The following is a 54,007-nucleotide window of genomic DNA, read 5'->3' as shown; positions in this document are numbered from 1 at the left end:
ATACATTTAGCTGACCATTACTAATAAATTGATAGGTTTAGAAGTTAAGATGTATTTAAGACATTTTAATGAATTATTAATTACTATTCAGTTTTCAAAGAATAAGCCCAGAAGGGCATTTTTTTATTCTATTAAATTCAAAAATATAATTTATAATTTAATAGCGTAAAATAGGAGAAATAAAAAAAGAATGGCATATATTTTATTTACTTTATTTAGTATATTATTGATATTTTTAATTATAGTTACTATTTTTTTTATAAAATCAATTTATATTGAAGTAAGTTCAAAAAGAAATCGAAAAATAACAGATGAGATTAGCAGATCTATGTATGAAAATGAAACGAATTTAACTAGATTAAAACTATTATCAAAAAATAACAATACATATGAAAAAATGTATAGTGAATTAAATGTTTATTATAATACTTTAACTAAATATTCAAGTATTTTGAGAGTTAATTTAGAAAGTTCAAATAATTATATTAGGGATAGGAAAACCAAAGAATTATTTAAAGTAAATATTACGCTTAAAAAAAATTTAAAAAAATTTAAAATTAATCAATTAAAGGCTAAGAATATAACTACTGATTTTCAAAAAACATACGAAAATATTGATGAATCTGTATCAAGAATAATTCAAGTTTGTGAATATTTGATAAAACGATTAGAATCTTTTGCTAATTTAGAATTTAAAACTGTTAATTATATTTTTAAAGAAGTTTTAAATCTTAAACGTGAAACAAAAGCTATACTTGATAAAAAAACCAATTCTAATATAAATGATTTGTTTACAATTGCAAGCGAAAAAGAAAAACATCTTTTAGAATTATTTAAATTAGAAAATAATCATTTAGCTATAGAATATATGCTTTTTGGTCCGTTATTAACTTTTATAAAATCACAAAATGTATTTAGTAGTGAACAAAATAAAGTTATTGAAAAACATCTTAGGGAAATAAAAGAAATTTGAGTTGATAATAATTTTAATACCAAACTATTAATAGAAAAAATAAGAAGTTTATATTTTTATTTGAGTAATGTGTTTTTAGAATTTAAATTTAAATCCATCATTGACAATTTTAAAAAGAAAAATAATGAATCTATAATTAACTATATTTTTAATTTAATAGAGTCTAAAAGCAGGGAAATTTCCAAATTAAATCTTGAGTCTAAAAAAAGAATTAAAGATGAATTAAGTTTTTATTATGAAAAATTAAAAATATTCACAAAAGAAATAGATAATAGTTATTATTTATCTAGTTTAGAAGATTTAATAAATTTATTTAAAGAATTAGAAAGAAATGTTTATTTAATTTTGTTAGAAAATAAAAAAAATAGTACATGCGATATTAGGGACGAATTAAGTAACATAGAAAATTTATATTATATTGTGATTCAACATAAGTTTTTGCCTAAAAACAATAATACATTAGCAATTACAGATAACTTAGAAAATTTATATAAAAATATTCAAGTACAAACAGACAAAAATAAATTGAATGACTGAATAATTAATATTGAAAAGTTAATTATTTTTATTGGTGAAAACATTGAATATAAACAAATGTACGAGAAAATAATAGAATATGTTATTGATAATAAAAAATATAATGATAAAATTCAAGTATTAAAAAGTTTTTTGTTAAGTGCAGAAAATAACATTAAAAATTCAGACTATAAAGCCGCTTATAAAATAATGAAAAAATTCATTTTAACACAATAAAAAAAGGGGAGAAAAATGTATAAAAAAATTTTAATTAGATATGGAGAATTAGTTTTAAAAAAGAAAAATAGAAAGACGTTTATAAATCAATTATCAAATAATATTATACATATAGTTGGTCAAAAACCTAAAGTTGAGTTTGATAGAATGTATTTAGATTATAGTGAATTAGCCTTAAAAAGATTGCAATTTGTATTCGGGATAAGTTCTTACTCTCCAGTTATAGTTACCGAAAATAATATTGATAATTTTAAAGACGAAATTTTAAAATTGGTTAAAAAAGATTCTAAAACTTTTAAAATTGAAGCAAGACGTAATTTTAAGGGTTTTGAATTTAATTCATCTAATATAAATAATATTTTAGGTACTCATGTTCTAAAAAATACAAGTTTAAAAGTAGACGTTCACAATCCAGATCAAATTTTTTATGTTGAAGTCAGAAAAGAACAAACATATATTTTTTCTAACTATATCGAAGCTTTAGGGGGATTACCAGTAGGAGTGTCAGGAAAAGTGTTACACTTAATTTCAGGTGGATTTGATTCTCCTGTAGCTGCTTTTGAATTAATGAAAAGAGGTTTAAAAGTAGATTTTTTAACTTTTATGACACCACCACAAACTGATCAAAGAACAATCGACAAGATAAATACTTTAGTTAAAACTTTATCAAATTATCAAGTGACCTCCAATTTATTAATTGCTGATTATTCGTTTTTAATGAATTATATTTCTTTTGTTTCTAATGAATCTTATAAAATAACTTTAATGCGTCGTAGCTTCTATCGTATTGCTGAGCAAATTGCTAAAAAATATAATATTTTAGCAATTTCAAATGGAGATAATTTAGGACAAGTAGCATCTCAAACTTTAGAATCAATGTATACAATTGGTAGCGAGAGTTCTTTACCGATTTTGAGACCATTATTAACATTTGATAAGAACGAAATTATTAAAATTGCCAGGTTGATAAAAACACATGATATTTCAATAATAAAAGCTAATGAGACATGTGAGTTGTTTGCTCCTAAGGAACCAGTTACTAAACCTAAAATAGGAGTAGCTTTAAAATTAGAACAAGAACTTAGTCAAATTCCTGCTTTAGAATCAGAATTATTAGAATCTAAAATTGAACATATTAAAATTTCTATTAATTTAAATAAACCAAGCTAGCACTTGGTTTATTTAAATTTTTTCTCTCAAGTGGGTTAAAGGAGGAAAAATAAAAAAAACTGATCTTACATTTTCTGAATATTTTAAAAATTGAATTATTGTGTATAAGAAAGGTTCAATAACTAATATAAGTTACAGAAAATATGAACTAACATTAAAGTGAGTTAATAGAATTTCGCCAAATTTAAAAATGGAAGATTTAAATAGATTAGAATATCAAAAAATACTAAATGAATACGCTTTATATCATGAAAGACAAACAACCATGGATTTTCATCATCACTTAAAAGCGTGTTTGTTAGATGCTTTTGACGAAGGTTATCTAAGTAATGACCCAACACGAAAAGCAGTAATTAAAGGTATTCCGGAGAGAAAAAAGAAAATAAAATTTTTAAGTCAATTTGAATTACAATCTTTAATAAAAAAACTAAAAATACAAGGTTCTATTAACTATGATTGATTAATTTTACTTATTGCAAAAACAGGGTTAAGGTTTTCAGAAGCTTTAGCATTAACTCCAGCTGATTTTGATTTAAATAAACAATTATTAAACATAAATAAAACTTGAAATTATAAAGAATCTAAAGGCTTTGCACCAACTAAAAATAAAAGTTCTATTCGTAAAATTCAATTAGATTGATTGACGACTTCACAATTTGCTTTTATGATTAAAAATCTGCCAAGTGATAAACCTATTTTTATTAAAAAAAGTGGAAAAATATTTAATTCAACAATAAATAATATTTTAGAGCGACGTTGTAAAAGTGCTGATGTACCAGTAATTACGGTTCATGGACTTAGACACACTCACGCTTCTATATTATTATATGCTGGAGTTTCGGTAGCCTCAGTAGCAAAACGATTGGGTCATGCTAGTATGAATACAACTGAAAGAGTTTACTTACATGTTATTAGTGAATTAGAAAATAAAGATATTGATTTAGTTATGAGATCAATATCTAATCTTTATTAATTTTTTTAAAACCCACTAAAAAAGTAACGTTAAGTTACTTTTTTATAATTGTTTCTAAAAAACTTTTAATACATTTTTTAGAGTTAATACCTGAAATTTTATATTTATTACCACCTCTAACGTCTTTTTTAAAGTTAAGTTCGCAAAAACTATAATATTCATTTAATATATCACTATCATCCTTTAAATTTTCATTTATCGCATTATAAATATCATTTAATTTTAAAAGTTTGTTACCGTCATCGGCATTATTATAATCGCTTATTAAACTTGCTATTTGTTCAATACTTAACCCAGTAGCCCTAGAAAATGAATTATATTTTTCGTTTATTTCGCTTTGAGCTCTTTCATTAAGTTTTTGTGAAACAACATTTTGAAGTTCGTATGTATTTTTAAAACTATATACATCTATATTTGATTTTATATAATCTTGGTCGTTATAATTATATTTAGATAAAAAATAATCAATATCTTCGATTTTATTTTTTTCATCATTCTCATTTTTTGATATTTTTTGCTCCAGAAGTTCGTAATCATATGTTTCGTCCGGTTTTTCTGAGAAAAATGATTCACTAGGACTTTCTAAAAAATAATCATTAGTTACATTATAAATATCATAATAATCATAATCATTAGATGTGTCAGTTATTTTAAGGATATCTCTAATTTCTTTTGCTCTACTTCTTATCGTGTCAATTCTTCTTAAAATTTTACTTGTGTCATCCAAATTAAAAATATTTTTAATATCGTTAATAATTTTGTTTTTATCTTCAATATCAAGATTACTAAATTTAATTCATGTTTTTAATAATATATCAGCATAATTTTTGAAGTTTTTAGCTTCCTTTATTATTTGAGTTTCTTTTTTTGTTTGCATATATTCTTGAATAGCTTCATTTAATCGTGTTGGAATTCTGTTATAATCATTTTTAAAGCCGATTTTTTTACTAATTTCATTTATTTTAATAAAGTTTATTTCTATTTGCTCTTTTATTATATTAGGTTTTAACTCTAAAAATCATATATTACTCTCATCGCCGCTATTTTGATTTGCATACTTTTTAAAAGCTTTTTCTAAAAGAAATTTCATATTTGCACCTTGTCGGAAAAATCTTATTTTACCATACTCTTTAGGTCTTCATATTTCTTTTTCTTTTTGGGTTTGTAATAAAACTCTATTAGTTCTAGAGATTGCTTGTATAAGTAAGTAGTCTTGGTTTATGTTTTTGTCAAAATAAATTGTGTCTATGTATTTTGAATCATAACCGGTCAATAATTGATCAACAACAATTAATAAATCTAATTTTTTAGAATAATCATCTTTAGATCTTACTTGATAATTTATACCTTCTTGTTTCAATCTTTTTAAAATATCTTCTTTATACTTGTCTTTTATTTGGTCTATTTTAAAATTTGTATTGAACATTTTATTATAATTTTTCAATAATTTATCGTAAAATTCGCTTCTTTCAATAACACCTTTTTCTGTGTTGGGTTCACTAAAATCAAATAGTAAAGTAAAGTTAATTTTACATTTAAATTCTTTTAGTTTTTCTTCGAATATATTATAGTATTCTATAGCATCATCTTTACTTTCTACTGCAAAAAGCGAACTATATAAACCACCATGATTTTGTTTATTTTGTATTGTTTTTTTAATTAATTCTTCTACTATTCAATTTTTATAAGCTTTATTGTTATAAAAATTATTTTCATATAATTCTTTTTCTATTTTTAATGATTTTTCCATATTATGATTATTAGTATTAATTAATATATCATATTCATCTGCATCTACATCATTATAATTTTTAAATTTAATGTTATATTTATCTTCTATTATTTTTTTGCTTTTTTCAATTTCTTCAAGGTCATCTAACCCTGATTCGTTTTTCTCGATTAATTGTTTGTATTCATGATAAAGTGATTGTAAATCATATTCTTTGGTTTTATTTTTTTGTATATCTAGAATATTAGATGTATTTGTAAAGAGTTTGACTAGATATTTAGGATAATCAACAAATATTCTAAATGGTAAAACTTTCTTATCTTTTATTCCATCCTTAATTGTATAACTATGTATTAAACTACCAAAAATATCGTTAGTAGTTTGTTTTTCAAAATTATTGTTAACGTCATCATTAATTATGGGTGTACCAGTAAATCCGATAAATTTAGAGTTTGGAAACATTTCTTTGAAACTTTCAAACTGTATACCATCAGTAGATCTATGTGCCTCATCAAATATAAAAATGAAATCTTTACTTTTTGCTTTATTACTTTCTATTACCGAGTCTTTTTCGCTTTCGTACATCTTTTTAATTTTTTGTATTGTGGTTATTATTATTTTTTGATTATTAATAAACTGATAAGAGTTGAAATCGTTTTTACCTTTTACTTCTCTTTTTAGTTTATTAGTATTTTTTGTTGATACTATTTCGATATCTAATGAATTATTTGAAAATTTTTTGTATTCATCGTTAGTTTGGCTAGATAATGCTATTCTATCGACAACCATGAAAATTTTTTTGTTATTATACTTTTGTTTTAAAAGTTGAGCTAATTTGAAACTTGTTAGTGTTTTACCAGAACCTGTTGCATGTCAAACGTAACCTATTTTATTTTCGCCATCATTATTTCGGTATGATTTATCCATTCTTTCTAAAATATTATGAATTGCGTGGTATTGGTAACTTCTGAGTAAGAATAGTTTGTCATTTTCTAAGTTTTCAACTGTATATTTAGATACCATATCATGTATGGTTGGGATGTTAAAAAAATATTTAACTACTTCATGCCACTTATGAACTGGTTTATTTTCTTTATCCTTAGAATTTCAGGTTGTAAAATATAATCAATCATTAATAAAATTATCTGGAATATTTTTTTCATCAGTTTGGTTTGGGGTATAAAACATTTTATTTTCCGACATAACAGAAAGTATTTGAACAAAATTAAGCATTGTCATTTTTTTCTTTATTGAATTAAAATTAGATATACGTTTTTTGTAATTTTTGATTTGTTGGACTGCGTCTTTTATATTAGAACTTCTTAGTTTTAATTCAATTAGTAAAACTGGAATTCCGTTAATTAATAACATTATATCCGGTATTATTCCGTCAATATCTTCAAACTTAATTTGTCTTGCAATTTGATAAATTGGATCTTTAGTATTTAAGAAATTTCCTACACTATCATTATTTCCTATTATTTTTTGATTATTACCACCATTTTTAAATAAAACTAAAGAATATTTTTTATTATTTCCTTCATCTTTAAAATAATCAATTGGAGGCAATGAACCGTATTTTAATATTCCATTTGTTATTTCTGTTAATTTCTTATCATGTAATTCTTCTAGAATTCTATCAATGTGATTAATTGTTAAATTATATCCATTTAAGTAATTTTTATTTATACTATTAAGAATATTACACCAGTTTTGTTTTAAATCTTGTTCGGTTTTATTGTAAATTGTCTTAGTATATTGGTTAGAAGTTTGATTTAATGATTCTGTATTTTTGTCTACCCTATAATTGTATTCAAGCTGTTTTATTATTGCCTCTTCTAATTCTTTTTCTGAATTAAATCCAATTATATTCAAATTGTCATTGTCATTCATTTTTTCCTCATCTTTCTAAATTGTAGGTGATGTTCATATGAAAAAAAATCTTTCAAAAATGGTCCCTTTTTTCATTAATTCATGATTATTTTGTATATCTGTCGAATTTTTTTTATATTCGTTAAAAATATAAATAATGCTTTTTACAGATGGTCCTGAAATTATATCCATTGTTTCATATTGTGAAAACATGCTTCTTGCATCTAAATTACTTGTGCCTACTCATGCTATTTCGTCGTCGATAACCCCTGATTTTGAGTGTAAAAAGTGATCGTTATATATTTTAACTTTCATACCCAATTCCACTAATTGTTTAATCTGTCATAAACCAACCTTATAAACAAGTTTTTTATCTGGTAATCCAGGAAAAAAAATGGTAACATCAATGTTGTTTTTAAGTGCTAAAACAATTTCTTTAAACATTGCTTCTGTTATTGAAAAATATGGTGTAGCAATCTTAATAGATTTTTTGGCCTGACTAAAAAGTTTTATCCAAACTCTTTCTGCATTAGAATAGTCACATGATGGAGAATCAAAAATTAAAATAGATTCATTTTGTCCTTTTTGTTCCTTGTTAAATTTATGTATATAATTATTAATATCTAATTTTTCTCTTGTCACTATTTCTCAAAATTTAATAAAATGAATGTTGTAAGCGTTAACGTATTCTCCGGTTATTTTGTAATTTAAGTCAATTCAATGCCCGTATTTTGGAGATAATGATGCATATTCATCTGATATATTATTTCCTCCAGAAAAAACTTTTTTAGAATCTATTATTATGAATTTTTGATGATTTCTATAAAAAGACTTGTGAGTTATGAAAGGGTAATATATTTTTGCTATAAAATGTACTTTAACGCCAACTTTATTGAGTTTTTTTAATTCTTTCTTTAACTTTGGAAAAGCGCCAAAATCATCAATTAATCACTTAATTTCTAACCCTTCTTTCGCTTTTGATTTAATTAAATCTATAAATTCTCTTGAAATTTCACTTTTTTTAATTATATAAGTAATTATTAAAATGCTTTTTTTTGCGTTTTTTATATTTTTTTCTAAAGAATCATAAAATCTATAACCTTCTTCATAAAATTTATAATCAGCATTAAAAAGGGTATTATCGGTTATATTTTTTAATTGATTTAAGACGGAGTTATTACTTTTAATTTTATCTATTTGATCTATTTTATTTAAGTTATAACTATCTTCTTCAATTACTTTTAATTCGTTTTTATTTGGTTTGATTTTTCCTAAAGTAAAAAATATAGCTACACTAAAAATAGGTAATATTATCATTAAAAATAGTCATGAGAGCTTAATTTGAGAATTTCTTTTTTGAAATGCTATAACAAGTACCATTACTACATTTAATAAATAGTTTGTTCAAATGAATAAATGAACATAATTTGAGTTTATGTTATAAATTAAGAAAGAAATACCAACAAAAAAACAGCTTATGAAAATAAATTGAGCAAATATTATTAATAATCTATATAAATTTAACTTTCATATCATATTTATATTATATAAAAAAATAAACTATTAATTAGTTTATTGGTATAGTTTATTTCTTATATCCTTTTCCATCACGAATTCTACCGTTTTCTCCATGAATGTAATATGTTCCATTGTATTTTTTAGCTAGGTCTCTAGCGTATGGTATAGCTTCTTTTTGGGTATCGAAAGTTATAGTTGCTTTTTCAGCGCCTTCTCTATATACTCTTCATTTACCCTTTTCTCTATCTAATGTAATGTGTCAAACTGGTTTTAATTCTTTTTTTGCTGTTTCGCTTGTTTTTGTTTCTTTAGCCATTTTTATTTATCTAACTCCTCTATTCTTTCGATGTGTCTTCCACCTTCAAAATCTGTTTTTAAATATTCATCAATCATTTTAATTGCATCTTCAGTTTTTAGTTGTCTACCACCAAACACTAGAACATTTGCATTATTATGTTGTTTTGCTAAGTGAGCATCTTCAACTGAAGTAATTCTAGCAGCTCTTATATGTTTATGTCTGTTTAAAGCATATGAAATTCCGAGTCCTGTACCACATACTCCAATTCCAAAATCAGGTTTACGAGAGTTAATATATTCAGCTAATTCATTTCCTTGAGTTGCGTAACTAACTTTATTAACTCCGTTGTCCGGACCTAGATCTACTGTATCATAACCCAAAGATCTAACATATTTTTTAAGTTCTTCTTTAAGTTCGAAACCTGCATGATCAGAAGCTAAGGCTACTACTTTTTTACTCATATTTGCTCCTTTTATATTTTAAATCAATTAATCTTTTTAATTATACTAAATTAATCTTTTAAATTATTAATAAATTATTTTATTTTTTTCCATTTTTAAATAAAATAAGTTAGAAATGAAAATTAGAGTTGAAAAATTTTTATCAGAAAATACAAGTTATTCTAGAAGAGAAATAAAGAAATTTATATCAAATAGAAGAATAAAAGTTAATGACATAGTAATAAAAAAATCAGAGCAAATTCATTTTGATGATGTTGTTAAAATTGATAATCACATTATAAAAAAACAAGAACAATTTATTTATTTACTTTTAAATAAATCTTCAGGATATGTGTGTGCAAACATAGATAAAATAAATAAAACTGTATTTGATTTAATAGATTCTAGATATTTAAGTTACAAAGGAATTCATACGGTTGGTAGGTTAGACAAAGATACCGAAGGTCTTTTGTTAATTACAAATGACGGGGAATTAACTCACGAACTTTTAGCGCCTAAAAAACACGTTATAAAAAAATATTTTGTAAGATTGAACGGCAACCTAGATAATAGTCTAATAAAAATATTTGAAAAAGGATTTGATATAGGCGAAAAAAATATTACTAAACCTTCTACATTAGAAATTTTAAATAATAATGAGTGTTTTTTATCTATAAACGAAGGTAAATTTCATCAAGTAAAGAGGATGTTTTTGAAGTTTGGTTTAGAAGTTATTTATTTAAAAAGAGTTAAATTTGCTAATTTAAATTTACCAAAAGATCTAAAAAAAGGTGAATATATAGAAATAAAAAGAGATCAAATAATATAAATGATTATTTAATATAATATAATTTAAATATAATAACATATTTAATAAAGGAGTTTTATGAAAATAGTTGAAGATTATATGAATTTTAATTCTTATAAGTCTATAACAGATCAAACAGTTTATCCTATTTTTAAAAGCGCAATTGAAGAAGCGTTTTCGGACGAATCATCAATAAATAAAATGAGAAAAAACAGAAAAATATCAATAATACTTTTCATACTTTCTACATTTTCGTTTTTACTTGGTGTTTTGTTGCTTTTTGTAATTGGTTTTCAAAATGGAAAAAGTACTAATTTTATTGTCTTTTTAGTTTTTCTAATCTTAAGTTTTATATTAATGTTTGTTGGCATTGTTATATTTTGAAAATATAAAAAAACCTTAAACATGATAATCTCTAAAATAAGGAATTCAATTGACGTTGAAAAAATATACAATAAATCATTCAAAAAGGTAAATAATGGAATTAATTATTTATCTACAAAGGCAAATGTAGAATTTTTTTTAGATACCAAACAATTTAGTAAAAAGGAAATATTAGATAGTTCGCTTGATAGTGAAGAAATTATTACTTTTAATTTTGGTGTTCCAAATGATGCTAGAATTGTTAAAAAGTCTAAACAAAAATATTTATTAATTGATAATAGATATCCTGCATCATTTATGAATGTTCTTTATCTTCAAATAGTTAGAAATTCAAAAGGTCAAGTAGTTTCAAGAAGATATTTCGAAAGAGGCGTTTTAAAAATTGATACAAGAAACTTGGGCGATAGAGGTTTCGAATTTACTTTATTTAAAAGGGGATTGTTTAGTAAGAAACCAATAAAATTAGAAAATAAAGAATTTAACAAGAAAATAAGGTTAGTAGCAGATGATGAACTAAAAGCTAGACAAATGTATACACCACTTTCAATGGAGTTATCAGTTAAAAGGGTGGAGGATGTCCATGGTTCTATAGTTAATTCTATGTATGTAACTTCAACAGGTGATTCAATTTATTTTGAGTACTCTGTACCTATGAATTTTATGGAGTTAGATATTATTCCATCTATAAATAAAAATAAAATTTTAAATTCAATGTATAATGACTTTTTATATGATACATATACTTTATATTGAATATTATCGATAATTTATATACCAATTTATTTAGACAAATAAAACAAAAATCCAAATATAGTTTGGATTTTTTAAATAAAAAAACCTTCTTAAGAAGGCTTATTTGACACAAGGAAATTAAATTTCTCTCGATGTCGGCTCAAAGGTATTATACTATATTAATAAATTATTTTTAGAATTTTTGAAGAAAATCTTTATATTCTGCCAAAACGTCTAGTAGATCGTAAACACGAGTTTCTTTTTGTTGAATTTCTTGATAAACTTGTTCACTTGTATTTTGTTGCAATATTATTTCTTCTTGTTCTTGAACTAAGTTCTCTTCTTTTGTGTCTACTTCTTTTTCTTGGTAACCAACTCTAGTTTGTTCGATGACTTCATGTTTTTTATCTTCTAGTAATTGGTTAGCTATTTTGTTTGCTATTCCTTCATCTTCACAACGAACTCCGCCAACTGGCTCATATACTTTCTCTTCGCGTGTTTCCATTGTGTTTGAAGCACTAGCTTCACGACATGCTCTTTTGTTGCATTCTCTATTCATGATTTCTCCTTAAAAATGTTTTAATATAAATTAATTTTACTCTTTTTACTGATATTTTTTTAATAATTTTAATATTTGATCTACTTTATTTGTTTTTTCTCATGGTAAATCCAAATCATCTCTACCAAAATGTCCGAAATAAGAAGTTTTAGCATAAATTGGATGTCTTAAATTTAGAGATTCTATTATTCCTTTAGGGCTTAAATCAAACGATTCCATAATTATTTTTTCAATAATTTCTTTTTTAACTGTTTCTGTTCCAAAAGTTTCTACCATTACTGAAACAGGTTGAGATACACCGATCGAATATGCTATTTGTAATTCGATTTTTTTGGCTAATTTAGCCGCAACTATATTTTTAGCGATTCAACGAGCTGCATAAGCTGCGCTACGATCAACTTTTGTTGCATCTTTACCACTGAAGGCTCCGCCACCATGTCTTGATGCTCCTCCATAAGTATCTACAATAATTTTTCTACCAGTTGAACCAGTATCACCAATTGGACCACCTATAACAAATTTACCAGTAGGGTTGATTAAAATTTTCTCAGGTAATTCAAGTTTATACTCTTCTAAAACAGGTTTGATAATATTATTTTTTATAAAATCTTTAAATTCATTTTCAACAAAATTAGCTGAGTGTTGTATGCTAATTAATATAGTATCAACTGTTGTTTTTTTAGGATCAGTATAATCTAGCGTAACTTGAGATTTCATATCAGCTCTAGCTCATTTAAAATCACCACTTACTCTTAATTCTTCAGCTCTTTTTACTAATTTGTGTGCAAGAGTTATTGCTAAAGGCATAAATTCTTTAGTTTCATCAGTAGCAAAACCGAACATAATACCTTGGTCTCCCGCTCCGATTTCATCATTTGATAATTCTACACCTTGCGATATATCCGGACTTTGTTTTTTTATGTCAGTTATAAAGCTTGTCTCGCTTGTATAATAATCAAATGTTTTTAAAATATTTTTAGCAATTTCAATAACATCTACTTCTGCTTGTGAATTAACTTCACCAGCAATAAAAATATTGTGACCACTTGCCATAGTTTCGATTGCTACTTTAGCTTTAGGGTCCCGCATTAAATATGCGTCTAAAATTGAATCTGAAATTTGATCACATACTTTATCAGGATGACCACGTCCAACAGATTCACTTGTAAATAGTTTTCTCATTTTTTTTACTTCCTTTTTATATATTATTTAGAAGCATTAGGAATTGTCGCATGTTAAGTTAATTATGAATTAACTTCTGACTGACCACCTTGCTATAATTGTAGGTTGGTAATGGTTTATATCACAGTCTGAACCATTCTCTATATGCTTACGTTAAAGTTCATATATTATAACATAAATAATATTAATTAGAAATTTTAATGTTATAATTATATTATTACGAGGGGGTTTAGTATAATGGTAGTGCTATGGTCTCCAAAACCAAAAGTAAGGGTTCGATTCCTTTAACCCCTGCCAAAAATGTAATTTGTATCAAACTTATTTATATAGTTTGATTTTTTTATATAAAAAAATCAAGTAACAAATACTTGATTTTTGCTATTATCTAAGCTTCCTTAGAGATTTTAATTAACATTGAAAATGTTTTTGGTTCGTTAATAGCTAATTCTGAAAGCATTTTACGGTTAATTGTAACGTTTGCTCTTTTTAAACCGTTAATAAATCTTGAATAACTTAAACCTTCAGCTCTTGTAGCTGCATTAATACGAGCTATTCATAATTTACGGAAATTTCTTTTAACTTGTTTACGATCTCTAAATGCGTATGTTCATGATTTAACAACTGCTTGTTTAGCAACTTTGTAACCGATTGATTTGTGTCCAAAGTATCCTTTAGCTAATTTTAATCATTTTTTACGTCTTGCTCTTGTAACTGTACCACCTTTAACTCTTGCCATAATATATTTCCTTTCTAATTTATGTAACTAAATAAATTTTTACAAAATAAATTAACAAGATTAAAACATTGCTTTAAATCTTTTTAAGTCACTTTTTGACATAAGTGTAGCTTTACGAGATTGACGCTTTTGTTTTGTGGTTTTATTTTGTGCTAAGTGTGAACGGTATGCTTGTTCTCTAAGAACTTTACCTGTTCCTGTAACTTTAATACGCTTTTTTAAAGCGCTTTTAGTTTTCATTTTTGGCATTTTATTCTCCTTCTTTAGAATCGCTATTTGATGAATTTTCATCAGAAACTTGATTCTTTTCTTTTAAATATTTAGCGATTTTAGTTTTATTTGGTTGGAGATTCATATCTAAAAATCTTTCATTCACTAATTTTGGCTCGGTTGTTTTATCTGCAATCGCCTCAACCTTTGAATAAAATCTATCTAAAACATTTATACCAAGATCTTTACGCCCTAATTCACGACCTCTTAATTTAACAGAAACTTTAATTCTATCACCTTTAAGTAAAAATTCTGTTGCCTTTTTACTTTTTGTTAATAAGTCGTTTTCTCCAATCATAGGAGTCAAACGAATCTCACGATTTTGTATATTGGTCTGTTTTTCTTTAAGCTCTTTTTGTTTTTTCTTTCGATCGTATTTAAATTTACCGTAGTCTAAAATACGAGCAATTGGTTTAGGTTCAACGCTAATTAAAACTAAATCCATTTTTTGGTTTTTAGCTCTTTCAATAGCTTCAGAAGTTGACATAACACCAACTTTGTTACCTTCACTATCAATTAAGAAAACTCTAGAATATGGAATGTCTCTGTTTACATAGTGGTTAGATTTTGGTTTTTTTCTTTTGTCTTGAATAATAATAATTCTCCTTAAAATAATAAGTAAAAAAGTTTCATTCGCTCTCGCCAAAAATGTATCAAATAGATACATTTAATTGTAGCAAAACCCAAGGATATAGTCCATCAGGTGAGAAGTGATTCTACTTTCTGCAATTAAATTTTTATATTGCTTATTTATTTTATCATATTATATAAAAAATAAAATTCTAATTTTAATTATTTAAATAGAATTAAGGTATTTTTAATTTTCATTTTTTAATCTTCAAATATCTTTTGTTCCGTCGATTAAACCAGATTTTACATTATCTATTTCAAATGAGTTTAAAAGCATTGGTAATAAATCCAAATGATATGAAATTAAAGCTTTTTTGTATGTGTCGTTTTCTTCAACTTTTAATTTTTTAAATTTTTCTATTAAATTTTTTATTTTTTCTTTTAAAAATTTTATATCATTTGATTTTTTATATTCTTCGCACTCTTTTAAAATTTCTTCATCAATTGGTTTTTCTTCTGGTTGGACTTGATCATTCTCTTGAATTTCATCTTTATTTTCTTTTTTTATATTTCGATGATCTTCAATCTCTTGTTTTTGTTTGCTTTGAGAATCGAGTTTTTTGTCTTGAACTTTATTTTGCTCTGAAGAATTGTTTTTTAATATATTATTTTGATTTTTATTTTCTTCAGTTGATTTAGATTGTATATTTTCATTATTATTTTGCATTGGATTAGTCTTAATTGTTTTACTATCTTTATTATTTGTATTATTTCTATCTAATGCGCTATTTTGATTATCTATAGTTTTATCGTTATTTTGTTTTGTATTTTTTTTATCATTTTTTTCTATTTTGATATCTTTTTCAAGAATTTCTTCTGTACTTTTTTTGATATTTTTATTAATTGTTTCTTCATTTTTATTTGTTTTGTTAGTTTCTGATAGATTATGATTTATGTCGCTTTGATTATTTGATATTTTATTTTTTTCTTTATTCGAGTTATTTTCTTCTTTTTTTTCGTTTTGATTTGAACACGAAATGACGCTAATTAAAGAATATGATGAAAATATAGTTGAACCTATAAAAATAAAATATTTTTTAACTTTATTCATTTACTTTCTCCTTGTTTATTTTTATTTTTGAAAATTATATTAAAAAAAAGGAAGGTCGTAAATTTAAAAAATAATACTTTAAAGTATAAAAAACAAAAAATAAAAGTTTTTAATCAAGTAAAATGCATTTTTTTGTTTTTTAATAAAGATTTTCATTACTAATAAAAAATTAGATCATAAAAATTATTTATTTTTTATGATCTAATACTATATTATTTAATTTTCTTAATCAATGATTTAAACCGCTTTTAGTTATTACTATATTATGCTCTTGCTCCAATTTTTTAACCATTTCATTCATTGAAATTCATGAGTTTTCTAATTTGATTCTAAAGAAAACTAATTGGTCATCATTAAACATATTTATCAAGTTATTTTCGAAGATATAGTTGATATTCTCTATGTGTTTTATGGAGCTATTAGCAATTTTTTGAAGGTTAGAAATATCTATATTATTTATTCTGTTTGAAACATTTTCAATATCTCTGGTTATTTTTAAATTTTGTAATTCAAATCATGATTTTTTTGCACCTATAGCAGATAAAAAATCTAATAATTCATCAATTTTTTTAGTGTAGGCTAAAAATCTATTTCTACGTTTTAATACTTGAAAATTAAAATCATATTTATTTAATTTTTTAATGATCATTTCGGTATTTTGAATAGAATGAGTTGAAATTTCTAAATGATAAGAAGTTGAATTTTTATCAGAAATGCTCCCGCCACCGCAAAAAACACCAGCAAAAAAACTTGTTAACTTTTCTTCTCAATTTTTATCGATTATTTTTTTGTATTCTTGGTTAGAAATATAGATTTTATTTTTTAATATTTTGTAAACGCTAATTTTTAATTTATTTAACCTTGATATAACTTTATTTAAAATATAGTTATTTTTTATTGTTATGATTTGAAAATCATCTTTTTCTATTGCGTTAGAAAAATACAAACCATATAAAAATGATTTTATTTCTTTTGTTTTAGTTATGTTGTTTATTATTTCCTTTTTTATTGTTCAGGAAAATGAGCTTCTATATTTTTCCATTGTGTTTTTATTTTATAATATTTAGTTTTTTTAAAAAGAAAAATAAATTTAATTTAAAGTAAATTAATAAATAATGACAAAATATTGTTTTTTAATGTAAAATTAAATTGTAAGATTTATATTTTTAAAAATAATGCAAAAATATAGTAAATTAAGAATAAAATTTGTATTAAATATTTTGTAAAAAAACTTTTTAATTTTGAAAATAATAAGAAAATAAACAATCGACATTGTAAGGTCGTTTTTTATTCACATTATTTATAAAAAACAAATTTAATTTTTATAGTTGAAATATATTATAAATAATATTCAAATTTAAGTTATATAATTAAGTACTATTTTCTCAATAATAATATTTGACTTGCAAAAATGAAGGAGATATATGAAAAAGAAATTGTTCTTTTGGTCTTTTATTTCGATATTAACTTTGCCAATTGTTTTATCAAGCAGTATTTCAGTTAACAATAAAACGACTTATTTAAAAAAAAGTTTATCACATATTGATGGACCTGAAATAAATGTCAGTGATTATTTAGCTACTGATTGAATGAAGGATATACCTGATAACAGAAGCTTATTTTCATTGAGCATACCAGGAACACACGATTCAACTATGTATAACGGATGAGGTTTTCTTTGGTCTATTGGAGGTCGTTTATTAGCTAAAACCCAATATTTTAATTTTGAAGACCAATTAAAATTAGGTGTAAGGGCTTTTGACTTAAGAATGCAAAATGATGGTCGTTTAGTTCATGGTAGTATCCCATCGGATCAATTTATAGATAAGGCTTTTCAAGAATATGTGAAATTTTTAAATGAGCATCCTAGTGAATTTATTATAGTTAGAATAAAAGATGAAAATTTTAACGTAAATAACGAAAAATACGCTAAAGAAGCTAATCAAATTTACCAAAAAACTATATTTAGAGACTACTACGATTATATTTATAATCAATCCGGTGAAAATGTAGATACTTTATCTAAAGAAAAAGGTTTCAATATAGGTCAATATAGAGGAAAAATAATAGTATTAAATCACTTACATCATAAAATTAATCGAGATACTGTTGGTGGTTTTCATTTTAGAGCAATTACTGACAATTATGTTGTTCAAGATAAATATGACGGAATTAATTCGAGTGAAGAAAAAGTAAAGCATATTACCGATCATTTTCAAAGAACTAATAATAAAGGTTACCGTGATAATAGATTATATGTCAATTTTACTTCATATGCTAGTGGAAGACAACCTAACACTTCATCAAATGAAGTAAATCAAAAAGTAGCTGATTATATTAATAATCATAACGAACTTTCTACACTCGGTGTTGTATTTAGTGATTTTCCTGGTCCTTCGCTTATACAATCTATTTATAGGACCAACTTTAATTATACGGACACTATAATTAATAATAATGTTTTAGGCCCATTGGTTAACAGTTTACATTTCGACAAAGTATATGATAGAGATAATAAAATAACATTAATAACATCTGATAATCCAAAATCATATCAAAACCTGCATATCGAATTTGATATAGATGGCAATTTAATATCTAAAGTAATTCCTTCCGAATATAATAGTAATAAATTTGAAATAAATATTGAAAATCAACTTAAACACCCTCAAATAATTAAAGTATCAGCATATAAAATGACACCAAATGATGGTTGATTTGCGCAAAGAAAATACAATGAAATAAATATAGATTTACCGGTCGAAACAAATCAATTTATTATAAAAAGAAATGAATTAATTGATGTTATAAATAAACTAAAAATTGACTATGGTTATAATAAAAATTATTCATCTATTGTTAGATATTTAAATGATAAATTTAGCATCCCGCTCGAAAATATAAAAAACAATGATAATTTAAAACTAGCGGAATTAACAGATAATTTTAATTCAATTAAAAATCAAATTAACCAAGAGTTATTATTGTTAAATAATATAGATGATAATTTATTAATTTTAAATACAAAAAGAGATCAAATAAATAATATTTTTTCTAATCAAAAGATAACTGAGATCAATAATTTAAAAAACAATATCATAGAAAAAATAAATTCTTTATTCAATAATAGAGTTAACTATATATCAAGTAGCGAAATGAATAATTTATTTTTAGAAACATTAAAAAAAGATGAAATATCTAAAATTGTGCCTAAAATTATTGATGAGTTTAATAAATATAATTTTAAAAATCTTAAACTAGATTTCAAAAAAGAGAACCCCGATTTCAATTTTGCAAAAGAGCATTGAAATAATAAGATCAACGAAACATTATTGATTCCAGATGAAATAATATCTAAAATTCAAATCTCAACAAGTGTTGATGAAGTTAATTTAATTTCAAAACAAGAATATAATCATTTGAAAGAAAAAGCTAAGTTGATGCAAGATAATATTAATAGTGCAAGGAAAAATATTGTCGAAATTAAAAATTTTTTAAGCAGTGATGGAAATTTCATTTTTAAAGATTTTTTTAGAAATGAAATTATTGATAATATCTCAAATCTTGAATCCTCAAATTTAATAATAGAATTAGTAAATTCATATAAATTAAAATTAAGTGAATTAAAACAAGAAGTAAAAAAAGCAGAAGAATATGATTCGAAAAATAGTTCATTTAATAATCTAAATAATAGAAATTTTCAAAATACATTAAACGAAATTAAAAATAAGATAAATGAGCCAAATTCACTTTTAGATTTAGATTACATAAATAATAAAAAAGAAGAAATAGTTACTTTATTACAAAAAGCTAAAAAATCAAACAATCTTTATTCATATATTATTAAAAGGATAAATGATAGTGATAAGTTGTATGAAGAGTGAAAAGAAAAATTAGTTTCAAGCTTAAATAATATTTTTGATGTTAACGAAAGTAATTTAGCTAATTTTATTAAAAAATTAGATAACTTAGAAGAAGAAAATTTCTTATATAAATTATCTAACTTAGAATATTTAAATTTTTCTCAAAAAAGTCATCTATCCGGTGAAATGAAAAAAATAATTGATATTGATGCTCTAAAAAACAAATTAAATGATGCATCTTTATTAAACAAAAAAATGAATCAATTAAACCAGTTGTTTTATGAGTTTTCGAATTATGATTTAGAAAAAGGTTATGGACTTCTTGAGTATGAAAAACAAGTTGATTTTTCGAATAAATATAACGAAATTAAGCAAAAAATAAGCCGAGATATTGACATTAAAACTGTGAATAGTTACATTAATTTTCTAAACAATTATATGTTAATTTTTAATGGTGAAAAAGTAATATCTAACTTAAGAGATAGAATTGCTAAATCAAATAAATTATATGAATTTGAAAAAAATAATTTAAATACTATTTTGAGCAATGTTGATAATAGCGAAAAGCTTCAAGAAATTAAAGATCAGATAAGTATATTAGAGGAAAAAAATATAAAAAATAATGATGAAAATATATTTAAGCAACTTTCTAATGAACAAAGAAAAAATGCATTATACGAATTGAATAATTCTGTAAATGAAGAAAATTATCTTTCAAATAAACAAAAATATTTAAATTTAGATAATTCTATTATAATTTCTGAAGAACTTTTTAAAAATATAGAAAAAATTAAATTAGAAGATAGGTTTTTGAATAATTATGATGAAATTAAAGATAACCTTTTAAATAAGGTTTCTGAATTAAGAGAAATTTATAAAAAAAGTAATAATTATATAGAAATAGAAGAAAAAATTAGAGATATAAATTATTTTTTAAGCAAATTAGAAGATGAGTCTATAAAATTCAAACACGAGAATTCAAAAGATAATATTGTTATTTCCGAGGATAATAATAGCAAAGAAAACGAATTAGATAATTCAGACAAGATCAATGATGATAATTTAGTTACCATAGATAGTGCTAGTGATAATAACTATAATGATAATAATAGTGATAAAAAAGTAGATTTAGAAGTTCCGAATAATGGAACAAATGAAACTAATGTTGATAGTAATGGACTAGATAATAATAAATCAATTGACAAAAACTCAAACGATGATTCAATCGAATCAATTAACAAAACAAAAAATAATGAATTTAAGGATCAAAATTCAAGTTCAGTTAGTGAAACAAAAAAAATTTTACCTCAGAAAAAAGACAAAATAAGTGACACTAATTCAAAAAAAACAGAAAAAGAAAAAGAATTTGTAATTAATTCGGAGTTTAAAAACGAAGTAAGAAGGTGAAATAATAGTTACTTTTATTTGCTTCTAATTCCCGTTGGGCTATTCATTTTATTGTTAAATATTATTATGATATTGAAACGTAAAAATAAAAAGAAAAATTCAAGTTTATAAAGACTTGAATTTTTTATTATTTTTTTGACTAATTTTTTTATTGTATACACTTCATGTTCACTTAAATAAAAATCCTATTAATATGAAAGAAAAATAAATTACAAAAACAAATGTATTTTCACTTTTTCATGAGTCGTTTATTATGAATGGAAAAATTATAATAGATGTAATTATAAATATTCATATTACATTTATTGTGTAAATAATTTTTTCTCAAAAAGGTATTTTTGGTATTATTTTTTTTCTATCTAACATAAAGGCAACTATGTATGTTAACATATCTTCAATCAATAAAGCTATACTATTAACGATTATAACAGCATTAAAATATGGATTTTCTGAATTTTCATCTGTTAACAATATTGGTAACAATCATAAAATAACCATTGATATAAAAGTAAATATACCAGTGAAAATTATTGCATTATGAAATTCTCCTTTTTTATTTTGCTTAGCAAAAAAAGGACTAATATGATTGTCTTGTGATAGAGGTATTAACTTTCTCGCTGTAGAAACAGTTTGTGAAATTTTATACCCAATATCATTTGAAATAAAACCTACTATGAATAAGATAACCCCGAAAATACCAAGGCCTCTTGTATAACTTGTGTAAAAGGAAGAAAAATTACTATACGATGACAAATCTTTTATTCCCATTATAAAAGTATAGAATAATAAGTAAATTATTAACACTATAGAAATTGATCAAAACAATACTTTTCTGAAGTTTTTAAATTTAACATCTTTTGTCATTGAAGCCATATCTTCAATTCCGGCGAACGAAAATATAAAAAGTATTATATTAGTAAAAATTAGTTTCGGAGTAATTCTTATATTGATTGTATTATTTATATTTTCTTTATAGCCTTCTAAATATGTGTTTGTCAAAGCATTATCCATAAAGGTTAAGTATATTAATATTATTAACCCAATCCCTAGAAAAATTCATTTAATTATGCCTGTCAAAAATACTATTTTAGTATTCAATTTCAACCCAAATGTAGATATAGCAATCAATAATGCAAAAAATATGAATGATATAATCCTAATAATTCAGACTATAGTTGAATAATTAGGATTATCTTTCGAAATTACTAACTCAATTATTGTGGAAAGAAATAGCGGTGATATTGAAGATAAAACAGGCGATTGAATAAATTGATTTCATCCAATAAAAAAGTTAAAATGATTTAATAGTTTCTGTTTTTTTGGTATTGTTATCTCTATATTATTTTCTTTTTTGTAAATATCATTTTCTAGTTGTCTACTAAAGGCGTAAGAACCGCCATAGTGTTCTTTGAAAGAATTAGCCAACCGCGAAAAAACTAAAGATGTTCCAAAAATAGTTAAAACGGATATTAATATTATTAAATATCCGTAAAATCCTAGATTTCAAACATTTGCTATTGTAGTTAGAAAACCCAACCCAATTATGAAATTGATTGTAAATAAAGTAAAAGATTTTTCACCAAAATGCTTTTTACTCATTATTTCCAGTTGTTATTACTTTTTTAGGTTTTTTGTTGTTGAAAATTACATCATATATTTCTTCATAATATTTAACAGGGATATATGTTATTTTTTTCTTTATTTCTTCTGGTATTTCTAATAGATTAGATTCGTTTCCGAATGGGATAAATACGTACTTCAATTTTTTCTGTGTTGCTGCAAATGATTTTTCTTTCAAGCCACCTATATTTAAGACTCTACCTCTAAGTGTAATTTCTCCAGTCATTCCGTAATAATGAGGAACAACTTTACCGCTAAGTGCTGAAATTAATGCGGTTGTAAATGTTACACCAGCACTTGGTCCGTCTTTTGGTGTTGCACCTTCCGGTACGTGAATATGAATTGTATTTTTATCAAAATCAAAATCTTTGATTCCGAATTTTTCTGCATTAGCTTTAACGAAAGATAAGGCAATTTTTGCAGACTCTTGCATTACATCTTTTAATGAACCTGTTAACTTTATTTCGCCTTTTCCCGGGTAAGTATTTACTTCGATTTGAAGCGATGTTCCCCCAACTGTTGTGTAAGCTAATCCATTAACAACACCCGGAACTTGATAATTATCTTCTTCATTATCTTTGTAATATTCAGGCCCTAATAACTCTTTTAATGCTGAAATTTCAACTTTATATTTTTTAGTTTTAGTTTCATTTTTATCTAAACTTTTTAAAGTGAATTTACGAGCAATTTTATCTAGAATACGTTTTAAACCACGAACTCCCGCTTCAATTGTATAGTTTGAAATTATATATTCAAGGGTTTTGTCGCTAATATTTAAAAATCCATTTTTCTCACCAACTTGTTCTACAACTTTTGGTAATAAATGCTTTTTAGCTATGTTCATTTTTTCTGAAAGAGTATAAGCTGAAAGCTCAATAACTTCAATTCTATCTCTTAATGCGTGCGGAATTGCATCGTAATAATTTGCTGTGGCGATAAATACAACTTTAGATAAATCGTACTCATGTTCAAGGTAGTGGTCTTGAAATTTACTATTTTGTTCGGGATCTAAAACTTCCAACATAGCTGAAGCGGGATCTCCTTTGTTTGTCGACGCCATCTTATCGATTTCATCTAATAATACAACAGGATTTGAAACTCCGGCTTGTTTAATTCCTTTAATAATTTTTCCGGGCATTGCACCTACATATGTTCTACGATGACCTCTTATTTCAGATTCATCACTAACTCCTCCTAGAGAAATTTTTACAAATTTTCTTTGTAATGATTCTGCAATAGCTTTAGAAAGTGAAGTTTTACCTGTACCGGGTGGACCAACTAAACAAATAATAGGAACATTATTAAATGTTTTTTGGCTTTCTTTTTCGTTTTCTTTAAAAAGATTTAAATCTATTTCGTTATTATTGTCGTATTTAATTTTTTTGTCAACATCTATTTGGTTTTGTTTAATTTTAATTATTACGGCAATATATTCCAATATTCTCTCTTTTACCTTATCTATACCGTAGTGATATTTATCTAGTGTTTTTTTAACATGATTAATGTCTAGATTTTCTATTTCTGTTAATCTTCATGGTAATTTTTTCAATAAACTTACATATGTTTTTGAAATATTAGCTTCTGGAGAAGTAGGCATCATTTCAGAAATTCTTTTTGTTTCTTCTTTGATTAATTCACGAATAGATGAAGGATATCTAAGATTTTTATTTTTGTCTTTCAATAATTTTAAATATTCATCTTCATCTACAGGAACTTTCATTTCTTCAAGTTCGTCTTGGATTGATTTTAATTTTTCTCTTAAAATAAATTCTTTTTGTTGGTTTGTTAGTCTAGTGTTCATCTTGTCAGCAATCATTTTTTCTGTCATAAAATTTTCTGTAATAATTTCTGTAATTCTTAATATTATTGCTTGAACATTTAATCTATTATATTCTAAAAAGAGATCTAGTTTTTCTATAACTTCTTCATTAACTATTGAAAGAAGAGAATTTAAAAATGTTAGTTTTTCATCGTAAGTTGTTAAATTTTCGCTAATGCCGAAATCTAACATAAATTTTAAAAACTCTTTGTATGTTCATTTTTTGTTTGTTGATCTTCTTGTTGCAAATCAAATTTTTGTTATTTTACTATCTTCTACTATTGTTTGGATTTTTTGTAATTCTTCAGTAATTTCATCATTAGAAATAGTTACGTCAATATTCGTTGATATCGCATCATTATTACTTGATAGGTAAATTATTTCTCCTGAAGAAACGGGTATGTAGTTTTTAGATTGTAGATCAGCGATATTTTTTTTGAAAAATTCAAAATTGACAAAACTGTCTTTTTTTATTTTTAAATCGTTTTCAATTTGTGCAAAACCATAATCATCAAATTCAATGAACGCAAGTGCTTTAAAAACAAATTTAAAGTCATTAGAATCTTCTAATTTCGCGATATCTAATATTTCCGCATAAATACCACGATGTAGTAAATCATCTTCAAAATCTTTAAATGCAAGAGCAATTGGTTTGTTTTGCTTGTAATGTTCGAATACCAATGATTCATCTGACATGGAGTCACTATTTACTACCAATTCGTGGATAGCACTTGGGTAAGTATATAATTGTTCATTTAATACTATTGTTGTGAAATAATTTTTCTTTTTCATAACTCTCCTTATTTATTTAATAACAAAGTTAACAATTTTATTTGGAACAAAAATTGTTTTAACAATTGTTTTATTTTCTAGTCATTTCGACACTTCTTTTTTTGCTAATTCTATTATTTGTTCTTTTTGAATATCTTTATGTACTTTAACTTCGGCTCTAGCTTTACCATTGATTGTTATTCCATAATTAATTTCACTTACAGTTAGAGCGTTTGGATCAATGTTAAAATCTTTTAAGTTTTTTAGGTTAAAAAACTTATCAGATAATTCTCACGATAAGTGAGGAACAAAAGGTTCTAATATATTTAGAATTACATAAAACATCTCGGTTATTAATTCTATGTTTGTTACGTTATCGTATGCATTTAAAGTTTCCATGGCTCAAGAAATAAGTGTATTAAATCCATAGTCTTTATCTTTTTTTTCAAAAGTTTCTATCGATTTGTTTAAACCTGTGTAAAGTTTAAATCTAGCGTTTTTATCCATGTCACTTAATTTTGATATTTCAATATTTTTAAAATTAAAATCTTTAATTGGTTTTATCTCTTTTGAACGTTCAATCAATCTATTTAAAAATTTAAAACATCCATTAATGCCTGCATCGCTTCATTCTAACTCTTTTGTAGGTGGTGCTGCAAAAAATATAAATAATCTACTTGCGTCAGCTCCGTATTTTTCAATAATATCTTTTGGTTCTATTACATTACCCTTAGATTTTGACATTTTAGATCCATCTTTTAGAACCATACCTTGAGTTAATAATTTTTTAAATGGTTCCCTAAAGTTTATGAATTTTAAATCAGCAAGCGCCTTCGTAAAAAATCTAGCATATAAAAGGTGCAATATAGCATGTTCTATACCACCAATATATTCATCCACTTGATTTCAATACTCTATATTTTCTTTAACGAAAATATTATCTAACCTAAGGTTTTTTGGAGTTGTATATCTTAAAAAATATCAACTAGATTCAAAAAAAGTATCTAAGGTATCGCTTTCTCTTGTAGCTTTTGAACCGCAAATATGACAAGTAGTTTTTAGTCATTCTTGATTTGTTAAAAGTGGGTTTCCGTTGCCTGTAAATTCAACTTTTTCAGGTAGTAAAATAGGTAATTCTTCTTTTTTAACCGGAATTGTTCCACATTTTTCACAATGAATAAGTGGAATTGGAGTACCCCAATATCTTTGTCTTGAAATTCCTCAATCTCTTAAATTGTATTTTGTTTCTTTTTTTACTTTTGTAAAATCATATTTTGAACTATCTTTTGGTTTAACGACATCCAAATTATTAATTTCTATAAAATTTTTGTGATTATCGTTTAAATTAGAAACAAATTTAATTTCGATATTTGAATCATAACTTGCAAAATCTGTTATATATACATTTAATAATTGGTTGTTAGCAGGGTTTATTATTTTTAGTGGAGTTTTAATTGATATTTTATTTTTAAAGTTTTTTGTTGCGAAATTTTGGTCAATTTGATTAATTAAATCTAATTCCTTTTGGCTATAGTAATTATTTTTAATTAAATTTTTTATTAAACTATGTTTGTTGCTTATAGCAACAAAATTAGCGTTTTTAATAATGTCTAAATCTTTTTCTAAGATACTTATGTCTGATTCATCATTATTGTTTATTACTTTTGTGTCAAATTTAAAAAACTCATTTTTACCAATTCAATTACGTTGCATGGAAATTACTTTATTTGGTCAATTTCCTTCTAACTTTTCTAAATCATTTAAAAGTTCTTGAGCATAATTAGTTATTTTTAAATAATATGTATCCATTTCTTTTTTTATAACAGGGTTATCACAGCGTCAACATTTTCCGTCTATAACTTGTTCATTTGCTAATACAGTATTATCATTTTCACACCAATTTAGTTCGCTTTTTTGCTTATAAATTAAATTATTTTTTCAAAATTCTATAAATATATATTGTTCTCATTTTGTATAATCAGGATCACTGGTAATTACTTTTTGATTTCACGCGAATGAAAGACCTAATTTTTTAAATTCTGAATCCATAGAATTAATATTTTCGTATGTTCATTTCTTAGGGTGAATATTATTTTTTATGGCAGCGTTTTCAGCAGGTAACCCAAAAGCATCTCAACCAAATGGGTTAAAAACATTGTAATTACGTCTTTTAAAATATCTTGCAATAGCATCGCTAAGTGCATAATTTCTTGTGTGCCCCATATGTATTTTGCCACTTGGGTAAGGGAACATGCTTACAATATATTTTTTCGGTAATGTAAAATCACTTGAAGGTTCAAAATACTTTTCTTCTTCTCATTTATTTTGTCATTTATTTTCAATTTTTTTAAAAAAATCCATTTTTGCTCCTTATTTAGTTCCGAAAATACGATCTCCGGCATCTCCTAGACCGGGCTCTATATATCCATTTGAATTTAATTTTGAGTCTAAAGATGATAAGTAAATATCAAAATCTGCACCAAAATTTGCTATTACATTATCGACGCCTTTTTGAGCACCAACTAAGCAAACTAATTTAATATTTGTAAATCCATCTTGTTTTATTCTTTTTATAGAATCTACGGCAGAATTACCTGTTGCTAACATAGGGTCAACAACTATGATTAAACTATCCTTTGATACGTTTGGCATTTTATAATAATATTCGTGTGGTGTTAGGTTTTCTTCATCACGATACATTCCTATATGTCCTACACGTGCATCTGGAATTAAATTTAATAATCCTTCTGTCATACCCAATCCGGCTCTTAAGATTGGAACTAAAGCAATTTCTTTGTCAAAAGTTACCCCTTCAAATTCTTTATTAAGTGGTGTTGTAACTTTATGTGGCTTAGTCTTATAATCTCTCATTATTTCATAAACCATTAAAGACGCAATTTCGTTTAAATTACTTCTAAATTCTCGATGATTTGTGTTTTTGTCTCTTAGTTTTGTCATTTTAATTTTAATAAGTGGGTGCTCTAATATCTTTAACATTTGTATCCTTTTTTATTGAATTTTTAATAAATATATAAATTTTATTATATTATACTTTTTTTATTTATTTTTTAGTTGTATTTTTTATTTTATAATCAATTTTATTTTTTAATAAAATTTTTTTATTGTTTTAACATTTAAATGTGGTATAAATTTAATTACAATAATTAGAATTAAACTAAAAACGATAAGAAAGGAAAAAAATGAACAAAAATAATTTTAAATTTAATTCATTTAAATTTATTTCGAGTGTTTTAATTCCCTGGGTTCCTTCGGAATCTTTAAAGATGGGTAGCGCAATGCAAATATATAATTTTACTCATTCATATTGACTTGTCACTACTCTTTTTATGTTGATGCAACTTCCACTAGTTGTTGTTCAAATTTTTAATAAAAAATTGTTAAAAATAATTAATTTTAAAAAAATTCTAATTATTTTAGATCTTATTAGTGCTATTTTTTTAATTATTCCGATTATTATGTGAAATTTATTTCCGTTCAGTACTAATATCGAACTTATTGTTACAATTTTATTAATTTTAAATGTTTTACAATCATTTACATACTCATTGAAAACAATGTGTATTAAAAAAATGACTCATTTTATTTCTTCTAATAATAAAGAATTTAGTATAGTAAACAACATTTTTAATTTAGGAGTTGGCTTATCTTTATTAATATCACCCATTTTTTCGGTAGAAGTTTTCAATAAAGTTACTTTTGATATTTTTATGACTATCAATTTAATTTTTTATTTAATTTCAATATTTTTATTTAGTTTAGTGAAGTTAAACAAAAATTCTTTTGATAATAAAATAAAACAAATTGAAAACGATAAAAAAGTTCATAATAGTATATATCTAATAACATTAATATCATTAAGTAGCTTGTTTTTATTTACTAGACAATCAGGAGTAATTGCTTTTTTTAACTATTATCAATATGATTTTCATTTTTGAAGTTACTATTTAGCAATTACTATGGCTTTTGTGGGTATATTAGGACTTTTAACTTCTTTTGTAATCAAAAAGAAGAAGTTGAATATAAACAACACGTTATTATTTATATTTTTTGGTTTAAATCTTAGCTGATTATTTATAAGTCAAATAAGAGATACTATTTTTAGTATTGTTTGATTTTTTGTTATTAATGCAATTCAACAATTTATTATAAATTATGTAAACAATAATATTAGTTTTGAAACTAAAAGTATTAATAATAATCATAAAAAGATTTGTTTAAATATTAATAGATTAATTTTAATTATACCGACTATTAGTTCAATATTTTTTACATATCTATTAACATATGTTTTAGCAAATGTTTCATATTATCACACATATGTTTTATATACATTGATATTATTAACAATGATTTTATTGTTATATTCATATAGAAAAAAAGAAACACTTAACTCAAAAGACGTTTAATCATTTTTTGGGTTAAGTGTTTTTTGTGGTAAAAAATGCATTTATTTCATATTTTTAAAAAAGTTACTCAAAAAAATAATATAATATATTCGAAATTATTTATCTATTTTCGATATGTTTTTTAATATTTAAATTAAAGTTAGAGAATTAATTTCATATATTTATTTTAATTTTAGAGGGGAAATATTTAATGAATAATAAATTTAAAAAATTCGCTTTTGCGTTGTCAGGTGTTTCATCATTTGCCGCATTAAGTGTTGCGATTAGTTGCGGTCAATCGACTGAAAACAAAAGTGGGTCAACTAGCACAAGCGGTACTAGTTCAACTGCAGAAATACCGGCTGAACAACTTGAAAGAGTTACAAATGCATCAATCGGTGCAAATACATCAGTACCAGCAGACTCACGTTTTGACCAAGTTAATGATGGTGTAATTAAAATTGGTACAACATTTAGTGAAACAGGTCCACAAGCAAGAAGTTTAAACAAAACTCTTGAGGCGTATAATGCTTTAGTGGAGAAAAAAGAGATAGTTAGAAAAAATGCAAATCTTACTGAAGAACAAAAGCAAGAAGAATATAAAAAATTAGGAGTTAGTGAATTTGCTCTTCCTGTACAACAACAAAATTTAGGTAGTGGATACGATGCAGGAAAAGATGATGTTTCAAGTAAATTAAATGCAAAAGACACTAATGGTTTTTATAATTTAACAATTAACTATGCTCCTGTAGCCGCTACATTAGCAAGTAAAAATATGTTATTAAGTTTCAATGATCAAGAAACTACAATAAATACAGATATTACTGAATTTGATAAATCATTTGTTTCAAATAATGATGATTTAGAAAATGTTGTAAATAAATCTACATATGTTTTACCATTTTTCAAAAGTACACAAGTTCTTTCTATTAATGCTTCTGTAATGAGTTATATTCTTGAAACAATGGTTCAAAAAGGTGTTACATATGCAAATGATGTATCAAAATTAGAATTTGAAAAAATGATTAATGCAGGTAAAGGCGATAGAGCATCTGTTGAAAAAATTTGAGGTCAACCAGTTTCTAATGCGAGTGAAATTTTAAAAGGTAAAAAATTGAATTTTGATATGTTTAATAATTATGCTGATTTAATTGATTTTAGTATTCTTGCACAATCATTGTTTGATGAATCTGCTAAAAAGACCAATTCATCAGTACATGTTTTTGGTATAGATGACATTGCTGGAGTTTATGAACAAGCTTTATATTCATCATTAAATGCAGATTCTAGATTAATGTTACAAAAAGTTGTTAGAGAAAGTGACGGTAGAACAACAATCAATTTTACAAATATAAAAAACTCTAACCAAAGTACTTACAAAAATTCTAACGCTATCTTTAATGTGTTCTCAAACGCATTTGAAAAAGGTGCAGTTTATGCATTCCCTGGCGGACAATATTCATCAACCACACAAACTGAACATAAAATTGCATTTTCTATAGGTTCTACTGCAGGTTATTCATATAACTTTAAAAAAGCAGGTAAGGCGGTAAGTGTTTATAAAACTGCAGATGGAAAAGTTGTTTTAAACGATGATGATAAAACATTTTTAGAATATGGTTTAACCCCTAAAAAAGGTGAAAAACCAGAAGATGTTATAGGATATATAAGTTCATACAAAAATAAATTGATTAAATCTACAAGCAATGATGAACCTGGAAAATATGACTATAAATCACAATCAGCAGATTCGGATAGTAAATTAAATACATTTTTAACAACCGAAAATGCAAAACTTTTAGTAATTGACAAGAAAGATTTTGATGTTCTAAAAGAAAATGCTACATTTAAACAAAATCAAAGCGAAATCGAAAAGAAATATGTTGAATTAAAAAACGGAAATAAAGATGTAGTTTTAGTTTCAGTTTTAACTTCTGATAAAGCTGAATTCCTTAAAAAATTAGGATTATCATTTGAATCAAGATCAGATCAAGATTACTTAAATGAAAATGAATTAATATCAAGGGTAACACCTACAAAATGAGAATCAAAAGACGCTAAAAAAGTATTGTACTTACAAGGTCCATCATTAATTGGGGTTCACGCAAATGAAGTTGAAGATAATGCAACTAAAGCGTTCGTTAAATGATTAATGAACAACAAAGAACAATTACTTTCATTACAAAAATCAATGAGTTATATTACACCAGTATCTAACTTCAATACATTTACCGAAGAAGAGAAAAAGAAAATTTACGGAAATAATAAATATTTACAAGTTGCATTAGAAGAGTTCGGAAAAGTATCAGAGGATGATGATTATGTTGCTTTCGAAGAACCGGCAGGTGAATATTCAGCTTCATTTAGAAAACAAATTAAAGCTGCATGAGATGCTAGACAAAAAGAATATTCAGATAATGCTGCAACTAAAACAGATTTTAATAAATTTGTAGAAACAATGACTCAAGGTCTAAATGCTCAATAATTAATATAAAATAAAAAATAAATAGGGTTTGCATTGCAAACTCATTTATTTTATAAATTTAATAATAGGATGTTAAAATGAAAAAAAATATTAAAAAATTATTATATGCTTTCCCTATAATTTTAAGTTCTTCATCGCTGGTAACTACAATTTCATGTTCTTCCAGTTCTAATGATTATAAACAAGAATCTAACGAAAAAATAGATAAATTAGAGTTAAATACAAAATTAAGAGGAAATGTTTATTATATTGAATATAAATCATCAATACCTAATGAATCTGTAATAAAAACAAGAAACAGATTTAATGAATATATAAATAAATATGTTGATGATATTAAACAAAAAAATAATTTAAATTCAGTAATTATCCCTGAACAAAACGGATCAAAATTATTGAGAAATCCTAATCAAATTTCTGGATATCCAGAATCGTTTGAAAGTAAAATGAATTTAGATGGACAACTAAAAACTATCACTTGAAAATTTTTAGAAACAAAATCTAATCTTGACTTAGGAATTTTAAGTCAAAAAGGTCAAGATGCTAAATCTCAAGAGGCAGCCTTAAACTTAGAAGAGGTTAACAATTACATAACTATAACTTACAAAGCATATTTGGACGATAAAACTTTTTTCAATTTAAAAGATATTGAATTTAGAGTGGAGGCACCAAGAACAACAATTAATCCAATTTTGAGTAAATTACCAACAACTTATGATAAAACAAAATTTAAACCCGCTTTTGATTGAGAAAGCAAAAGTGCTAAAAAAGTTGATTATTTTAGAGCCAAAATAGTTCGTGTAAAAGACGGAGATACATTTGATGTTATTGCTTTAGAAAATAAAGAAAATGTATCGAATGTTTCTGTGGTTAAAGATAAACAATATACAATTAGATTAGCTGGAATTGATACACCTGAAAAAGCGGTTGGTAGCGGTAATAATGTAGTTACTTCTTCACCATTTGAATACGCTTTTGCTCTAATGCCAACACATTTTGCTGAAAGTTTATTTAAAAATTCTGAAGAATATAAAAATGATGTTTATGTTGGTTTTGTTACTGATTTTGACGCTTATGGACGTGTTACAGCAGATATTTTCTTCGGAGATAAACATCAATTTTCATATAACAACGAGGTTGTTAGGGCAGGATTTACTTTGCCATACGCAAATGACGCATGAGAAACAGCTATGAGATCAGAAACACTAGAAAATTCATATATTAAATCAATTTACCCAGAGATGTATAAATCATTTAATGAAGCTATAAAAAACAATAATGGTTTCTTTAAATACTTCGATAGACCTCTTGATGTAACAAAATACATCTATAATATCAAAATTAATAACAAATGACATCCATTTTATGGTGAAAAAAGTGATAAAAATTCCAAAAATATAGGTGATTACATTGATAAATAACATTAAATATAGTAAAATTAGAATAGAAAGGATTATTAATGATTTCACTTAAAAAAATTAAAAATTTATTGTTAGAATTAATATTAACAAACAATAATGAATCAAAAGATCAAATTAAGTCATATTATGATAAGTTTAAAAATGAAAAAGACGATGATATTTCGGCTATTGAACTTAAAAACTTAAATATTGACTTTGGAGAAACATTAGCAGTTGACAATGTTAGTTTTAAAATTCCAGAAGGAAAATTAGTTACATTACTTGGTCCATCAGGATCTGGAAAAACAACCACACTTAATGCTATAGCAGGTTTATTAACAGTAACTTCAGGAAAAATTCTTTTTAAAGGAAAAGATGTTACTGATTTTACTCCACAAAAAAGAAAAATCGGTTTTGTTTTCCAAAACTATGCTTTATATCCGCATTTAAGTGTTTATGCAAACATTGCCTTCCCTCTTAAAAATGATTTTGATTGACAATTCAAAACATTTTTAAAAAAGGAAAAAGCTAAAAACAATATTAGATCATTATATTTAAGAAAACTAGGAGCTTCAGAAGAAGAAATAAACTCATTAATCACTTCTTTTGACACTTGACAAGTACTATCTGAAGAATTGCCACACAAATTAAATGAATATTATGCAAAAATAGTTGATAATTATGAAAAAGCACATACAAATTACAAATTATCAATAGTTCATGAAACTTCAGATATTTCATTGCTTACAAAAAATGTATTAAAAACAAATGAAAAAGTAAAACAAGATTCTAAAAACAAAATTAGAAATATAAAAGAAAAGTTTGTTTCTGATAAAAATAATCATTTATTACCAGAAACATTTACTAAGGTTGAAATTCTTGAAAACTTCGATAAAAATATCTTGAAATACAAGGAAGTTAAAAACGAAGATGACTATAATTCACGTATAAATGAATTACAAGAAAATATTGCTAATTTAGTTTCTGTGGACCTTCACAATTACGATTTAAACGATAGAATAAAAATTGTTAAACTTGAAGAAAAATTACTTAAATTATTGACTAGATATAAATATATTCAAAAACATAAAGAAATTGTTGAAAAATACAAAGTTATTAAAGAAGAAACTAAAGCTCAATATTTAAAAGAAAAACAATTATTTAAAAATGTTAAAAAAACAGACGAAGCTTACAAAACTCTTTTAAAAGATAGCAGAAATTTACCTTTATTAGCTAAAAAAGATTTTTATACTTTAGTTAAAGAAATTGAAACTAAATATAATTTAAATCAAAAACTTAAAGAAGAAAGACAAGGAACTATTCCTTCAATTCTTGATGAGGAAGAAAAACTACAATTAAAAGAATTCTTAAAAGATAATATTTCATTACGTAAAGCAATTCATAATGAAGTTATGGAAGTTGCTAAGCGTGTTGAAATAGTTCCTATTCTTCAAAAGAAACCAACTAGATTATCTGGTGGACAACAACAACGTGTTTCAATTGCTCGTGCTATTGTTAAAAAACCAGAAATTTTATTGATGGATGAACCTCTTTCAAACTTAGATGCAAAATTACGTATCTCAACAAGACAATGAATTAGAGAAATTCAACAATCATTAGGTATTACAACAGTGTTTGTTACACACGATCAAGAAGAGGCGATGTCAATTTCTGATATTATTGTGTGTATGTCTACAGCAAAAGTTCAACAAATTGGTTCACCGCTTGAACTATATAACAAGCCAAGAAACCAATTCGTTGCTCGTTTCTTAGGTATGCCTGAAATGGGACTATTTAGTTCTGAATATAAAGATGGTAATTTATACATTGCAAACAAAAAAATCGATTCAGTTAAAATACCAAATGCTTCAAACTTATCATTAAATGTTGGGGTTAGATCTGAAGATTTTATTTTAACAGAAAAAGACCAAGAACATATGTTTGAAGGTAGAGTTGCAATTCAAGAAAACTTTGGTAAAGAAAGTAAATTAGTTGTTGATATTGAAAATGTAGGAAAAATTAATTTCTTACTTGATAATACATACAACTTTAAAGTTGATGATAAAATTTATTTCAATTTACCATTAAATAAACTACATATCTTTAATGCATCAACAGAAGAAAGAATTGAATATGAATTTTAATAATAGTTTGCATCAATTTATCGCAACTAAAATTCCATTCATTCTAAACTGATCACTTAAAAAACAATCTAAGAAAAAACTTTCTTTATCACACTCAATTTTAGATGAACCAACTCCATTTTGAATACCACTACTACTTTTAGCGCCAGGTTTATTCTTAATCGGTATGTTTACGGTTTATCCTATGATTCTTAATATTAAAGAGTCATTTTATACACCTGATGGTCAATTTACACTTTCTTATTATTCTAAAATATTCCAAGATATCAGATTTGCCGTTGGGGTTAGAAACTCATTCATTTATGGTTTAATTGTTTTACCGTTTGTTATGTCAATATCTTTAACAATTTCATCAGTAATTTCAAGATTACATCGTAAATACGCTAAAGGATTATGACAAACAATATTCTTTATGCCATATGTAACTAATGCGGTTGCGGTTTCTGCAGCATTCATCCAATTCTTTGGTACAAATGGTATATTAAATAATATGGTAGGTGGTAATACACCATGATTATCAACAAATGATCCATATACTTTTAATGCTTTATTCGCTATGTTTATTAATGGTATTTGAAGCGGTTTAGCATTTAATATTTTAATATTTACAACATCAATGTTAGGTGTTGATAAGAATTTATATAAATCTGCTTCAATCGATGGTTGTGCTGGTTTTAAACAGTTCTTTAAAATAACATTACCTTCAATTAAAGGTACAATTAACTTTATTATTACACTTGGTATTATTGGTGGACTTAAAGTATTCCCACTTGCTTTATTCCAAAATAGACCAGAAGATGCATTTACATATGGTGGTGGTACACTTATGTTATATGTATATTTAGTAACAAAACAAGGTAACTTCCACTTAGCTGGAGCGGCAGCCATTTCATTATTCATCATCGGGGTAACATTCTCATCAATAATTCGTGGTGGATTCTTTATGGTTCAATTATCACTAAATAACTTAGGAGAAAGAAATGTTTGAATGAAAGTTAAAGCTTCAAAAGAGATTAATAAAAAGCAAAATTAAGCGCAATCAAGAAAAAGTTACCTCCGAAGTAGTTGATAAAAATTTATCAACAGTTATATTAAGTGGGCTATCAAAATTATTATTACTTTCATTTTTTGGGGTATTAATATTATTTCCGTTTATTTTAATGATTTCTATATCATTTATGACAGATGATGAAGCGTTAAAATTACAAACAGAATTTAGATTTTTACCTTCATTTACAGAAGGTAGAACTTATTTTGTTAATACTAACGCAGATACTGCTGGTGGTTTTTCAATAGCACCTTGAGCAACAGTAGTTGCGAATACATATAAACGTGCTTTTACTTCAGGATTTTGATCATCTGCGGGGTTCACATTTTTAAATGTGCTTATTTCTGTTACGCTTAAGGTTATTATTACATTTTTAATGGGTTATGCATTTTCGTTACGAAATTGAAAAGGTAAAAATATAATTTGATTCTTTGCCTTAGCACTTTTAGTTTTACCGGAAGTTGCCTTACTTTCTGGTCAATATACAGTAGTAGTTAAAACAAACCTAAAAAGCAATTTACTTACAATGTTATTAGGTATTTCTCTTCCATTTGTTGCAAGTGTTTTTAATACTGTTATGTATAAAAATGCTTTCGAAGCAATTCCTGGAAGAATTAAAGAAGTTTCACTTGTAGATGGTGCTTCAGGGTTTAAATACTTATTTAAAGTTGCTTTCCCAATGGTTGTTCCGACAACATTAACAATAGTTATTCTAACAGCCTTAGCGTCTTGAAATTCATATTTATGACCATCAATTATTGCTTCAGACTTTAAAGAAGCACAAGTTATTTCTGTATGATTATTTAAAGCAGGTATTGATCCTAACGATCCTGATTCAACTCAAAATGTACAACAAAACATTAGATTAGCTGCTTCGGTTATCGTTATTTTACCAATGTTTATCATTTACTTAATCTTTAGAAAAAGAATTATGAGTGCAATTAGTAGACAAGGTTCAACAATTAAAGGATAGATTATGGGAAAATATAAAACAAAAATTATTATATGATCAATTGTAACTTTAATTGCTTTTATTGGAATAGTATCTTTATCAATATTAATTAGCAATTTAGAATTTGTATTAAACTTGTCTGAAAAAGTAACATTAGATCAAAAAATAACCGATACATATAAATTTATCAAATCATATTCAATAGGGGGGTTAGCATTTTCAGTTGTAGTCTTCGGGATTGGATCTATCATTTCGTATGCTGGATATAAATCTTGAAAATACGTTGATATGTTTTCATAATTATGAAATTTAAGAAAATAAAATTTTTAATGGGTGGAATTGTGCTTAGTACACTTGCACCTCTTAGTGCTGTATCATGTTTTTATGATAGCGATAATTCAGTAAAATTTTCAGATAAATTTGTAAAAAATAATTTATTTAACAACGTTACTTTTAATCCTAAAGATGGATATTTTAAAAAAGATGAAGCTTACAAACAAAAAGAATTTGTAAAAGATATTATAGAAACTAAAAAACTTATTTATACGTTTTCAAACGTAGATGTTGCACTCCCGAATATTGTAAGTGTTGATAATCAACATTTAAACAAATTATTTAATGACTTTTATGAATTAGACTATAGTTCAATAAAAATTAATACAAATAAAATTAATGATTATAAAAATCAATTTGATGCTGTAAAAGAAAAAATAAAGAAAGAAAAAGATGCATATCCAAACACAGATTCAGATGGTCAATATGTTTGAGATCGTCTTAAATATGTAGAAGAATTATTAGGAACTAATTTTAATAATTTAGAAGCCTTAAAAACTACAATTAGTGAATTAACTAATGAAATACAAGAGTATAAAGAACTTGAACCTAATCAAACACATAAAGATTTATTTAGAATTAAAAGATATATTTTTAATGATAAAAGAGATACAGGTATATTAGTTGATAAAGAAAAAGAAATCCAAAAACGTTTAATAGCATTAGATAATTTCTTTTATTTTGATTTAACTAATATTAAAAATGTTGTTACGGAAGCTGATGTTAAATGAATTGTTAATGCTTTTATAAAAGACACTCCGTTTGCAACTTATGATGTTTTATCAAAAGAATCAAGTAAAAACGAAACTTCCGCAGAAGAATATTTAAAAATCGGAAATCCAATATTATCACATGACTCATCTTCTTATAAATTTAATGTCTCAATTTCGCCACAAATAGTAGAAGACGCTATTCCTAGAAACGTATTTGAAAAAATAACTGGTAATAATTTAAATTTATTCTTAAATTCACAAAATAAACGTGGTTCAGAATTACTTAAAGAACTTTTTAAAAACTTCATTACTAATTATTCTAATTTTAAAGTAGATTCTTTAGATAGTTTATCAAATGGTATTTCTTTAGGTTTTGGTCCTACCCACTTATTACAAGGTATAGACAGAATTAACAAAGAGAAATCATTTGAATTCCAAATATTCACTTTTGAAAAAGATCAACCTGAAAAACAAATAGAATTAGATGCTCAACAAAATGAAGAATTCTTAAAAAATCCTATTGAATTTATAGAATCACATTTATATTTAATAATTTATAAATATAGTTCTGATAGTATTAATGAATTGCGTAATAGAATTAATAAATATGTTAACCTTAATAATACATTAAGAGCACAAATGAGTACTAATCCAAAATCTTCTTCATTAAATTCGAGATTAATTAAAGAAAATGAAGCTAGAATCGTTGAAGCAGAGGTTAAGCTTAAAAAATTCGAAGAAGAAATAGAAGAAGTTGAAAGAATTCAAACTTCTAGAGCATATATAGATAAATTAAACCTACCAGAAAAAGACGAACAATTCTTAACAAAATTTAGACAAGATCATAAAGAAGATATTGATAAAATAATTAATTTTGTTAGAGAAGAAGCTAATATAGCTAAATCAACTCAGTTTTCATTAAATGAAATATTTGCTAAAATATTATTCTTATTAGAAAATAAAACCCAAATTATTTTAGGTACAAAACCAAGTAAAACAGACTCAACTCAAAGAGAAAAAACTTATTGATTAGAAGTTCAAGAATCTAGCGAAGAATGAAAAGCTTATGATATTTATTCATTATTTCAAGATACAAAAACAGCTTCGAGTTTAGATAACGTTAATTTTAATGACTACGAAATAACAAAAGAAAAAATAAATCAAGGACAATTTATAATTGATCCAGCATTTGTTAGAATAGCGAATGTAAAATAAATTTAATTATACTAAAGCAAAAAAACACCAAATTTAACAACTTTTTGGTGTTTTTTATGCTCAATCATATTTTAAATTCTATTATATTAAAAAATAACATCTAAATTAATGTTATTTTAATAGTTATTATTTATTTGAATCTTCCAAGAAGTTGTTCATCTTTTCAACAACACTTATGCTTTTATTTACTTTTTCTATTTCTTTAGCAATATATTTTTTCATTTCATATTTTATTATGGCTAAATTTAAATATGAAGATAAATAAGCTTCTGAATATTCTTTTGCTTTCGCTCTCTTATCGTCTGTCATTGCATTTTTAATTAAAGGGCTAAAATCATTTATTCTTTTTGATAGTTCAGTAAATTCGTTTTCTTTAAATGTTTCTACATTATCAATTTTTTCTAACTCTGTAAATAATTGTTCAACTTTATCATTTATTTTATCAACAGTATCACCATAGTGGGTGTTATTTTGATCTTTATCCCAATTAAAAATTAATCAATTTTCCAGTAATCTTGGGTGTAAACCAATTTTACCATTGTCATTTCCTTCAAAGTGTTTAAAATTATCATAATTTTTGTTATTTAAATTATTTTTATCAATTATATATGAGTTATTTATAAATAAATCATTATAATTTTCCTCATATCCTAGTAATACAGCAAACATATTTTTAAGTCCAGTTGTATCTAATAATTTGTTTTTAATAGATTCTTTTTCTTCTTCGTTAATTTCAGTTGTTAAGAAATTTGTATATCTATCTTTATCTGTATTTTTTTCAAAAGTAGAATTGTTAGCCCCTAACTCTCAATTGAAAAATGTATTTTTAGATTTATTTTCATCGTTACTTTTTATAAATTTGCTATCTTTAACTTTTTCAAGATTTTTAATTGCTACTTCGTTTAATTCTGTTAATTTTTTAGAGATTTCATCGTTATTCACATTTCTTAGTTCTTGATGCGAATTAATAACTTCATCTAAAATTTTTGTATCTCTTTCAAAATTATTAAATTCACTTTCGAATGAGATTATTTTTGTTTTTGTTGCCTCTAATTGATTTCTTGTTTGCGTATCATCATTATTGAATGTTAAAAGTTTTGCGCTAACTTTATCTTTTTGTGTTTTATATCTATCATTTAAATTATTATTTTGTTCGTTTATCTTTGATTTAATTTGTGTTATTTCTTCTTTAAGTGATTGAATAGCTTTTTTGTTTTCCTCTTCTATTCTTATTTCTTCATCTTTAGTTCTTACGTCTGATTTAGCCTTGTTTAAGGCGTTTTCGATATTTCTTGTTTCGTTTCTATATGTTTCTTTAGGATGATTATCTTGTTTTTGTATTTTGTCAGATTCATTATATTTATTTTGTAATTCTTGTTTTATTGTTGGATATTTTGTATCATCTAAAGAATCTAGATATTTCTTAATCTCGTCTAGTTTTGATTTAAGTTGTTTTCTTGCGTTGGAAACCAAAACTTTTTCTTTATTATCTTTCGCTTCATTAAATGATGCTATCAATTTTTGAGTTTCATTTTTTAATTCTTCAAGAGTTTTATTATCTAATTGAATTATTTTTTTAGCCTCTTCGACTTTAGATTTTAATTTTTCTTTAATGTTTGAGAAACCTTGATCTGGTGTGGAATTTAAAAATTCGGTCGCTTCATTTATGACTTTTATATATGCAACTTTTTCAGGTGATTCTTCATTGTTTTTTAAACCTAGAACAGTACCAACGGTGATAGCTGCCGCTGCAAAAGGTAAGACTAAAACTAATCCTTTAAATCATTTTGTTTTAAATTTCATTTTTTCTCCTTGTATTATTTGTGGAAATTATTTAGTTTTAAATAAAAAATAAATAATAATTTTATTATTTATTAGATTGATAACTAAACAATATTATTATATATTTTTTTATTTAAATTTTAGTTATTTTTTGAGTTCTGGACCTATCAAGATGTAGAGTTAAAATAAAAAATATCTTGTTTAATAAATAGGAATAATTGCTTAATAATTTAAATCATCAATCAAAAATATACTTTTTTAGGTATTGTACGAGTGCTAATATAATTTTTATAGTAAGCTTCATTAAATGTTATACCTAAAAACATAAAATAAGAAAATCAGTTTATAAAAAATCCAACAGTAAAAAAGAAACCTACAGCAGACCCAAATTTAGAGTATGAAATAACTTTATTTAAATATGTATATATTATTAATAATCCAAACGTTGGAATTGTGGATATTATTGCTCCTCTTCAAATAGATTTAAAATTTAATTTAAAAGAAGGTGTTAATCTAAATAAAACTAAAAAAGACACTAAGAAGAAAACTAGCGAAAAGAATAAGTAAAATACATCTAAAATTCAATGAGTTTTACTTAATCCATTTTTAATCATTGAGGCATATATTAATATATAAATATTACTAAATATAAATAGTAATATAGAAATTGCGAAAACTAAAAACAATCCTTTTAGTTTATTTCCTCAATAAGTTCCTACTTTATCGTGAGAAAACATATAATTATAAGCTGTAATTATTTTTCCATATCCGCCCGCAGAAATGTAAAGCGAAGGTATAGCAATAAAAGAACCAGGTATTAAAGAATATAATTTACTAAATGAATCGTCAATAACTTCAACACCTTCGTTGTTATTAAAATATTGTTGTCCACCAGGAATAAATTTATTAAAAATTATATTGTTAAATAAGCCTTGAAAAATACTTGTATTGTTAGTGTTGTATTCTTTGGTTAACACTTCAACATGATTTGTTAAAGTTGAAATATTATCGGTGATCGTCAAATTTAAAAAGTTAATTATATAAATAATTGGAACCACAGAAATGAGAAGATAAAAAGTAATTGATAATCATATAAATGTAAAATTCTGAGTTGAAAAATTTTCATATACTTTGTGAACTACTTTAGTTCTAGTATCTTTTTTTTCAATATTATTTGCTCTAATGAGAATGAAAGCGAAAAAGCTAATAATATACTTTATTATTTTTTCATATATTATTGAAAAAATAATAAATTTACTTGGTTGAATTATATTCAAATAAAAAGCTCTTATTATAGAGTTTTTCCCTCTTAATTTTGAGAGTTTTTTATAGTTAATTTTTGTATTTTTCATCTAATACTTTAAGTGCTCTTTGGTTAGATAATTGAGGATTAACTTGTCCGTTAGTTTCTTTCATTAACATACCAAGAATGAATTTAAGAACTTTTTCGGGTCTTGTTATGTATTCATCTGTAATTTTTTGGTTTTTATCAACTATATTAATTATTATTTGATCAATTAGCTTTTGATCTGTTATTTGTTTTAAGTTGTGCTTTTCAAGTAAAATATCAATTTTATCGTTATAATTAACTAAAAGCGGTATTAATTTCTTTAATGATTTACTTGAAATAATTTCTTGATCTAAAAGTTCTATTGCTTGTTTTATGTGTTCTGGTTTTATATTTAATTCATAAGCTTTGACTGATTTAGTATTCGCCAAAGATACTACTTCTGCAAAAAATATTTTTGATAATTTATTTTTATCTAAATATTCGATAGAGTCAAAATAATTAGCCAAATCAATATCATCAATCAAACTATCTACATAAATTTGTTGAATTTTACTATCTAAATATCTTTGTTCTTTTTGGTGTGGTAGTTCATTTATTTTTATCGAATTTATAAAATTGCTTGAAAGTTTAATATATGGTATATTAGGGTCTGGGAAGTATTTGTATTCAACTGTACCCGTTTTCGTTCTCATAACTATATTTGAATTTGTTTTTTCATCAAATCTTTTGGTTTGTTGAAGAATTTTTTCCCCAGTAAGTAATTGTTTTGACTGTGTTTCAATTTCGTTTTCGATTGCTTTTTTGATATTTGAAAGTGAGTTCATATTTTTAATTTCTACTTTAGTACCAAAAATGTTTACACCATATGGTCGCAATGAAATGTTTATATCGGCACGTAATGAACCTTGTTCCAATTTACCTTCTGAAATACCCAATGCTAGTACTGTTTTTTTGATCATATCAACGTATGCAGCTGCTTCGTCAGCACTTCTAATAACCGGGTAAGTAACTATCTCAATCAAAGGCACTCCGGCACGGTTGTAATCTAATTGTGTACTATCGGTGTTGTGGTGTTGTCTTGCAGTATCTTCTTCAAGATGGATTCTTTCAATTTTAATTTCTTTTTTTTCTCCGTTTGGTAATTTAATTTCCAAAGAACCGTTTGATCCAATTGGACGGAAAAATTGAGTAATTTGATATCCTTTTGGTAAATCCGGATAAAAATAGTTTTTACGATCAAAATGTAATTCGTCGTCTATTTTCATTTTTAAAGCTTTCGCTAGGGCGATACCATATTTAATAGCTTGTTTATTAACTAGTGGTAAAGTTCCCGGATATGCTAAGTCTATTTGGTTTGCGTATGTGTTTGGTTCGGCATTAAAATCTATTAATGCGGGAGAAAACATTTTTGTCTTTGTTTTAAGCTCAATATGAATTTCTATACCTATAATAACTTCAAAATTTTTCATTTATTTCCCTCCTAATAATTCTTCAAAATATTCTGCAATCCCTAAAAGCTTTGCATCTGAATATATTTTAGATTCTATTGTCAAGTTATAAGGTAAATTTTTGTGTTTATCAAACGGAATTGTAATCGAAGGATATCCACCTAAATTTGCCGCGGTTAAAATAAATTCTAAAACACCATATTTACTATTTTGATCAAAGTTAGGTGCAACACCTCCAAAAGCTTGAAATATAACAGCATCATATTTTTCATGTAAATCGTTCATGTAATCTTTTATCACACGACGAGCCTTTTGGGCTTTAACAAATATTTCTTCGATATTTTCTGAATAAAGAAAATAACTACCAAGTGATAACCTTTCTTGAACCATTTTCCCAAATTTACTGCTTCTTGTGTTTTTAATAACTTCTTCCCAAGAATCTCCTTCTACTCTAGAGCCAAAAGCGATACCATTTAAGTTCGCTAAATTAGAACTAGCTTCTGAAAAAGAAATTACTTTGTAGACTGGTTTAATTGCATTTAAAATATCCAAATTAGGTTCAATAACATCTACATCAACACCTTCCTTTTTTAAGTTTTTATGAAGTTTTTCAACCGAAACATTAACATAATCTTCTGAAAATTTTGAAAAGTTTAATAAAGCAATCTTTTTAGGTTTTGTCTTAATAACTTCTTTAATCTCGATATCTAAACTAGTCATGTCATATTTATCTTTTCCGAATAAAATTTGCGAAGTTACAATTGCGTCGTTAACATTATGTGTAAAATATGCTACTGTATCTAGTGAAGAAGCGTAAGCAAATAAACCGTATCTGCTAATTGCACCATAAGAAGGTTTAAAACCTACTGCACCGTTATAACTTGCCGGTAATCTAACACTATCACCTGTATCGCTAGCTAAAGCTATTGAAATGTTTTCGTCAAAAGTAGCTATAGAACCTGAAGAAGAACCTCCGGATAATCTGCTAGAATCAAATTTGTTTTTTACTATACCGTAAGCACTATGTGTACCTGTACCACCAAGTGCTAATTCATCCAAATGTAATTTTGCAGGTATTAAAGCTCCTTGTTGAATAAATTTATCAATAACTGTAGCGTTATAATGTGTATTAAATTTTTCTAATATCAAACTAGAAGCGCTTGTTGGCGCATCATTTGTAGCATAATTATCTTTTATTGTAACGACAACATCTTTAAATAATCCAACATTTTTATTTTCGATTTTATCATATACAAAAGCAACGGCGTTATTTTTGTCGTTTTTTAAATTGTTTAATGCAAGTTGTAAATTACCTTTGTTTTTAATAACTCTTTTCATTATTTAACCACCTTTGTAATTGTTACATAGTCCTGGTCAGAAGTTTTTGCGTTTGATAAAATTTGATTTTTATCAATTGATTTAAATTCATTATCAAATTCATCTTCTCTCAATAAATCTATTTTGTATTCCTCGTTTATGTGTGAAAGCGGTTTTATATTATCCAAATTTAATTTATCAAGATTTTTTAAATCATTTTCTAACTCATTTCAATTTTTAATTATATTATTTAAAACTTCCTCACTAGGGTTAAACATTAGCGAACTTACTATTTCTTTAATTTTTTCCTTATTTATAATCATTATACTCCTATCATTTTGGTAATGAGTAAAATTCAAAACCATTTAAATATTTCAAATCACCATTTAAATTCTGTAGTTTTAAGTAATAAGAATGTAACATTAATCTATCTGCTTTTTTACCACCGTATTTTATATCACCATAAATAGGTTTACCTAAAAACTTAAGTGTAAGTCTAATTTGATGTTTGCGACCAGTTAAAATTTGAGCAATTTTTTTATTCTTCTCAACATAAAGTATTGTTTTAGAATACTTAGAATTTTCTTTTTCTTTTGGTGAAACTTTCATTTTTCCTGTCGAATAATCTTTTAAGAAATAAAGTTCAACCTCTTTGTATTGTTCATTAAAATCACTTTTAAACATATATTTTTTATCAAAATTAGAAATTTTATCATTTAATTGTTTAACTGTGTGGTAATTTTTACCATAAATTATCAACCCACTTGTTTCTTTATCTAATCTACCAACATGGCTTGGTTTAAAACTATCTATTTGTTTAAATTTCAAATAAGATAAAACTTGATTATCTAAGGAATTATCAGGCCCGTGAACTTCAACTCCTATTTTTTTATCTACTATTAATATATTTTCGTCTTCGTAGATGATATTAAAATTTTGTTCTACTTTAAAAACTTCTTTTTTTTCTTTTTTATCAAAAATTCCGTAAATTACTATTTGGTCATTTTCTTGAACTATTAAACTTTTTTCGTTTATTCTTTTCCCGTTTATTTTAATATCTTTTTTACGAAATAGACTTTCCAATTTGCTTTTAGGCAAATTGGTTAAATACTTGGCAATTAACTTATAAATAGTTCTACCAGAGTCGTTTTTGGTGGCTAAAATTTCAAACATTTATTCTCCTTATTATAATTATTAATTATACATTAATTATAGTTTAATGTTGTATAAAATAAGATAACGCCATTAATAAATAGAGTTATCTTACTAGTATAAAATTCTTATCTTGTCAATTCAATTTGGTATAAATTTTTTACATTTTTAGACATTTTTTTAAGCATTTTTAATTCTTTTGCAAATTCTTCAATATTAATGAAGTCTTCATAATCTTGTTTCGTAGATCATCTTTGTATTACTAATATTTTTTCTTCTGTCATTAATCCGTATTCATAAGAAAGGTTTTTTTCTTTCATTCTTGTTTTTTGTGTAAAAACATATAAATAATCAATAAAACCTTTTAATTTTTCAGGATCAATTGTGTAAATTGTTGCTTGTGCATATATCATAATTATTCTCCTTAATTAAATTTTAAACGTTTGTATAGAATGAACGATTCAGTTAATTTTTTGTCATTAAATTTAGTAAAGTCTTTAATTTCATCTAATTTAAATTCTTTTAAATCTAGTGCCGTCGCAACTTCTGATACTTTATTTGGTAAAACAACCGAATAGTATGTAGAAAGTGCGTATATTCCGTTTAATAATCTAACTAAAATTTGTTCTAGGCGATCTAAATTTGTAATAGTTCATGGTTTAGTTAAATCAATATATTTGTTTAATTGGTTTCCAAGCTCGTTTGCAATTTGAAAAGCTTTATTTATTCTAAACTCATCAAAGTTATTTTTATATTCTTTAATTGAATTTATTATATCATTTTCGATATCTAAATCTTCTTGATAAGTAGTTTTTGCATATTTTATCGGGTTAGAAAAAGAATTGCTTTTCATTTTTAAAGTACGTGCAATCAAATTTCCATAAGTATTAATTAATTCAGCATTAATTGTATTAACGAATCTTTCTTCATCGAAAACAATGTCATCACCAAGTGCGCTTTGACTAACAAAGAAATATTTTATAATTTCAGGATCGTATTTTTCTAATAATTTATATGGATCTATAATGTTGTTTTTAGATTTTGACATTTTACCAGTAGGGGTAATTATCCATCCGTGCGATTGTATTTTTGAAGGTAATTTTAAATTTAATGCTTTTAAGAAAATAGGTCAATAAATCATATGAAAACGAGATATTTCTTTCCCTATTAAGTGAACAACTTCTGCATTATCATCTTCTCAAAAATATTTAAAATCATCTTTGTGATTACCGTTAATATCAAACCCTAGTGCTGTAATATAATTAGCAAGAGCATCTAGCCAAACGTAAACAGTATGTGAAGGATCTTCATTAATTTTAATTCCTCAATCAATTTTGGCTCTTGTTATCGATAAATCTTCAAGCCCTTTTGAAATAAAATTATTAATCATTTCGTTTTCAATTTTTTTCGGAGCTAAAAATTCTTTATTTTTATTTATATAATCAACTAGTCAATCTTGAAATAAATTCATTTTAAAAAAGTAACTTTCTTCGGATACTAAAGTAAGTTCGTGGTCTGAAGTTGGGTGATAAAATTTACCATTTTTTTTAATTGCTTGAGTTTCGGTTAAAAACTCTTCATCAGGAATAGAGTATAGACCTTGATATTTTCCTTTATATACAAATTCTTTTTTTAGAAAATAACTAAAAATATCTTGTATTGTTTTTTTGTGGTATTGTGAAGTTGTTCTTGAGTAATAATCATATTCAATGCGAAAATCTTTTCACATCTGTTGAAATTTTAATGCTAGTTCATCAACGAACTCTTGTGGTTTTACCCCTTTTTCTTCGGCTTTTTGTTGTATTTTTAATCCATGTTCATCGGAACCGGTCAACATTCTTACATCATAACCATCTAACTTTTTATAATTTGCAATAACTCAAGTTAGTGCGGTTGTGTACAAATGACCAATATGTAAATTTCCGCTAGCGTAATAAATAGGTGTAGTTATATAAAATCTCTTTTTCATATTATTCCTTAATTTTAATAGGTTTATAAATATTTTTTATTTCAGGTAAATAATCGTGGTTTAGTTTATCGTTATCAGCGTGCAAATACAAGTTAGGTAAAAAATGTGTACCTCAACCAGACTGAAATCTAGCCTCTATCAATGCAAATTTAGGTTTTTCACTAGATCTTGTAAATACATATTGAACTCTTTTAGGTTCGAAATTATACTTTCTCATTAAGGTAAAAGCGTCAATTGAACGTTCTATAGGGAGAACAATTGTTAAATATCCTTTTTGTTCAATTATTTTAGAACAACCTTGGAATAGTTGTTCTAAATTTAGTTTTACTTCATGAGTTGCTATTAATTTAGCTTCATTTCAATCTTTTTTAATTTTAGTTTTATCAAAAGAATAAAAAGGGGGGTTACAAAAAATAACTTGATATTTTGGTTTAACGTTTTTTGTGTGGTCCTTTCAAAAAATGTTAAAATCTTCATTTATTACATTAATTTGTGAGTCTAAATTGTTAAATTTAATATTAAATTTTGCTAATTCATATGCTTCTTTTTGGATTTCTACTGCATCAATTTTAAGTTTAGAACTTCTAGAAGCAACGAAAATGGATAAAGCACCATTGTTCGCTCCTATTTCTAATGTTCTACTTATTTTTTGATTTAAAGTAATAAAATTCCCTAACAAGATTGTATCTACTGAATAATTAAACATGTCTTTATCTTGGTAAACATATAAATTTGAATCAAACCCAAGAGAATTTTTTATGATATTACGATTTTTTAAAGCGTCTGTTAGTTTCATGGTTTCTTCTAAATTGCTCATCTTTTTCCTTTTTTGCTATAAATTCAGGATATAAAGAAGCTAAACAACAATCAACTTTCCCTTCTACCAAATCTACCCCAAGAATAACAACTTCAACATAATCACCAATTGTAAATGTTTTCTTAGTTTTTGTACCTATAAGTTTTGTCAATGTGTCATTTGCTTCATATAAATCGTCAATTAACGAAGTTTTATGAACTAAACCACTAGCTTTAAAGTCAAATTCAACAAAAAAACCAAAATTTAAAATACTTAAAATTTGAACTTTATATTTTTTTCCAATTTGATTTTTCAAAAATTCTGCAAATTTTAAATCATTAACATTTCTTTCGATTTGAACTGCTTTTTGTTCTGATTTAGTATTTAAATCTCCATAACTTATTATTTTACTTCTGTATTCATCAATCTTATCTTCTTTTTTATCAATAAGAAAGTTTCTAATAACTCTATGGATTACTAAATCTGGATATCTACGTATCGGACTTGTAAAGTGACAATAATATTCTGATGCTAAACCAAAATGACCTATATTTTCAGGAGAATAAATTGCTTTTTGCATTGTTCTCAAGAACATTAATTTAATAAAATCATCATTTCTATGTTCTTTTATTTTTTCTACAATTTTAGAAAAACTTTTAGGCGATAATTTATTGAAATTTAAGTTTTCAGATTTGATTCCTATTGCTTCTAAAGTGTTTTTTAAATTTGTAATTTTCTCCTGGTCAGGTAATTCGTGAATACGATATAAAACAGGTAATTTATTATCGTATAAATATTTTGCTACAGTTTCGTTTGCTCTAACCATAAAGTCTTCTATTAAAACTTCAGAAAACCCACGCTCATTAATTAAGATATGACTAACTCTTCCTTCGTTATCTAATTTTATTTTTGGTTCCACAATTTCAAAATCAACATAACCCTGTTTTATCTTAAAATCATGTAAAATCAAACTTAGTTCTTTTGCATCATTTAACATTAATTTTAGCTTATCAACATCATTTTTAGGTTCTTGAGTAAAAACTAGTTTATTCTCATTGAAAAATTTATCAACTTGTTTATAAGTTAATCTAAATTTACTTTCAATAATACCTTCAAAAATATCTACTTTAACGTTATTTCCATATTTATCAATTTCCATTTCACATGCTATAACAAATCTTTTTTCATTTGGGTTCAATGAACAAATACCGTTTGAAAGGCCAAAAGGTAACATCGGTATAACTCTATCGACTAAATAAATGCTTGTGCCACGTTTTAAAGCTTCGTTATCAATTTCTGTACCTTCTTTTACATAATGGGAAACATCAGCGATATATACCCCTAAAAAGTAGTTACCATTTTCTAATTTTTTAACGTAAATAGCATCATCAAAGTCTTTTGTTTCGTCACCATCGATTGTAACAATCATTTTATCGGTTAAATCAACTCTTCTACTTAAATCTTCACTTTCGATTGTTTCGGGGATATTATCAATTTCATTGTCTAAAATTTCAGGAAAACTATTTGGCGCTTTAATTTGTTCTAGGTATGATTTAACATAAACCATTGGATCAGCTTCGTTAGTTATAACTTTAGTTATTTCGATTAAAACGTTTTTAGAATCGTATTTTAAAATTTTAGCAACTACCAAATCGTTAAGTTTAATAGGAATTAAATTAGGTATTATAGTTCATGTTAAACTTTTCATTTTAGCTTCGACTGGAACAAAATAATTAGTATTATTTTTTAGTTTTATAAAACCAACTATTTCATCATTTCCACGTTCGATTATTTCGACTACTACACCACTAGTTAAGTCCGACTTATCATCTTTTGGATTTTTAAAAACCTTCACTTTAACTTTGTCATTATGTAATGCGCTATTAAAGTTAAAGTTTCTAATATAAACGCTATCTTTGGTGTTGTTTACCTCATCGATATTATAGTCAACAAAACCAAATTGTCCTTTATTGTTTACGTTTAATACACCCTCTATAATATCAACTAAAATTGGTGCATAATATTCATCATTATTATTTTTGAAAATTTTATATTCTTTTTGTAATTGAGATAATATTTTTGTTAATTTATGATTATCTTTAGGGAGTATTCTAAAATGTTTGGCAATACTTAAAAAACTCCTTGACTTTTCGCTTTGTATATATGATACAACTTTTTCTATATCCATTTATTTAACTTAAGATGGCTTTAAGTATTATTGCAGAAGCAAATAAAACAAATCCAAAAAACATCATTGAATATTTTAAAACCTTCTTAATTCCCCTTTCTTTTGAGTTTTTGAACAATTCTAAATCGCCAGAACCTACTAGCGCTCCTGAAAAACCATTTGAATCAGGAGACATAGCAAAGGAAATAAGAATAATTATAAAACTACATAATATTAATACTACTGTTAAAATTGTCATCTTTACTCCTTAAATTTACACTTTATTTAAAGTATAACATAATTAATTTTTTTTAATTTAGTTAATTACTTTTTTTAAATTAAAAATTTAAATATTTATCTGTATAAGATATTTTTCAATTATTTTTTTAAGAAAATAAATCAAATATTAATTTTTATTTTGTGTCCATGTTATGGTTTAAAAAAACATAAATACTTTTTAATTTGTTTAAAAGAATATGGTTTCGGATGTTGCTTAGACCTAAAAAAGAGAACGCTTATATAATATTTTGTAAATTATTTATATATTTCTAATGTTTATATTATTTAGAACTAAACACATTTATTCAAAATCTTGTCTATTAATGTTATCAATATATTTCTATATTTTTTTATAGCATTATATTTTTAATTTAGTCTATAAAATGTTTTTTAATTGTAAATTAAATTAAACCTAATATCCTACTAAATGACATTAGCAGAAAATGTCCACATAGCTATTTGTTTTTTCTATTAATACTCAATAACTAAAAATTAATTAAAAAAATATTATAAAAAATATTTATAAATTTTATTTTAACCCTATACCGTAGGTGAAAAAGTTTTTTATATTTTTGTTCCAATTTTTTTGATTAACTTTTAAAGTGCTATAATGTACGTGTCTTATTAATATATATATATATGTAAATATATATAAAACTAAGGAGGTGTTAATGCACTTTGCAAAAAGAAAAAAAATAGTGACGCTACTTGTTGTAGCTTCTACTATAGCTTCTAGTAGTGGTGTAGCTTCTTTAATTTACAATTTTTCAAAAGACAATGATAATCCATTTGAATTTGTAAATAAAGAAAGTAAACCGAATTTAATTAATAAAGATCAATTAGAACTTGATAATGATAAGATATTAAATTCAAATGTTGATTTAAATTTACGAGTTAAACCTCAACCAAAAGAAGAACCGGTGATACCAAAACCTAAAGAAGAAGAAAAGAAACCAATAATTATTGAAAAACAACCTGAAAAACCGATTGAAAAACCAAAAATTATTGAAAAACCTATTCCAAAACCGATTGAAAAACCAAAGCCGATTCCTAAACCTATAGAGCCGCCCGCTCCTACGCCACAACCAAAACCGGAACCACAACCTGAAGTTGTTCCGGATCCTACTCCTGGCGTTGCTGATGCTTATATTACTATCGAAGGAGTTAGGGTTAAAGCTAAATTAAAAAACTTTAAAAAGCGTGTTGTATCATCATATGATGTTGAAAATAAAATAGCAAATAGAGAAGAATATTTAGCTAATATAACAGGCGAATTAATTAGCATTGAACCAACAGAAGAACTTAGAAAAAAAGTTACCGATAATGCTGCCGCTGCCGCCCGCACTATTCGTGATCATGAATATTCTACTATTGGTATGGCGTTACAAGTTTTAGATTTGGTCGACAAAGGTAAAATGACAGAAACTAATTTACATTCATTTTTAATTAAAAATGAATTAAATAATTGAAATTGACGAAGAGATTATTATACTTTTCAAGTTTTAATTGAGCACGGTGATTTTCAAAAGTTTTTAACTCCAGAAGCACAAGC

41 protein-coding genes and 1 tRNA gene (1 of these 42 running past the window's edge) are annotated in these 54,007 nt (G+C 25.0%); 16 read left to right on the top strand and 26 right to left on the bottom strand.

Annotation, left to right across the window (positions count from 1 at the left end; all coding sequences use genetic code 4):
- Positions 1-190 precede the first annotated feature (190 nt).
- The 3 genes from KQ876_RS01995 to KQ876_RS01985 all read left to right on the top strand — a co-directional run bounded on the left by KQ876_RS01995 (position 191) and on the right by KQ876_RS01985 (position 3,869).
- Complete coding sequence (locus KQ876_RS01995) at positions 191-1,726, top strand: hypothetical protein (protein WP_216490058.1); 1,536 nt, start codon at positions 191-193, stop codon at positions 1,724-1,726.
- A 15-nt stretch (positions 1,727-1,741) separates the two neighbouring features.
- Complete coding sequence (gene thiI / locus KQ876_RS01990) at positions 1,742-2,896, top strand: tRNA uracil 4-sulfurtransferase ThiI (RefSeq protein ID WP_216490057.1); 1,155 nt, start codon at positions 1,742-1,744, stop codon at positions 2,894-2,896.
- A 100-nt stretch (positions 2,897-2,996) separates the two neighbouring features.
- A complete protein-coding gene (locus tag KQ876_RS01985; protein WP_374978434.1) occupies positions 2,997-3,869 on the top strand; it encodes a site-specific integrase in 873 nt (290 codons plus the stop codon).
- Positions 3,870-3,903: 34 nt separating this feature from the next.
- On the opposite strand, the gene KQ876_RS04390 is transcribed toward KQ876_RS01985, so the two are convergent.
- Genes KQ876_RS04390 through KQ876_RS01965 form a run of 4 tightly spaced genes read right to left on the bottom strand, consistent with a single transcriptional unit; the run spans position 3,904 to position 9,747 of the window.
- Positions 3,904-7,491, bottom strand: coding sequence for a DEAD/DEAH box helicase family protein (locus KQ876_RS04390; RefSeq protein WP_216490056.1), 3,588 nt, complete (start codon positions 7,489-7,491; stop codon positions 3,904-3,906).
- Between the two features lie 15 nt (positions 7,492-7,506).
- The gene (locus KQ876_RS01975; protein WP_216490055.1) at positions 7,507-9,006 is read right to left on the bottom strand and encodes a phospholipase D-like domain-containing protein; all 1,500 of its coding nucleotides are present in this window, start codon (positions 9,004-9,006) and stop codon (positions 7,507-7,509) included.
- Between the two features lie 49 nt (positions 9,007-9,055).
- Positions 9,056-9,304 (bottom strand): DUF2188 domain-containing protein, encoded by a 249-nt coding sequence (locus KQ876_RS04385; protein ID WP_205851676.1) that lies wholly within the window; start codon positions 9,302-9,304, stop codon positions 9,056-9,058.
- A gap of 2 nt (positions 9,305-9,306) precedes the next feature.
- Positions 9,307-9,747 carry an RpiB/LacA/LacB family sugar-phosphate isomerase gene (locus KQ876_RS01965; RefSeq protein ID WP_205851678.1) on the bottom strand — a complete coding sequence of 147 codons (441 nt, stop codon included), beginning with the start codon at positions 9,745-9,747 and terminating at the stop codon, positions 9,307-9,309.
- A 115-nt stretch (positions 9,748-9,862) separates the two neighbouring features.
- Between KQ876_RS01965 and KQ876_RS01960 the strand changes: the two genes are divergently transcribed.
- Together KQ876_RS01960 and KQ876_RS01955 are read left to right on the top strand one after the other, a co-directional pair.
- Positions 9,863-10,555 (top strand): pseudouridine synthase, encoded by a 693-nt coding sequence (locus KQ876_RS01960; protein WP_205851679.1) that lies wholly within the window; start codon positions 9,863-9,865, stop codon positions 10,553-10,555.
- A gap of 57 nt (positions 10,556-10,612) precedes the next feature.
- Positions 10,613-11,713, top strand: coding sequence for a DUF3137 domain-containing protein (locus KQ876_RS01955; protein WP_216490054.1), 1,101 nt, complete (start codon positions 10,613-10,615; stop codon positions 11,711-11,713).
- A gap of 130 nt (positions 11,714-11,843) precedes the next feature.
- On the opposite strand, the gene KQ876_RS01950 is transcribed toward KQ876_RS01955, so the two are convergent.
- On the bottom strand, positions 11,844-12,209 hold the full coding sequence (locus KQ876_RS01950) for a hypothetical protein (RefSeq protein ID WP_205851682.1): 366 nt from the start codon (positions 12,207-12,209) through the stop codon (positions 11,844-11,846).
- Between the two features lie 45 nt (positions 12,210-12,254).
- A complete protein-coding gene (metK, locus tag KQ876_RS01945; protein WP_205851684.1) occupies positions 12,255-13,391 on the bottom strand; it encodes a methionine adenosyltransferase in 1,137 nt (378 codons plus the stop codon).
- Between the two features lie 223 nt (positions 13,392-13,614).
- Here metK and KQ876_RS01940 point away from each other — a divergent pair.
- Positions 13,615-13,688 (top strand) — tRNA-Trp (locus KQ876_RS01940).
- Between the two features lie 88 nt (positions 13,689-13,776).
- On the opposite strand, the gene rplT is transcribed toward KQ876_RS01940, so the two are convergent.
- The 5 genes from rplT to whiA all read right to left on the bottom strand — a co-directional run bounded on the left by rplT (position 13,777) and on the right by whiA (position 17,120).
- Positions 13,777-14,127: a 50S ribosomal protein L20 gene (rplT, locus tag KQ876_RS01935; RefSeq protein ID WP_205851686.1), complete on the bottom strand. Its 351-nt coding sequence runs from the start codon at positions 14,125-14,127 to the stop codon at positions 13,777-13,779.
- A gap of 60 nt (positions 14,128-14,187) precedes the next feature.
- Positions 14,188-14,376, bottom strand: coding sequence for a 50S ribosomal protein L35 (gene rpmI, locus KQ876_RS01930; protein WP_174892773.1), 189 nt, complete (start codon positions 14,374-14,376; stop codon positions 14,188-14,190).
- 1 nt (position 14,377) lies between these two features.
- Positions 14,378-15,064 carry a translation initiation factor IF-3 gene (gene infC / locus KQ876_RS01925; protein ID WP_205851689.1) on the bottom strand — a complete coding sequence of 229 codons (687 nt, stop codon included), beginning with the start codon at positions 15,062-15,064 and terminating at the stop codon, positions 14,378-14,380.
- A gap of 150 nt (positions 15,065-15,214) precedes the next feature.
- Positions 15,215-16,078, bottom strand: a complete 864-nt coding sequence (locus KQ876_RS01920) for a hypothetical protein (protein WP_216490053.1) — start codon at positions 16,076-16,078, stop codon at positions 15,215-15,217.
- Between the two features lie 187 nt (positions 16,079-16,265).
- Positions 16,266-17,120, bottom strand: a complete 855-nt coding sequence (whiA, locus tag KQ876_RS01915; RefSeq protein WP_216490052.1) for a DNA-binding protein WhiA — start codon at positions 17,118-17,120, stop codon at positions 16,266-16,268.
- Between the two features lie 382 nt (positions 17,121-17,502).
- On the opposite strand from whiA, the gene KQ876_RS01910 reads away from it, so the two are divergent.
- A complete protein-coding gene (locus tag KQ876_RS01910; RefSeq protein ID WP_205851694.1) occupies positions 17,503-21,459 on the top strand; it encodes a hypothetical protein in 3,957 nt (1,318 codons plus the stop codon).
- On the opposite strand, the gene KQ876_RS01905 is transcribed toward KQ876_RS01910, so the two are convergent.
- From KQ876_RS01905 to upp, 4 genes are read right to left on the bottom strand one after another with little or no spacing between them, the layout of a single operon-like run.
- Complete coding sequence (locus tag KQ876_RS01905) at positions 21,454-22,947, bottom strand: APC family permease (protein WP_205852610.1); 1,494 nt, start codon at positions 22,945-22,947, stop codon at positions 21,454-21,456. The genes KQ876_RS01910 and KQ876_RS01905 overlap by 6 nt on opposite strands.
- The gene (gene lon / locus KQ876_RS01900; protein WP_253282215.1) at positions 22,940-25,579 is read right to left on the bottom strand and encodes an endopeptidase La; all 2,640 of its coding nucleotides are present in this window, start codon (positions 25,577-25,579) and stop codon (positions 22,940-22,942) included. Before lon ends, KQ876_RS01905 begins: the two co-directional genes overlap by 8 nt.
- Before the next feature lie 12 nt (positions 25,580-25,591).
- Positions 25,592-27,919, bottom strand: coding sequence for a class I tRNA ligase family protein (locus KQ876_RS01895; RefSeq protein WP_205852609.1), 2,328 nt, complete (start codon positions 27,917-27,919; stop codon positions 25,592-25,594).
- 9 nt (positions 27,920-27,928) lie between these two features.
- Positions 27,929-28,555 (bottom strand): uracil phosphoribosyltransferase, encoded by a 627-nt coding sequence (gene upp / locus KQ876_RS01890; RefSeq protein ID WP_205851700.1) that lies wholly within the window; start codon positions 28,553-28,555, stop codon positions 27,929-27,931.
- A gap of 203 nt (positions 28,556-28,758) precedes the next feature.
- Between upp and KQ876_RS01885 the strand changes: the two genes are divergently transcribed.
- The 8 genes from KQ876_RS01885 to KQ876_RS01850 all read left to right on the top strand — a co-directional run bounded on the left by KQ876_RS01885 (position 28,759) and on the right by KQ876_RS01850 (position 40,254).
- A complete protein-coding gene (locus tag KQ876_RS01885) occupies positions 28,759-29,985 on the top strand; it encodes a hypothetical protein (protein ID WP_216490051.1) in 1,227 nt (408 codons plus the stop codon).
- 190 nt (positions 29,986-30,175) lie between these two features.
- Positions 30,176-32,449, top strand: a complete 2,274-nt coding sequence (locus KQ876_RS04380; protein WP_205851704.1) for a P68 family surface lipoprotein — start codon at positions 30,176-30,178, stop codon at positions 32,447-32,449.
- Positions 32,450-32,526: 77 nt separating this feature from the next.
- Positions 32,527-33,870 (top strand): thermonuclease family protein, encoded by a 1,344-nt coding sequence (locus KQ876_RS01875; RefSeq protein WP_216490050.1) that lies wholly within the window; start codon positions 32,527-32,529, stop codon positions 33,868-33,870.
- A gap of 38 nt (positions 33,871-33,908) precedes the next feature.
- Entirely contained in the window at positions 33,909-35,993 is a 2,085-nt protein-coding gene (locus KQ876_RS01870; RefSeq protein WP_205851707.1) for an ATP-binding cassette domain-containing protein, read from the top strand.
- On the top strand, positions 35,983-37,026 hold the full coding sequence (locus tag KQ876_RS01865; RefSeq protein WP_205851709.1) for a carbohydrate ABC transporter permease: 1,044 nt from the start codon (positions 35,983-35,985) through the stop codon (positions 37,024-37,026). The genes KQ876_RS01870 and KQ876_RS01865 overlap by 11 nt, the downstream gene beginning before the upstream one ends.
- Positions 36,974-38,014: a carbohydrate ABC transporter permease gene (locus KQ876_RS01860; protein ID WP_205851711.1), complete on the top strand. Its 1,041-nt coding sequence runs from the start codon at positions 36,974-36,976 to the stop codon at positions 38,012-38,014. The genes KQ876_RS01865 and KQ876_RS01860 overlap by 53 nt, the downstream gene beginning before the upstream one ends.
- Before the next feature lie 3 nt (positions 38,015-38,017).
- The gene (locus KQ876_RS01855) at positions 38,018-38,293 is read left to right on the top strand and encodes a hypothetical protein (protein ID WP_205851713.1); all 276 of its coding nucleotides are present in this window, start codon (positions 38,018-38,020) and stop codon (positions 38,291-38,293) included.
- Between the two features lie 2 nt (positions 38,294-38,295).
- Entirely contained in the window at positions 38,296-40,254 is a 1,959-nt protein-coding gene (locus KQ876_RS01850) for a hypothetical protein (protein WP_216490049.1), read from the top strand.
- Between the two features lie 126 nt (positions 40,255-40,380).
- Here KQ876_RS01850 and KQ876_RS01845 read toward each other — a convergent pair whose 3' ends face one another.
- The 11 genes from KQ876_RS01845 to secG all read right to left on the bottom strand — a co-directional run bounded on the left by KQ876_RS01845 (position 40,381) and on the right by secG (position 52,435).
- Positions 40,381-42,057 carry a hypothetical protein gene (locus KQ876_RS01845; protein ID WP_216490048.1) on the bottom strand — a complete coding sequence of 559 codons (1,677 nt, stop codon included), beginning with the start codon at positions 42,055-42,057 and terminating at the stop codon, positions 40,381-40,383.
- A 209-nt stretch (positions 42,058-42,266) separates the two neighbouring features.
- The gene (locus KQ876_RS01840; protein ID WP_216490047.1) at positions 42,267-43,388 is read right to left on the bottom strand and encodes a YhjD/YihY/BrkB family envelope integrity protein; all 1,122 of its coding nucleotides are present in this window, start codon (positions 43,386-43,388) and stop codon (positions 42,267-42,269) included.
- Positions 43,369-44,796, bottom strand: coding sequence for an Asp-tRNA(Asn)/Glu-tRNA(Gln) amidotransferase subunit GatB (gene gatB / locus KQ876_RS01835; RefSeq protein WP_216490046.1), 1,428 nt, complete (start codon positions 44,794-44,796; stop codon positions 43,369-43,371). Before gatB ends, KQ876_RS01840 begins: the two co-directional genes overlap by 20 nt.
- On the bottom strand, positions 44,797-46,113 hold the full coding sequence (locus KQ876_RS01830) for an amidase family protein (RefSeq protein ID WP_205851723.1): 1,317 nt from the start codon (positions 46,111-46,113) through the stop codon (positions 44,797-44,799). It lies immediately after the preceding gene.
- On the bottom strand, positions 46,113-46,415 hold the full coding sequence (locus KQ876_RS04375) for a glutamyl-tRNA amidotransferase (protein ID WP_308699347.1): 303 nt from the start codon (positions 46,413-46,415) through the stop codon (positions 46,113-46,115). The genes KQ876_RS01830 and KQ876_RS04375 overlap by 1 nt, the downstream gene beginning before the upstream one ends.
- Positions 46,416-46,422: 7 nt before the next feature.
- A complete protein-coding gene (locus KQ876_RS01820; protein ID WP_205851725.1) occupies positions 46,423-47,265 on the bottom strand; it encodes an RluA family pseudouridine synthase in 843 nt (280 codons plus the stop codon).
- Between the two features lie 107 nt (positions 47,266-47,372).
- Positions 47,373-47,657, bottom strand: coding sequence for an antibiotic biosynthesis monooxygenase (locus tag KQ876_RS01815; RefSeq protein WP_205851727.1), 285 nt, complete (start codon positions 47,655-47,657; stop codon positions 47,373-47,375).
- Between the two features lie 11 nt (positions 47,658-47,668).
- Positions 47,669-49,213, bottom strand: coding sequence for a methionine--tRNA ligase (metG, locus tag KQ876_RS01810; RefSeq protein ID WP_241006852.1), 1,545 nt, complete (start codon positions 49,211-49,213; stop codon positions 47,669-47,671).
- Position 49,214: 1 nt separating this feature from the next.
- Positions 49,215-50,030 (bottom strand): tRNA1(Val) (adenine(37)-N6)-methyltransferase, encoded by an 816-nt coding sequence (locus tag KQ876_RS01805; RefSeq protein ID WP_241006853.1) that lies wholly within the window; start codon positions 50,028-50,030, stop codon positions 49,215-49,217.
- Positions 49,978-52,197 (bottom strand): ribonuclease R, encoded by a 2,220-nt coding sequence (gene rnr, locus KQ876_RS01800; RefSeq protein ID WP_205851729.1) that lies wholly within the window; start codon positions 52,195-52,197, stop codon positions 49,978-49,980. Before rnr ends, KQ876_RS01805 begins: the two co-directional genes overlap by 53 nt.
- Positions 52,198-52,201: 4 nt before the next feature.
- A complete protein-coding gene (secG, locus tag KQ876_RS01795) occupies positions 52,202-52,435 on the bottom strand; it encodes a preprotein translocase subunit SecG (protein ID WP_205851731.1) in 234 nt (77 codons plus the stop codon).
- Between the two features lie 691 nt (positions 52,436-53,126).
- Here secG and KQ876_RS01790 point away from each other — a divergent pair.
- Positions 53,127-54,007, top strand: the beginning of a protein-coding gene (locus tag KQ876_RS01790) for a putative immunoglobulin-blocking virulence protein (RefSeq protein WP_205851733.1). Its footprint extends 1,477 nt past the window's final position; the window shows 881 of its 2,358 coding nt (coding positions 1-881); its start codon is at positions 53,127-53,129; its stop codon lies beyond the right edge, outside the window.

The sequence above is a fragment of the Mycoplasma sp. CSL7491-lung genome (genome assembly GCF_018913965.1).
GTDB lineage: Bacteria > Bacillota_I > Bacilli_A > Mycoplasmatales > Metamycoplasmataceae > Mycoplasmopsis.
The sequence above is the reverse complement of the archived record's forward strand: the minus strand, read 5'-3'. Positions and strand labels throughout refer to the sequence as shown.